48 protein-coding genes (1 of these 48 only partly in view) are annotated in these 56,967 nt (G+C 61.6%); 21 read left to right on the top strand and 27 right to left on the bottom strand.

Annotated features, from left to right (window positions below; genetic code table 11):
• The 4 genes from ptsP to tadA form a co-directional block, all read left to right on the top strand.
• On the top strand, positions 1-324 hold the 3' end of the coding sequence (gene ptsP / locus UCMB321_RS21935) for a phosphoenolpyruvate--protein phosphotransferase (protein WP_040070582.1). Its footprint begins 2,214 nt before the window's first position; only the last 324 of its 2,538 coding nucleotides appear in the window; its start codon lies off the left edge, out of view; the stop codon is at positions 322-324.
• Between the two features lie 2 nt (positions 325-326).
• Positions 327-617 (top strand): PTS sugar transporter subunit IIB, encoded by a 291-nt coding sequence (locus UCMB321_RS21930; RefSeq protein ID WP_040070581.1) that lies wholly within the window; start codon positions 327-329, stop codon positions 615-617.
• 88 nt (positions 618-705) lie between these two features.
• Positions 706-2,082 carry a multicopper oxidase family protein gene (locus UCMB321_RS21925; protein WP_040070580.1) on the top strand — a complete coding sequence of 459 codons (1,377 nt, stop codon included), beginning with the start codon at positions 706-708 and terminating at the stop codon, positions 2,080-2,082.
• Complete coding sequence (tadA, locus tag UCMB321_RS21920; protein WP_040070579.1) at positions 2,082-2,573, top strand: tRNA adenosine(34) deaminase TadA; 492 nt, start codon at positions 2,082-2,084, stop codon at positions 2,571-2,573. Before UCMB321_RS21925 ends, tadA begins: the two co-directional genes overlap by 1 nt.
• Before the next feature lie 12 nt (positions 2,574-2,585).
• On the opposite strand, the gene cmoB is transcribed toward tadA, so the two are convergent.
• The 5 genes from cmoB to lon form a co-directional block, all read right to left on the bottom strand.
• A complete protein-coding gene (gene cmoB, locus UCMB321_RS21915) occupies positions 2,586-3,542 on the bottom strand; it encodes a tRNA 5-methoxyuridine(34)/uridine 5-oxyacetic acid(34) synthase CmoB (protein WP_040070578.1) in 957 nt (318 codons plus the stop codon).
• Positions 3,539-4,315 carry a carboxy-S-adenosyl-L-methionine synthase CmoA gene (gene cmoA / locus UCMB321_RS21910; RefSeq protein WP_209437200.1) on the bottom strand — a complete coding sequence of 259 codons (777 nt, stop codon included), beginning with the start codon at positions 4,313-4,315 and terminating at the stop codon, positions 3,539-3,541. The genes cmoB and cmoA overlap by 4 nt, the downstream gene beginning before the upstream one ends.
• 185 nt (positions 4,316-4,500) lie before the next feature.
• Positions 4,501-5,136: a lysoplasmalogenase gene (locus UCMB321_RS21905; RefSeq protein ID WP_040070576.1), complete on the bottom strand. Its 636-nt coding sequence runs from the start codon at positions 5,134-5,136 to the stop codon at positions 4,501-4,503.
• A gap of 1 nt (position 5,137) precedes the next feature.
• A complete protein-coding gene (locus UCMB321_RS21900; protein WP_040070575.1) occupies positions 5,138-5,530 on the bottom strand; it encodes a protease inhibitor I42 family protein in 393 nt (130 codons plus the stop codon).
• A 70-nt stretch (positions 5,531-5,600) separates the two neighbouring features.
• Positions 5,601-8,033 (bottom strand): endopeptidase La, encoded by a 2,433-nt coding sequence (lon, locus tag UCMB321_RS21895; protein ID WP_040070574.1) that lies wholly within the window; start codon positions 8,031-8,033, stop codon positions 5,601-5,603.
• Between the two features lie 297 nt (positions 8,034-8,330).
• Between lon and UCMB321_RS21890 the strand changes: the two genes are divergently transcribed.
• On the top strand, positions 8,331-9,020 hold the full coding sequence (locus tag UCMB321_RS21890) for a methylamine utilization protein (protein ID WP_157016032.1): 690 nt from the start codon (positions 8,331-8,333) through the stop codon (positions 9,018-9,020).
• Positions 9,004-11,358 (top strand): putative bifunctional diguanylate cyclase/phosphodiesterase, encoded by a 2,355-nt coding sequence (locus tag UCMB321_RS21885; protein WP_040070573.1) that lies wholly within the window; start codon positions 9,004-9,006, stop codon positions 11,356-11,358. Before UCMB321_RS21890 ends, UCMB321_RS21885 begins: the two co-directional genes overlap by 17 nt.
• A gap of 283 nt (positions 11,359-11,641) precedes the next feature.
• Here UCMB321_RS21885 and UCMB321_RS21880 read toward each other — a convergent pair whose 3' ends face one another.
• Entirely contained in the window at positions 11,642-11,980 is a 339-nt protein-coding gene (locus tag UCMB321_RS21880) for a DUF6124 family protein (protein ID WP_040070572.1), read from the bottom strand.
• Positions 11,981-12,546: 566 nt separating this feature from the next.
• On the opposite strand from UCMB321_RS21880, the gene UCMB321_RS21875 reads away from it, so the two are divergent.
• From UCMB321_RS21875 to UCMB321_RS21860, 4 genes are all read left to right on the top strand, one after another.
• Positions 12,547-13,188 carry a Pr6Pr family membrane protein gene (locus UCMB321_RS21875; RefSeq protein WP_052451338.1) on the top strand — a complete coding sequence of 214 codons (642 nt, stop codon included), beginning with the start codon at positions 12,547-12,549 and terminating at the stop codon, positions 13,186-13,188.
• Positions 13,189-13,336: 148 nt separating this feature from the next.
• Positions 13,337-13,990, top strand: coding sequence for a Pr6Pr family membrane protein (locus UCMB321_RS21870; protein WP_084615130.1), 654 nt, complete (start codon positions 13,337-13,339; stop codon positions 13,988-13,990).
• A 158-nt stretch (positions 13,991-14,148) separates the two neighbouring features.
• Positions 14,149-14,379 carry a VF530 family protein gene (locus UCMB321_RS21865; RefSeq protein ID WP_040070571.1) on the top strand — a complete coding sequence of 77 codons (231 nt, stop codon included), beginning with the start codon at positions 14,149-14,151 and terminating at the stop codon, positions 14,377-14,379.
• Positions 14,380-14,396: 17 nt separating this feature from the next.
• Positions 14,397-15,050 (top strand): Pr6Pr family membrane protein, encoded by a 654-nt coding sequence (locus UCMB321_RS21860; RefSeq protein WP_040070831.1) that lies wholly within the window; start codon positions 14,397-14,399, stop codon positions 15,048-15,050.
• 135 nt (positions 15,051-15,185) lie between these two features.
• Here UCMB321_RS21860 and UCMB321_RS21855 read toward each other — a convergent pair whose 3' ends face one another.
• Together UCMB321_RS21855 and UCMB321_RS21850 are read right to left on the bottom strand one after the other, a co-directional pair.
• Entirely contained in the window at positions 15,186-15,965 is a 780-nt protein-coding gene (locus tag UCMB321_RS21855) for a siderophore-interacting protein (RefSeq protein ID WP_040070570.1), read from the bottom strand.
• Positions 15,962-16,552, bottom strand: a complete 591-nt coding sequence (locus UCMB321_RS21850; protein ID WP_040070569.1) for a PadR family transcriptional regulator — start codon at positions 16,550-16,552, stop codon at positions 15,962-15,964. The genes UCMB321_RS21855 and UCMB321_RS21850 overlap by 4 nt, the downstream gene beginning before the upstream one ends.
• A 346-nt stretch (positions 16,553-16,898) precedes the next feature.
• Here UCMB321_RS21850 and UCMB321_RS21845 point away from each other — a divergent pair, with 346 nt between their 5' ends.
• Complete coding sequence (locus tag UCMB321_RS21845) at positions 16,899-17,312, top strand: C40 family peptidase (RefSeq protein ID WP_245220841.1); 414 nt, start codon at positions 16,899-16,901, stop codon at positions 17,310-17,312.
• Between the two features lie 16 nt (positions 17,313-17,328).
• Here the strand turns inward: UCMB321_RS21845 and UCMB321_RS21840 are convergent, their stop codons facing one another.
• The 4 genes from UCMB321_RS21840 to UCMB321_RS21825 form a co-directional block, all read right to left on the bottom strand.
• Entirely contained in the window at positions 17,329-20,430 is a 3,102-nt protein-coding gene (locus tag UCMB321_RS21840; RefSeq protein ID WP_040070567.1) for a transglycosylase domain-containing protein, read from the bottom strand.
• Between the two features lie 116 nt (positions 20,431-20,546).
• Positions 20,547-21,275, bottom strand: coding sequence for an AcvB/VirJ family lysyl-phosphatidylglycerol hydrolase (locus UCMB321_RS21835; RefSeq protein ID WP_167337456.1), 729 nt, complete (start codon positions 21,273-21,275; stop codon positions 20,547-20,549).
• Between the two features lie 218 nt (positions 21,276-21,493).
• Positions 21,494-22,618, bottom strand: a complete 1,125-nt coding sequence (locus UCMB321_RS21830) for an OpgC family protein (protein ID WP_040070829.1) — start codon at positions 22,616-22,618, stop codon at positions 21,494-21,496.
• 118 nt (positions 22,619-22,736) lie between these two features.
• On the bottom strand, positions 22,737-24,353 hold the full coding sequence (locus tag UCMB321_RS21825) for a glycosyltransferase family 39 protein (protein ID WP_052451336.1): 1,617 nt from the start codon (positions 24,351-24,353) through the stop codon (positions 22,737-22,739).
• A gap of 306 nt (positions 24,354-24,659) precedes the next feature.
• Here UCMB321_RS21825 and UCMB321_RS21820 point away from each other — a divergent pair, with 306 nt between their 5' ends.
• From UCMB321_RS21820 to UCMB321_RS21810, 3 genes are read left to right on the top strand one after another with little or no spacing between them, the layout of a single operon-like run.
• Positions 24,660-25,040: a GtrA family protein gene (locus UCMB321_RS21820; protein ID WP_040070566.1), complete on the top strand. Its 381-nt coding sequence runs from the start codon at positions 24,660-24,662 to the stop codon at positions 25,038-25,040.
• Complete coding sequence (locus UCMB321_RS21815) at positions 25,037-26,011, top strand: glycosyltransferase family 2 protein (RefSeq protein ID WP_052451335.1); 975 nt, start codon at positions 25,037-25,039, stop codon at positions 26,009-26,011. The genes UCMB321_RS21820 and UCMB321_RS21815 overlap by 4 nt, the downstream gene beginning before the upstream one ends.
• Positions 26,012-26,036: 25 nt before the next feature.
• Entirely contained in the window at positions 26,037-27,533 is a 1,497-nt protein-coding gene (locus UCMB321_RS21810; RefSeq protein WP_040070565.1) for a glucosyltransferase domain-containing protein, read from the top strand.
• A 129-nt stretch (positions 27,534-27,662) separates the two neighbouring features.
• Here UCMB321_RS21810 and UCMB321_RS21805 read toward each other — a convergent pair whose 3' ends face one another.
• Positions 27,663-29,273, bottom strand: a complete 1,611-nt coding sequence (locus UCMB321_RS21805; RefSeq protein ID WP_040070564.1) for an FMN-binding glutamate synthase family protein — start codon at positions 29,271-29,273, stop codon at positions 27,663-27,665.
• An 89-nt stretch (positions 29,274-29,362) separates the two neighbouring features.
• Positions 29,363-31,594 (bottom strand): beta-glucosidase BglX, encoded by a 2,232-nt coding sequence (bglX, locus tag UCMB321_RS21800; protein WP_245220839.1) that lies wholly within the window; start codon positions 31,592-31,594, stop codon positions 29,363-29,365.
• A 136-nt stretch (positions 31,595-31,730) separates the two neighbouring features.
• On the opposite strand from bglX, the gene UCMB321_RS21795 reads away from it, so the two are divergent.
• Positions 31,731-31,892, top strand: a complete 162-nt coding sequence (locus tag UCMB321_RS21795) for a hypothetical protein (protein ID WP_157016028.1) — start codon at positions 31,731-31,733, stop codon at positions 31,890-31,892.
• 97 nt (positions 31,893-31,989) lie between these two features.
• Here UCMB321_RS21795 and UCMB321_RS21790 read toward each other — a convergent pair whose 3' ends face one another.
• A complete protein-coding gene (locus UCMB321_RS21790) occupies positions 31,990-32,790 on the bottom strand; it encodes a helix-turn-helix transcriptional regulator (protein WP_040070562.1) in 801 nt (266 codons plus the stop codon).
• Between the two features lie 152 nt (positions 32,791-32,942).
• Here UCMB321_RS21790 and UCMB321_RS21785 point away from each other — a divergent pair, with 152 nt between their 5' ends.
• Both UCMB321_RS21785 and UCMB321_RS21780 read left to right on the top strand, forming a co-directional pair.
• Positions 32,943-33,758, top strand: a complete 816-nt coding sequence (locus UCMB321_RS21785; RefSeq protein WP_040070561.1) for a carbon-nitrogen hydrolase family protein — start codon at positions 32,943-32,945, stop codon at positions 33,756-33,758.
• Between the two features lie 210 nt (positions 33,759-33,968).
• Complete coding sequence (locus tag UCMB321_RS21780; RefSeq protein WP_040070560.1) at positions 33,969-35,294, top strand: APC family permease; 1,326 nt, start codon at positions 33,969-33,971, stop codon at positions 35,292-35,294.
• 37 nt (positions 35,295-35,331) lie between these two features.
• On the opposite strand, the gene UCMB321_RS21775 is transcribed toward UCMB321_RS21780, so the two are convergent.
• From UCMB321_RS21775 to UCMB321_RS21755, 5 genes are read right to left on the bottom strand one after another with little or no spacing between them, the layout of a single operon-like run.
• A complete protein-coding gene (locus UCMB321_RS21775) occupies positions 35,332-36,738 on the bottom strand; it encodes an ATP-binding protein (RefSeq protein WP_040070559.1) in 1,407 nt (468 codons plus the stop codon).
• Positions 36,735-38,543: a DAHL domain-containing protein gene (locus UCMB321_RS21770; protein ID WP_040070558.1), complete on the bottom strand. Its 1,809-nt coding sequence runs from the start codon at positions 38,541-38,543 to the stop codon at positions 36,735-36,737. The genes UCMB321_RS21775 and UCMB321_RS21770 overlap by 4 nt, the downstream gene beginning before the upstream one ends.
• Positions 38,540-39,511 (bottom strand): cytochrome-c peroxidase, encoded by a 972-nt coding sequence (locus UCMB321_RS21765; protein ID WP_425338602.1) that lies wholly within the window; start codon positions 39,509-39,511, stop codon positions 38,540-38,542. The genes UCMB321_RS21770 and UCMB321_RS21765 overlap by 4 nt, the downstream gene beginning before the upstream one ends.
• Before the next feature lie 39 nt (positions 39,512-39,550).
• On the bottom strand, positions 39,551-41,425 hold the full coding sequence (locus tag UCMB321_RS21760) for a putative bifunctional diguanylate cyclase/phosphodiesterase (protein ID WP_040070557.1): 1,875 nt from the start codon (positions 41,423-41,425) through the stop codon (positions 39,551-39,553).
• On the bottom strand, positions 41,422-43,689 hold the full coding sequence (locus UCMB321_RS21755) for a putative bifunctional diguanylate cyclase/phosphodiesterase (RefSeq protein WP_040070556.1): 2,268 nt from the start codon (positions 43,687-43,689) through the stop codon (positions 41,422-41,424). The genes UCMB321_RS21760 and UCMB321_RS21755 overlap by 4 nt, the downstream gene beginning before the upstream one ends.
• Before the next feature lie 239 nt (positions 43,690-43,928).
• Here UCMB321_RS21755 and nosR point away from each other — a divergent pair, with 239 nt between their 5' ends.
• Positions 43,929-45,281, top strand: coding sequence for a response regulator c-di-GMP phosphodiesterase, NosR family (gene nosR, locus UCMB321_RS21750; protein ID WP_040070555.1), 1,353 nt, complete (start codon positions 43,929-43,931; stop codon positions 45,279-45,281).
• 123 nt (positions 45,282-45,404) lie between these two features.
• Here the strand turns inward: nosR and metR are convergent, their stop codons facing one another.
• Positions 45,405-46,322, bottom strand: a complete 918-nt coding sequence (gene metR / locus UCMB321_RS21745; protein ID WP_040070821.1) for a transcriptional regulator MetR — start codon at positions 46,320-46,322, stop codon at positions 45,405-45,407.
• Positions 46,323-46,564: 242 nt separating this feature from the next.
• On the opposite strand from metR, the gene UCMB321_RS21740 reads away from it, so the two are divergent.
• Complete coding sequence (locus UCMB321_RS21740) at positions 46,565-47,557, top strand: alpha/beta fold hydrolase (protein WP_040070554.1); 993 nt, start codon at positions 46,565-46,567, stop codon at positions 47,555-47,557.
• Positions 47,558-47,666: 109 nt separating this feature from the next.
• On the opposite strand, the gene UCMB321_RS21735 is transcribed toward UCMB321_RS21740, so the two are convergent.
• Genes UCMB321_RS21735 through UCMB321_RS21710 form a run of 6 tightly spaced genes read right to left on the bottom strand, consistent with a single transcriptional unit; the run spans position 47,667 to position 54,948 of the window.
• Positions 47,667-49,064, bottom strand: coding sequence for a sigma-54-dependent transcriptional regulator (locus UCMB321_RS21735; protein ID WP_040070553.1), 1,398 nt, complete (start codon positions 49,062-49,064; stop codon positions 47,667-47,669).
• Complete coding sequence (locus UCMB321_RS21730) at positions 49,054-50,859, bottom strand: sensor histidine kinase (protein ID WP_040070552.1); 1,806 nt, start codon at positions 50,857-50,859, stop codon at positions 49,054-49,056. Before UCMB321_RS21730 ends, UCMB321_RS21735 begins: the two co-directional genes overlap by 11 nt.
• Positions 50,859-51,983 (bottom strand): GNAT family N-acetyltransferase, encoded by a 1,125-nt coding sequence (locus UCMB321_RS21725; RefSeq protein ID WP_040070551.1) that lies wholly within the window; start codon positions 51,981-51,983, stop codon positions 50,859-50,861. The genes UCMB321_RS21730 and UCMB321_RS21725 overlap by 1 nt, the downstream gene beginning before the upstream one ends.
• Before the next feature lie 10 nt (positions 51,984-51,993).
• The gene (locus UCMB321_RS21720) at positions 51,994-52,860 is read right to left on the bottom strand and encodes an alpha/beta hydrolase (protein WP_209437196.1); all 867 of its coding nucleotides are present in this window, start codon (positions 52,858-52,860) and stop codon (positions 51,994-51,996) included.
• Positions 52,857-54,251, bottom strand: a complete 1,395-nt coding sequence (locus tag UCMB321_RS21715; protein ID WP_040070549.1) for an aspartate aminotransferase family protein — start codon at positions 54,249-54,251, stop codon at positions 52,857-52,859. The genes UCMB321_RS21720 and UCMB321_RS21715 overlap by 4 nt, the downstream gene beginning before the upstream one ends.
• Positions 54,244-54,948, bottom strand: coding sequence for an HAD-IB family phosphatase (locus tag UCMB321_RS21710; protein WP_040070547.1), 705 nt, complete (start codon positions 54,946-54,948; stop codon positions 54,244-54,246). Before UCMB321_RS21710 ends, UCMB321_RS21715 begins: the two co-directional genes overlap by 8 nt.
• A 226-nt stretch (positions 54,949-55,174) precedes the next feature.
• Here UCMB321_RS21710 and UCMB321_RS21705 point away from each other — a divergent pair, with 226 nt between their 5' ends.
• Positions 55,175-55,948: a MipA/OmpV family protein gene (locus UCMB321_RS21705; protein WP_040070545.1), complete on the top strand. Its 774-nt coding sequence runs from the start codon at positions 55,175-55,177 to the stop codon at positions 55,946-55,948.
• Positions 55,949-56,045: 97 nt separating this feature from the next.
• Positions 56,046-56,903 carry a fatty acid desaturase family protein gene (locus UCMB321_RS21700; RefSeq protein ID WP_040070820.1) on the top strand — a complete coding sequence of 286 codons (858 nt, stop codon included), beginning with the start codon at positions 56,046-56,048 and terminating at the stop codon, positions 56,901-56,903.
• Positions 56,904-56,967: the final 64 nt, after the last annotated feature.

The raw sequence follows: 56,967 nt of genomic DNA, 5'->3' as shown, positions 1-56,967 counted from the left end.
GACAGCCTGCACCCGGCGGTGTTGCGTTTGATCGCCACTACGGTGAAAGCCGCCCACGCCCATGGCAAGCCGGTCAGCGTGTGCGGTGCGCTGGCTTCCGAGGCGTTGGCGGTGCCGGTACTGCTGGGCCTGGGGGTGGATGAACTGTCGGTCAGCGTGCCGCTGATTCCGGCGATCAAGGCGGCGGTCCGCGAGGTCGGGTTACCGGAGTGCCAGGCGCTGGCCCAGCAGATTCTCGGTCTGGAAAACGCCGGGCAGGTGCGTGAAGCCCTGCTCGATCATCAACAAACCACGGCAGTCGAGCCGCGGGTCCTGGAGAACTGAACATGTTCGAGAAATTTCAGCAGGCGTTCTGGAAAGCACTGACGCCGGACCTGGTAGCGGATCAACCGTCTACGCCGGCTTCCGAGGTGCAAGCGGCGCTACGGCCGGAGATCGTCGCGGCCCTGGGGGGCGAGGGCAATCTCAAGTCCCACCAGCGCGTGGCATTGACGCGCCTGCGCGTGGCGTTGAATGACAGCGCCCGGGTTGACCAGCCGGCGTTGCGGGCGGCGGGTGTCGCCGGTGTAATGATATTGGCCGGTGGCGTGCTCCATTTGTTGCTGGGACTGGACTGATTCCCTTACCGTTTCGCAATTGCGGGTGTATCGTATTCGCCTTTTGCGCGCCCTGGCGTGCGGTTTACCCGGTGAGGTGGTTGCGTTCATGTCCTTTACCCGTCGACAGATACTCGGTGGACTGGCCGGTCTTGCAGTGGTGGGCGTTGGTGCCGGCGGTGCAGCGCGTTACTGGCTGGGGAAAATGGCCGATGCCGACGCCGGCCATGACTATGAACTGATCGCCGCCCCGCTGGACGTCGAACTGGTGCCCGGGCACAAGACTCCGGCCTGGGCGTTCGGCCCGTCGGCACCGGGCACCGAGTTGCGGGTGCGCCAGGGTGAGTGGCTGCGGGTGCGTTTCATCAACCACCTGCCGGTCGCCACCACCATTCACTGGCACGGTATCCGCCTGCCGCTGGAAATGGACGGCGTGCCCTACGTGTCGCAACTGCCGGTGCTGCCCGGCGAGTATTTCGACTACAGGTTCCGTGTCCCGGATGCCGGCAGCTTCTGGTATCACCCCCACGTCAACAGCAGTGAAGAACTCGGGCGCGGCCTGGTCGGGCCGCTGATCGTCGAAGAGCGCGAACCCACCGGCTTCCAGCACGAGCGCACCTTGAGCCTGAAAAGCTGGCACGTGGATGAAGCAGGCGCCTTCGTGCCTTTCAGCATTCCCCGCGAAGCCGCTCGCGGCGGGACGGCGGGGGGGCTGTCGACCGTCAACGGGGTGTCGCAGGCCGTGGTCGACTTGCCGGCGGGGCAGATCACCCGGGTCCGCCTGCTCAACCTCGACAACACCCTGACCTATCGTCTCAACATCCCCGGTGCCGAGGCGCGGATCTATGCGCTGGATGGCAACCCGGTCGAGCCGCGTCCGCTGGGCAAGGAGTACTGGCTGGGGCCGGGCATGCGGATCTGCCTGGCGATCAAGGCGCCGCCGGCCGGTGAAGAGCTGTCCCTGCGCAACGGTCCGGTGCGCCTGGCGACCTTTCGTTCAGTGGCCGGCAGCGGCACGCCGGGCGACTGGCCGAAGGCCCTGCCGGCCAATCCGGTGGCCGAACCGGACCTGGCGAACGCCGAAAAGCTCAACTTCAATTTCGAATGGGTTGGTTCTGTTTCAGTGAACGTCGATAATGGCCGCCCCCCCAGCCTCTGGCAGATCAACGGCAAGGCCTGGGACATTACCGACAAGACCTGCGCCGACCGGCCCATCGCCAAGCTGGTGAAGGGCAAGAGCTATATTTTCGAATTCAAGAACATGACCCAGTACCAGCACCCGATTCACTTGCACGGCATGAGCTTCAAGGTGATCGCCTCGAACCGCAAGTCGATCACACCGTACTTCACCGACACCTACCTGCTGGGCAAGAACGAGCGGGCGCGGGTGGCGTTGGTTGCCGACAACCCGGGGGTGTGGATGTTTCATTGCCATGTGGTCGACCATATGGAAACCGGCCTGATGGCCGCCATCGAGGTGGCCTGATGCGCCAGATACGGCCCGCGGCGATCATCGACCGCAGTCGCGACCAGGACTTCATGCGTGAAGCCCTGGCGCTGGCCGCCCAGGGTGCGCGGTTGGGCGAGGTGCCGGTGGGGGCGGTGCTGGTGCAGGACGGTGAGATCATCGGGCGCGGCTTCAATTGCCCGATCAGTGGCAGCGATCCGAGCGCCCATGCCGAGATGGTCGCCATCCGCGCCGCCGCCCAGGCGCTCGACAACTACCGGCTGCCGGGCAGCACGCTGTACGTCACCCTGGAGCCGTGCAGCATGTGCGCCGGGTTGATCGTGCATTCGCGGATCGCGCGGGTGGTCTATGGCGCATTGGAGCCCAAGGCCGGGATCGTGCAGAGCCAGGGGCAGTTCTTTACCCAGGGCTTCCTGAATCACCGGGTGTTGTTCGAAGGCGGGGTGCTGGCCGAGGAGTGCGGGGCGATCCTCAGCGAGTTTTTCAAGACCCGCAGAAGCAAGTCCTGACTCCGCCCTGCCTTACTTGCGGGCGACAATCACCGCCCGCATCGGTGCCTGCAGCCCTTCGATGGTCTTGCTGTGATCCTGCGGATCGAGGAAGTCGCTCAACGACTGGTACTTCATCCACTCGGTCCCGCGCTGTTCCTGCACCGTGGTCACGCTCACATCGACACAGCGCACATCGCTGAACCCGGCGCGCCGCAACCAGCGCTCCAGGGCCGGCACCGACGGCAGGAACCAGACATTGCGCATCTGCGCATAGCGGTCCTCCGGCACCAGCACCTGATTCGCGTCACCTTCCACCACCAGGGTTTCCAACACCAGTTCGCCACCCTTCACCAGGCAATCCTTGAGCGCCAGCAAATGCTCGATGGGCGAGCGCCGATGGTAGAACACCCCCATGGAAAACACCGTGTCGAAGCCTTCCAGATTGGCCGGCAGGTCCTCGAAGGGGAACGGCAGGTGCCAGGCCGAAGACTGCGCCAGGTAGCGCTGCACCGCCTGGAACTGACAGAAGAACAGCCAGTTCGGATCGACGCCGATCACCGTGTCCGCGCCGGCCCCGAGCATGCGCCACATGTAGTAGCCGTTGCCGCAGCCGACATCGAGAATGCGCTTGCCCTTGAGGTCCAGGTGCGGGGCGACCCGCGACCATTTCCAGTCCGAGCGCCATTCGGTGTCGACGTGCACGCCGAACAGATCGAACGGGCCTTTGCGCCAGGGCGACAAGCCCATCAGTGCCGTGCGCATTTCAGCGCGAGTGGCGTCGTCGCAGTCGCTGTCCAGGGTCAGGCCGTTCAGCAGGTCGACCTGGCTCGGCATGATCTTCGGCAGCGCATCGAGCGCGCTCTGCCAGCGCTCCAGGTCGCCATGACCCTTTTCCAGCCGGGTGTCGAGCTGTGCTTGCAGGCTGGCGGCCCATTCGGCCAGCGGGGTATGCGCCAGACGGCGGGCGAGGGGGGACAGATCAATCATGGCAGGGCAATCAACGAGGCAAAGTTAAGGCATTGGAACCAGGGCACGACTTTCGAGAAACCCGCCGCCAGCAGGCGTTCGCGGTGTTCTTCGAGGCTGTCGGGCTTCATGACGTTTTCGATGGCACTGCGTTTCTGGGCGATTTCCAGTTCGCTGTAGCCATTGGCGCGCTTGAAGGCAACGTGCAGCTCGGTGAGCAGCGCATGCTCTTCGCTGTCGTTGAACCGCAGCTTCTCCGAGAGGATCAGCGCGCCGCCGGGCAGCAACGCCTGGCGGATCCGCCCGAGCAGGGCCAGGCGCTGTTCGGGAGCGATGAATTGCAGAGTGAAGTTCAGCGCCACCACCGAGGTTGGCTGGAATTCCAGGGCGAGGATATCGCCCTCGATCACCTCGACGGGCAGCAGCTCCTGGAACATCGAGTCCTGGCCGTTGAGGTATTCGCGGCAGCGTTCGACCATGGCCGTGGAGTTATCCACCGCGATGACCCGGCAGCCGTCGCTGCGCACATGGCGGCGCAGGGCCTGGGTCACCGCGCCGAGGGAGCAGCCGAGGTCGTAGAGTACGCTGTGCGGCTGGGCGAACTGTGCGGCCAGCACGCCGAGGTTCTCGACAATGGTCGGGTAGCCGGGCACCGAGCGCTTGATCATGTCCGGAAAGACCCGCACCACGTCTTCGTTGAAGGCGAAGTCCGGCACTTGGGCCAGGGGCTGGGCGAAAAGGCGATCGGATTCTTTGCTCACGACGGTTCCGGCGGATGCTGAAAAGGCGGGCATTTTAGCCAAGTTGGCGCCGCGATGCGCGCTTTGTCGGATAAAACACCGAGCCCGAGAGCGCTGGAAACTTGTAGGAGCGAGCTTGCTCGCGATGGACGTCAACGATAACGCGGGGTATCTGATACCCCGCGGTGTCTGGACCACCATCGCGAGCAAGCTCGCTCCTACAGAAGGGCGGCCGGCGTTCAGCGCGGCTTTTGGCTGAAGGCCGAGGCCGCGATCCCCCACTGCCCGAGCCAGTAGGCAATGATGATCAGGTAGGGCGCCGCGGCGAACTTGACCACGAAGCGATCGATCCCGATCAGGCTGTCGGAGAAGGCGAAGGTCAGTGCACCCGCGGCCGCCAGCAAGGCGGAACGCTTGGGCACGTCGCTGCCCAGGCGGGCCAGCGCTCGCCAGAGCATAGCGCTGATGGCCAGCGCATAAACACTGACGGGGATCAGCAGATCGCCCAACCCCTTGGACATCAGGATGCCCAGCAGCACGGCACCGATGATCAGGGCCAGCAGCAAGGGCAGGGCCGCCAGCCGCCGGCAGTCGCTCAGGTACGCCTTGAGGTAGGCCAGGTGCGCGACCAGGAACGCCCCCAGGCCGAACACGAACAGATCGCCCGGCCAGGCCAGCAGCACATCCCCCAGCAGGGAAAAGATCAGGCCCAGGCCGATCCAGCGGCGATACCCGCCCACTGGCGCATCGTGCAACCAGCCGAGCAGGGCCAGCACCGGCACCGGCTTGGTCAGCAGGCACAGCAGCGTTGACTCGATACTCACGCCATAAAGGAACGCCGCAGCCCCCATCAGGGCGAGGATCAGCCAGGGCATGTCAGTTCACCGTGATCGGGCAGTCGAAGCTTTGTGCCGGCGTCGCTTCCGGGTCCCAGGGTTGCTGGTAGGTCAGGCGCAAGCGCCCGGTGCCGGTGGCGAAGGCCTGGAAGCGCCAGGTCGATTGGCCACCGCTGCCCACCAGGCCGTTGTCGTCCGGATTGTGGTAGACCTCCGGCCCCAGGCTTTTCAGCACACCGCCCGCCGAGTCCTGGATGGCCCAGCGATAGCCGGTGGTGGGGTTGCTGGGCAGGCTGAGGATCATGGTCTGCCCGGTCTTGAGTTGCATCGGGCAGTCACTCTGTTTCTCCAGCGTCACGTTCTGGCGCGGTTGCTGGGCACAGGCGGTGAGCAAGGCGAGGCTTAACGGCAGCAGCAGGCGAGTCCGGGTCATAGTGTCTCCAATCATGACAACGATGACGGAGCATAACCTGTGTCACCGGACTTGCACTAATGCCTGCTGTTTAGAACAGAATCTTCGCCACATCCGCGAAACGCTTGGCGAAGTGCGCCGTGATGCCTTCCTTCAGGTAATCCGGCAACTCCTCGAAATGCCCACGGTTGGCTTCCGGTAGGATCAGCTCGAAAAGCTTCTGTCGCCGCGCCGCAATCACCTTTTCCCGCACCCCGCCAATCGGCAGTACATGCCCGGTCAGCGTCAGTTCGCCGGTCATGGCCACGCCCTTTTTCGGTGGCTGGTTGCGCGCCAGCGACAGTAGCGCACTGGCCATGGTCACCCCGGCGCTGGGGCCGTCTTTCGGGGTGGCGCCTTCCGGTACATGCAGGTGCACGAAGGCCTTGTCGAAGAACTCCGGATCGCCGCCAAACTGCTTGAGGTGCGAGCTGACGTAGCTGTAGGCGATCTCCGCCGACTCCTTCATCACCTCACCCAGTTGCCCGGTGAGCTTGAAGCCACGGTTGAGCGTATGGATGCGGGTCGCTTCGATCGGCAAGGTGGCGCCGCCCAGGCTGGTCCAGGCCAGGCCCGTGATCACGCCGACCCCGGAGAGCACCTGCTCGTTGCGGAACACCGGTATGCCCAGCGAGGCTTCGAGATCCTTGTTGCCGAGCTTGATCGCCGTGTCCGGCTCTTCCAGCAACCGGACCACCGCCTTGCGCACCAGTTTGCCCAGTTGCTTCTCCAACTGGCGCACCCCGGCTTCCCGGGCGTAACCGTCGATCACCGCGCGCAAGGCACTGTCGCTGATGCTCAGGCTGCTTTTGCTGACGCCGGCTTTCTCCAACTGCTTGGGCCACAGGTGGCGCTTGGCGATGGCGAGTTTTTCCTCGGTGATGTAGCCCGACAGGCGAATCACTTCCATCCGGTCCAGTAAAGGACCGGGGATCGAGTCCAGGGTGTTGGCGGTGCAGACGAAGAGCACTTTCGACAGGTCCAGGCGCAGGTCCAGGTAGTGGTCGAGGAAATCCACGTTCTGTTCCGGGTCGAGGGTTTCCAGCAGCGCCGAAGCCGGATCGCCCTGGAAGCTCTGGCCCATCTTGTCGATCTCGTCGAGCATGATTACCGGGTTCATCACCTCGACCTCTTTCAAGGCCTGCACCAGCTTGCCCGGCTGGGCACCGATGTAGGTGCGGCGATGGCCCTTGATCTCCGCCTCGTCGCGCATGCCGCCGACGCTGAAGCGATAGAACGGCCGCCCGAGGGATTCGGCGATGGATTTGCCGACGCTGGTCTTGCCCACCCCCGGCGGTCCCACCAGCAGGACGATGGAACCGCTGATCTCGCCCTTGTAGGCGCCGACCGCGAGGAACTCGAGGATCCGCGCCTTGATGTCATCCAGGCCTGCATGGTGCTGGTCCAGCACCTTGCGCGCATGCTTGAGGTCGAGCTTGTCCTCGCCATACACGCCCCAGGGCAGGGCCGTGGCCCACTCCAGGTAGTTGCGGGTGACGGCGTACTCCGGCGAGCCGGTCTCGAGGATCGCCAGCTTGCCCATTTCCTCGCTGATGCGCTTTTGCGCCTGGGCCGGCAGGACCTTGCCCTGCAAGCGCTGCTCGAACTGGTCGACGTCGGCGCTGCGGTCGTCCTTGGTAAGCCCTAGTTCCTGCTGGATGACCTTGAGCTGCTCCTTGAGGAAGAACTCGCGCTGGTGCTCGCCGATCTGGCGGTTCACCTCGGCGGAGATTTCCTTTTGCAGCCGCGCGACTTCGACTTCCTTGCGCAGCATTGGCAGGACTTTTTCCATGCGCTTGAGCATCGGCACGCAGTCGAGCACTTCCTGCAACTCGTTGCCGGTCGCGGAGGTGAGGGCGGCGGCGAAGTCGGTCAGCGGCGACGGGTCGTTGGGGCTGAAGCGGTTGAGATAATTCTTCAGCTCTTCGCTGTACAGCGGGTTGAGCGGCAACAGCTCCTTGATCGCATTGATCAGGGCCATGCCGTAGGCCTTGACCTCGTCGGTCGGCTCGCTCGGCTGGTGCGGGTATTCGACTTCCACCAGGTACGGCGGGCGATGGTGCTTGAGCCAGGTCCGAACGCGCACCCGGGTCAGGCCCTGGGCGACAAACTGCAATTTGCCCCCTTCGCGACTGGCATGGTGCACCTTCACCAGGGTGCCGTACTCGGGCAGGGCCTTGGTGTCGAAATGGCGGGGGTCTTCGGTGGGCGTGTCCATGAAGAACAGCGCCAGGGAGTGGTGATCGGATTTGCTCACCAGCTCCAGGGTTTCGGCCCAGGGTTCTTCATTGACGATCACCGGCAGCACCTGGGCCGGGAAGAACGGGCGATTGTGGATCGGGATGATATAGACCTTGTCCGGCAGGTTCTGCCCGGGCAGCGCCAGGCCGGTGCCCGAGGCGCTCGCGGCGTGGGCGTCGTCGGCGGTGTGTTCGGCGTCGGCCTTTAAGGTCGGACGTTCAGGGAATTCCTGCTGCTCGCTCATGGGGCACCTGCACAGTGATATATGCCAATTAAATGGGGCGAGCCGCCGGTGGTTTCAATGGTCAAGGGAGTGCGCTTTGCGAAAGTCGGCCGGTAGCCCATGAATGAATGAGTGTACAAAGCCTTTTTCAGGGAGAGGTTTTGCCGGCCAGGCGGTCGTCCGTCGGCTTTGCCGCAATAGTGGCCAATGGCCAAATTTGTCGCGTGATCTTCTCTGCGCCCCCGGCTACTCTGCACCTGTGCAATCCTTTTGTGCCAAGGTAAACCCCTCCTTCACGAACCTGAGAGTAGTTGCTCAATGGCCCGCCCGACCTCATTGACTGGATTGTTTCTGCTTATTTCGTGTCTGTTGTCCAGCGGCCTGAGTGCCGCCGCCGGTTTTCAGGCCGAGATGGTCGATCAACAGGGCAAGCCCTTGTCGAACGCGGTGGTGACCTTGCAAGGCGCTACGGCGCAGCCGGCCTACAGCCTCCAGGCGGACATGGACCAGCGCGACACGGAATTCGCCCCCCATGTGCTGGCGGTGCATACCGGGACCCGGATCCGCTTCCCCAACAGCGACAATATCCGCCACCAGGTCTATTCCTTTTCGCCGGCCAAGCGCTTCGAGCTGCGCCTGTACCAAGGCACACCAGCGGACCCGGTGCTGTTCGACAAGCCGGGGATCGTGGTGCTGGGTTGCAACATCCATGACTGGATGCTTGGCTATGTCTATGTGACCGACGACCCCTGGTTCGCGGTCAGTGACGAAAAGGGCCTGATCCGTTTCGACCAACTGCCTGCCGGCCACTACCGCGTGACACTCTGGCATCCCCAGGTCGCCGATGGGCAGCCGCGGGCGGGGGGCGAAATCGCTGTGGCCGCCACGGGGCTGAAGCAACGCTTCAGCCTGTCGATCCAACCCCTGTCGCCGGACGAACCCACGGCGCCGGCTGCGAGTGCTTCGGGCGATGCCGTCGATAAAACTGTCAGTGAAACTGCGAAGTAGCTTCCAGGCGCGGGTCGCCCGCGTCCTGATCCTGCTGTTGCTGGTGGTGATCGGCGCGCTGTATTTCAGCGTCAAGGCGGCGACCAACAGCGCGGTCCGCGGCCAGGCCAGCGAGCAATTGCAGCTCGGTACCCGGGTGTTCGAGCGCTTGCTGGACGTTCAGGGCCGGCGCCTGAGCGATGGCGTGCAACTGCTGGCGGCGGATTTCGGCTTTCGCGATGCGGTGTCCAGCGGCGATTCGGCGACGATTCGTTCGGTGCTGCTCAACCACGGCAAGCGCATCAATGCCAATGACATGATCCTCCTGAGCATGGACGGCAAGGTCCTGGCCAGCAGCCTGAGCGACCTGCCCGACGGTTCGCCGTTCCGTTATGACCAGGCCCTGCGCGAGGCGCGGCGGCTCAAGCAGTCGACCCTGATCGTGCCCTTGCAGGGCAAGCCGCACCTGCTGGTGGAAGCCCCGGTGCTGGCGCCCTTGCCGATCGCCCGGGTGGTGATGGGCTTTTCCATGGACACGGCGTTCGCCCGCGAGCTGCGTTCGTTGAGTAATCTGGAGGTGTCGTTCCTGAGCGTGGACCGGCAGCAGCCCGGGGAACTGGTGAGCACCCAGCCGCCGAGCATGGCGCAGAACATCGAGCACCTGATGCTCGCCAACGGCAAACACACGCAGGAACTGACCGAATACGAGCAGCACAGCTTCCTGAGCAAGACGCTGATGCTGGCCGGCGGTGCCGGGGAAAATGACAACCAGGTCATCGCCTTGCTGCAAAGTCCGCTGGATGCGGCGATGCAGGCGTTCGAGCCGCTCGACCAGAATATCCTGCTGATCGCCCTGGTCTCGCTCCTGGCGTCCCTGGCCGGTGCCTTGCTGCTGGCGCGCAGTGTCTCGCAGCCGGTGCGGGCGCTGGCCCAGGCGGCGGAGCGTATCGGCCAGGGCGATTACCAGACGCCCGTGTCGCTCAAGCGCAGCGACGAACTGGGGCTGCTGGCCAGCGCCTTCAATTCCATGCAAAGCGGCATCGCCGAGCGCGAGCAGCAGCTGGCGCACAATGCCTTGCACGACGGGCTCACCGGCCTGCCCAACCGCGCGCTGGCGATGGAGCGCCTGGGCAGTGCGATCAGCGCCGGGCGCCCGGTGGCCCTGCTGTACCTGGAGATCGATAACCTGCGGGCGATCAGCGAAGCCGGCGGTCCCGACGCGGTGGACCTGGTGCTGCAACAGGTCGGCCTGCGCCTGCTCGGTGCCCTGCGTGCCGGCGACACCGTGGCGCACCTGATCGGCGGCGAGTTCCTGCTGTTGCTGCAGAATGCCACCAGCGACGGCGCGGTCGCCACGGCGGACAAGCTCCAGCAACTGTTGCTCAAGTCGCAGCGGGTTGCCGGGCATGACGTGACCCTGGATTGTCGGATGGGGATAGCCGCCTTTCCGGGGGATGGCCTGGCGGCGGAGGAACTGCTCAGCCGCGCCGCCATCGCCATGAAAGACGCCGGACAGATCCCGGGACACATCCAGATCTACGAGCAAGGACGCGACCTGGCGCACCGGCGCCAGGTCACCCTGATCCGTGACCTGCGCCATGCCGCGGCCAACGGCGAGTTGCTGCTGCATTACCAGCCCAAGCTGGATATCCGCGAGGGCCGGGTGCGCCAGGCCGAAGCCCTGCTGCGCTGGCAGCACCCGCAGTTCGGCATGGTGTCGCCGGCGGAGTTCATCGTCCTGGCCGAGCGGACCGGCAGCATCCAGACCCTGACCCACTGGGTGATCGAGGAGGGCATGCGTCAGTTGTCGGAGTGGAACCAGCGTGGCCTGCACCTGCAATTGTCGTTGAATATTTCGGCGGACGACCTGCTCGGCCCCGACCTGGCCGACCGTGTCTCGAGCCTGCTCAAGCAGTACCAGCTGCCGGCCGAACAATTGATCTTCGAGATCACCGAAAGCGCCGTGATGCGCGAGCCCGAACAGGCCTTGAAGGTTCTGCAGCGGTTGCGCGAGTGCGGCATCAGCCTGTCGGTGGATGACTTCGGGACCGGTTACTCGTCGCTGGCGCACCTCAAGCGCCTGCCGGTACAGGAACTGAAGATCGACCAGTCCTTCGTCCGCGACCTGGATGAAACCAGCGAGGACGCGGTGATCGTCCGCTCGACCATCGAAATGAGCCACAACCTGGGACTGAAGGTGGTCGCCGAGGGCGTCGAATACGCCCACAGCCTGCGCTTGCTGGAACGTTGGCACTGCGACACTGCCCAGGGCTACCTGATCAGCCGGCCGTTGACCGCGGCGGCGTTCGAGACCTGGGTGGCCTTGCCCTTGGGGGCACCGTCCGTTGTGGTTCATTGATGGGCGGTGCCCAGGGCGGTGCCGGTGCAGAAACGCTTGATTGTTCGGTGGGCACTGACGTGCGGCGAGGTCATTCAGCATTGGGGTGAATGCTGTCTTGATTCTGGCCCCGCCGCTTCGGTCAACGCGACTACTGTGGGAGCCGGCTTGCTGGCGATAGCGATGTTTGCCGCGCAGATGAGGGGTGGATGTACCGGCCTCATCGCCAGCAAGCCGGCTCCTACGGGTTTTATGGCGTTTTCAAGGGCCTATTCCATGACGTGGGCCCGGACATTGCCCGGCCTTACGAGTGTTCCACCACCTGCTTGTTCAACGCCGAGTCGACCAAGGCTTTCGCCAGCTCGATCAGGCGCACCACGCCGAGCACCACCTTGCGATTGGTGCCGCTGAGGTTTTCCACGGATTCATAGGCCGTCGCGGCAGCCGACTCCAGCAACTCGTAGGCGGTGGTCAGCGACTCTTCCGAGCGCACATCCGTGCGGATCTGGTACAGGCTTTCCGGCAGCTTGTAAGGTTCGGGCGGTTCCAGCGGCGGCAGGTTGTAATGGGCGAATACCCGGTCGCTGGTCTTGTCGTGCTTGTACAGCGGGTTGACGGGGGGATCGGGGGTAATCTTCGACATAGGTCTAGCTCTCTCAACGAGGGTTGAGCTGCTACCGAGTCGCGACTAAACGATGGGGGTGGCAGCTGTACGCAGGTTAGTCGACCGGCGAGCTAAGGAACCGGCGCGCCCGAGGGCGCCCTGCGCACAGCCACCATAAAGTGCAGGCAACAAAAAAGCGCCTGAACAGGACGATGGCGCTATGCGCCTTAACTCACAGTGGGCGACTAAACCCGATCACTGAATTGGCAGTGACGAACGAAGACTAGTCACGTGTTTTGGCAGGCGCAAGCGGTCAGGATTTTCTAGGAAACTTCATACGAATGAAAGAGCAAAGTCGCATTCGGTGGGGCTCAGCCTACCCTTATTCAGGAACCGTTGATGCGTGGCTTGGTGTTAACCGGCCTGTCACTTCTTTCGAGACACGGGTGACCAACGTTGCCGTTGGTCAGGACTGTCATTCCTGACAGTGGAGTCTTGCCTCGCATTCTTCTAGGTTCATGTACAAGGCACTGTGTGGTATCGCGTGCTCAACCTATTTGAGGGCTTTGAGATCGCCGAGGTTGCGATCGCCAGGAACCAAGGTCATGAGTGATGACAGGGCTTTGACGCAAGGATGGCGTGGAGTCTCCCTGAAGGCGGCGGCACTTCTGGGGTGGGTGACATTGGGCACCCAGCTCTACCAGAACTGTCAGGCTGCGGGGAGTCTGTTGGGCGGACTGGACGTCTTCCTCAGTTATTTTACGGTGCTGAGCAATATCCTGGTGGCGTTGGTGCTGACCAGCGCGGCGACAGCGGGGGAGTCGAGCGCGGGTCGATTCCTGCTCAGTCCCTCGGTCCAGGGCGGCGCGGTGGTCAGCGTTGTGCTGGTCTCGTTTGTGTACAACCTGTTGTTGCGCGTTCCGTGGAGCGCCCAGGAATTCCAGTGGCTACCCGATGAGTTGATGCACGACGTGATGCCGGTGCTGTTTTTGCTCTATTGGTGGTTCTATGTGACCAAGGGGGGCTTGCAATGGCGGGATATGCTGCCGTGGCTGATCTATCTGCTGGCCTACTGCGTTTACGTCCTGCTGCGCGGATACCTGATCGGCGCCTACCCTTATGATTTCGCCGATGTGGGCGAGCTGGGTTATCCCCGGGTGTTGATCAATGCCGGGATGGTGGTGTTGGGATTCATGCTGGTGTCACTGTTGGTGATTGCCGTGGACCGCTGGCAAGGCCAGCGCTGATCGGTTGCCGTTGGTCAGGACTGTCATTTCTGACAGTAGAGTCTTGTCCGGCTTTCTTCTAGGGTCTTGCTCAACAGACAGCCTGTTTATAAGCGCCCGATCGACGGGGCTTTGCCGTTGCAGGTGCCACGTAGCCGGGAGCCTGCTCATGAGCAACGAAATGGTGTTAACGCAAAGCACGGGCGGTATCGCCGTAAAGATCGCGGCACTGCTGGGATGGTTTGCATTAGCTCTCCAGCTCTACCTGATCCTGGCTTCGCGCTGGCAGGGCGACAAGAGCCTGTTGGGCGGGGTGGACATCTTTTTCAGCTATTTCACGGTGCTGACCAATATCCTGGTGGCGGTGGTGCTGACCTGCGCGGCAACGTCAGGGGACTCGGCGGTGCGCCGGTTCTTTCTCAAACCCACGGTCCAGGGCGGTGTGGCCGCCGCCATTGTGCTGGTTGGGCTGGCGTACAACCTGCTGCTGCGCAATACGTGGAACCCCCAGGGCCTGCAGTGGGTGGCTGATGAGTTGCTGCATGACGTGATGCCGGTGCTGTTTGTGATCTATTGGTGGTTCTGCGTGCCCAAGGGCACCTTGCAATGGCGGGATCTCTGGCCGTGGCTGCTCTATCCGCTGGCCTATTTCATTTACGCCCTGGTGCGTGGCTACTTTGTCGGCTCCTACCCCTATCCCTTTATCGAAGTGGACAAGCTGGGTTATCCACAGGTGTTTATCAATGCGCTGATGGTACTGGTGGCGTTTGTGGTGATATCACTGGTGCTGATTGCCGTGGATCGGTGGCGTGGCCAGCACTGATCGGGTGATTGCTCACCCGCAAGTCGCCCGTTGTCTGGGATCAGTCCTACACTCATTCCAGACATCGGATGCCGGGTCTTCGTCCACGGCTCTTCCCCCCGCCCCAAGGCTCGGCTAAGGTGCGCGGCTTCTTCCATTTCCTGACCTGAAGGCTTGGCATGACGGCATCGAACAACAACCCTTTGCACGGCGTGACCCTGGAGCAGATCCTCAATGCCCTGGTGGCCCATTACGAATGGGAAGGGTTGGCGCAACGCATCGATATCCGTTGCTTCAAGAGTGACCCGAGCATCAAGTCGAGTCTGACCTTCCTGCGCAAGACCCCTTGGGCGCGGGAGAAGGTCGAAGCCCTCTATATCAAACTGGCGCGGACCAAGCGCGAGCTGTGAGCGCGGATACCGGCGCGATGCACAGCGCTGTGCAGGCCTTGGGCGGTTGGCGGCGGATCCTCCTGACAGGCGCGGCGCTGTTGGGCTGGGGCGGGTTGGCGATCCAGATGTACCTGGTGCTGATTTTCCGCTGGCAGGTGGAGGCCAGCCTGATCGGCGGGCTGGTGACCTACTTCAGTTTTTTCACGGTACTGACCAATACCCTGGCGGCGACGGTGTTGACTTGCGCGGTGACCACGCGGGACTCGGCGGGCCGACGCTGGTTTCTCAGGCCGTCGGTGCAAACTGGCGTAACGGCGAGCATCGTGGTGGTCGGGTTGGCCTACAACCTGTTGTTGCGCCACCTGTGGCATCCCCAGGGATTTCAGTGGCTGGCCGATGAGTTGCTGCACGACGTGATGCCGCTGCTGTTCGTGGTCTATTGGTGCTGCTGTGTGAAGAAGGGCACCTTGCGGCTGTGGGACGGGTTGCCATGGGCGATCTACCCTGTGGTCTATTTCGGCCATGTGCTGTTGCGCGGGCATCTGATCGGGGTCTATCCGTATCCTTTCGTCGATGTGGATAAGTTGGGTTATCCACAGGTGTTCATCAATGCTGGGCAGATCCTGTTGGGGTTTTTTCTGGTGTCTGGGGTGTTGATTGTGCTGGATCGGTGGCGGGGTGGCAGGTAGGGCGGTGGTACCTGGGCTAACGCGTTCTGTAGGAGCAGAGCTTGCTCGCGAAGAGGGCCTTGAGGTTTGCCTCGCCTCTGATGGCCTCATCGCTGGCAAGCCAGCTCCTACAGTTTGTAAAGCCGCGTTGTCGGATCAATCTTCGGCGCTGTCGTCCTGTTTCCAGTAGCCAACCGTCTTGACGAATTCGTCGTTCAAGCCATGCTGGCCGAGCAAGACTTTACGGATCCTGCGCGACAGGGCCGCTTCGGTCGCCACCCAGGCATACAGGTTGCCTTCGGGGAGGTGCAGTTGTTCGACGGTGCGCAGCAGGTCTTGCTCCGGCGCATCGCGCCGTACCCAGGTCACCTCGATCTGTGCCGGACTCTGCAGCGTCTGCTGCTCCCCGGCGTTCTCCACCTCGATCACCACTCGCGCCCGCCGATTGGCCGCCAGGTCTTCCAGGCGCCGGGCAATGGCCGGCAGCGCGGTTTCGTCGCCGATCAGCAGGTAGCTGTCGAAGATATCCGGCACCACCATCGAGCCCCGCGGGCCGGCGATGGTGAGGAACTGACCGGGCGCGGCCTGGGCTGCCCAGGTCGAGGCGGGGCCGTCGCCGTGCAGGACGAAGTCGAGGTCCAGTTCGCCGGTTACCAGGTCATAACGCCGTGGGGTGTAGTCACGCATGGCGGGCAGCGGGCCATTGTCCTTGGCGCCCGGCACCCAGGTTTCCAGCGCGGCCTGTTCGGTGGCGTTCTGCGGGAAAAACACTTTCACATGGTCGTCCGTGCCCAGGCTGATAAAGTCCGCCAGTTCCGGCCCACCCACGGTGATGCGGCGCATGCGTGGGGTGAGGTCGACGACCCGCAACACCTCCAGGCGCCGCCGCTTGATTTCATGCAGGACGCGATGAATCCCCTGATAGGCTGCATTCATAGCGATTTCTCCTGAGCGGACGGGGTGGCACCCGGCCCATCGACGATGGCCTTGGCGGTGTTGTTCAGCAGGTCGCGAACCCGAAGGATTTCTTCCGGGCTCCAGCGGCCGTGGTGCAGTTGCAGGGCGTGGCGCAGGTTGTGCACCGCCTCGTGGATTTCCTGCGGTCGCTCATGACCGCGCAGTGAGCGCTTGCTGACATCGATGCGCATGCGTACGCCATCGAGGGCCACGGCCTGCTCGACCAGGGACTGGCGGCCGGCGTCGGTCACGCTGTAGCGCTTTTTCCCGGCGGCGGCGTCGCCGAGGATCAGTTCGCTTTCTTCCAGGAAGGTCAGTGTTGGGTAGATCACGCCGGGGCTCGGGCTGTAGGCGCCGTCGAACATGCCTTCGATCTGGCGGATCAGGTCGTAGCCGTGGCAGGGCTGTTCGGCAATCAGCGCCAGCAGCAACAGTTTCAAGTCACCGGGGGCGAAGACCCGTGGCCCGCGTCCGCCGCGTTCGCGACCGGGGCGGTGTTCGAAACCGTCATGGCCATCGCCGAATTCGCGGGGGTGGTGACGAAGATGGGGATGTTGCTCTCTCATTTCTCTTTCTCCTGTCTAGTTAAGATATAACTTAAGATATATCTTAAGTGCGTGACAAGAAAAAATGACGAACGGGTGCCCAGTCAAATGGCTCATGCACCTGCCGGCTCTGTGGTGTGCTTTCTGTTTATTTCTGAAGATTTTCCCTACGTGAATTGAAGAAAAGCACTCTAATCAAGCGCCGGGACAGCTCTTTACCATGCCGCCTTGTGTCAAAAAGGCGGGACTTATCATGTCCAGTTTCTTGTTGGGAGCACTGCTGTGGGTGTCTCCGGGCCTGTTCCTGTCGGCCCACGCCGCCCTCGATGTGGCAAAACCCGGCTCACCCGCCAAGGTGATCCAGAGGATGCGGCCCAAGCCCAAGGCGGCGCCAGCGCGCATCGACAATGTCGTGGGCCGTGCCCATGAGCTGATCGGTACACCCTACCGCTGGGGCGGGATGTCGGTCAGCGGCTTCGATTGCAGTGGCTTGCTGGTCTACCTGTTTCAGCAGGAGGCCAATATCAAGTTGCCGCGTACCACCGTCGCCATGCGTCGTTCCAACGCCAGGACCATCGAGCGGAACCACCTCAAGCCGGGCGATGCGGTGTTCTTCCGGCGCAATGGCCAGAGCACCGTCAACCATGTCGGGCTCTATATCGGCGGGGGCAAATTCATTCACTCGCCCCGTAGCGGCAAGACGGTGCGCATCGATTCCCTCAGCAACAGCTACTGGAAAAAGAGCTACACCCTCGCCAAGCGCTTTCACAGCACACACTGAGGCGTGGCTCGCGCCATCAGTGTGTTTGCGCGACCTTCTGCGCGTTGCACAAGGTGCTGCTGCCCGGTTGCAGGTAGGGCGTCAGGATCGGCGCCATGCCCTTGAGCACCTGGACCGGCAGGGCCGAGGTGAATTTGAACGACTCGGCCGAGCGGCCCGGCACGAACGCGGTCAGGGTGCCGAAGTGATGGGCGCCGATGTAGAACACGAAGGTCGCCGTACGGTTGATCGACTTCGAACTCAACACCCGCCCACCGGAACCGATGGCTTCGATGCGGTTGTCGCCGGTGCCGGTTTTCCCACCCATGGCCAGCGGTGTGCCGTCCGGCTGTTTGAAACTGCCGGAGACCCGCCGCGCGGTGCCCGCATCCACCACTTGTGACAAGGCGTCGCGCAGGGCCGTGGCGACCTCCGATGGCATCACCCGCTTGCCTTTGTCCGGGTCGTTGACCAGGCGGATTTCATAAGGCGTATCGGCGGCGAAGTGCAGGCTGTCGATGCGCAGTGTCGGCAGGCGCACGCCGTCGTTGAGGATGATCCCCACCAGTTCGGCCAGCGCGGCCGGCCGGTCGCCGGAGCTGCCGATGGCGGTCGCCAGCGACGGCACCAGGTGATCGAAGGGGTAGCCGACCTGTTGCCAGCGCTGATGGATATCGAGGAAGGCTTCGATCTCCATCATCACCCGGATCCGGCTGTCGCGGGCGCCCTTGTGCTTGCTCTTGAACAGCCAGCCGTAGACTTCCTGGCGCTCGAACTGGCTGGCGGCCACCACCTGGCTGAAGTGTGCCTGGGGGTTGTCCAGCAGGTAACCCAGCAGCCACAGGTCCAGCGGGTGGACCTTGGCGATAAAACCCTGGTCCGGCAGGTCGAAAGCGCCCGGGCCATAGGTCTTGTACAGCTTGGCCAGGCGTTCGTCGGTGACTTTCTCGGTTTTCAGGTGGGCCCGCACGAAGGTGTTGAAGGCCGCCTGCGGGGCATTCGGCAGCAGGTAGCGATGCACGGCGGCCAGGCGAATCGGCGTCGGGTGCATGCCGTCGAGGAAGGTGTCCAGGCGTTCCTGGGAAGTCTTGTTCTGGTACTTCTTCCAGAAGCGCAGCATGAAGGCCGTGCCCTCGCGGTCGGCGAAGCGGGCCAGGTATTCCTGGCGGCGGGGTTCGCTATCGTCCTTGAGCAATTCGGCGCTGTTGTTCGGCCCGTGGTAGGTGCTGTAGCGCACCAGGTCGCGCAGCAGGCGGATAAACGGCAGGTTGATCGACTCGCGCAGGGCCTCGCGCAAGGTCGGGCTGCGGCCGTTGTCTTCCTTGCGGAAGTTGTGGAAGTGGTGCAGGCCACCGCCGGTGAAGAAGCTTTCGCCGGGGTTGGCCGAGTATTTCCGGCTGAGGGCCTCATCGAGCATTTTCGGCAGGGAGCGGTCGTTGTTCTGCGCCAGGTATTCCAGCGCCCAGCGGGTGATCGGGTCCTGGGCGTCATTGGCCACTTTCTTCAGTTCGGCGGATGGCTGGTTGCCATAACGGTCGTGCAGTTCGGCGATGATCTGCAGGTAGCTGGTCAGCACCCGCAGTTTGGCGGTGGAGCCCAGTTCGAGCTTGCTGCCTTCGTTGATGTCGAAGGGTTGGTCGGTGCTGTCGGTCTGCACCCGTACCCGCGCGCTGTCGGGGGTGAGTTCGAAGAGGGTAAAGCTGTAGCGCACCTGTTGCGTGCTGGTGGGGGTCAGCAGGTGTTCGCCGAACAGGCCCAGGGATTTGGCGACCTCGGGGTCGGCCAGGCGCTTGAGGTAGTCGCTGGCCTCGCTTTGCAACGCCGACTGCAAGGTGCTGGTGGCCGAGAGGTCGAGGCGGTCGAGGTCGTAGAGCGGGCGGTCGAGCATGGCCGACAGGCGGCTGCGGGCCACGCTGATGCCCTTGTTCGACTCCACCGGTTGGATGGTCGGCTCCTGCTGCCAGTCGCGGTAGCTCACCTTGCTGGCCAGGGCGGCGGCGGCCAGCGGGGCGTCGATCACGCCGTTCTGGGCCAGCAGGCGGATATGGCTGTCGGTCAGTTCGGCCAGTTCGTCGCGGCCCCGGGCCAGGTAGTGGGAGGGCCGGCGCTGGGCAATCATCAGCGACAGCACTTCACGCAGGGCCAGGCCCCGTTCGGCAACGCTCCGGGTGTCGCTGGCGGTGCTGTTCAAGCGGGCGTTGACCTTGGCGAAGTCCGCGCCGTACCAGACCCGCAAGCCTTCGGCCATGCCATGGACCTCGCCATGCCCGGGTACGGCGGACAACGGCACGCTGTTGAGGTAGTCGCGCACCACATCCTTGCGCGCTTCCAGGGTTTGCGGGCCGCCCTGATAGGCGCGCACGCTGGCGGAGATCATCTGCCGGATCTTTTCGCCGCCGGAGAGGGTCAGGCCGTCCGGCGAGTGCCGGTATTTCTCCAACTGGGTCGCCAGGGTACTGCCGCCGGCGGTCTGGCCGCCCATGTGCAGCACCTTGGTAATCTGCGACACAATTGCCTTGCCGAAGCGTGGCCAGTCCACGGCGGGGTTGGCCTCGGGTTGTTTCGGGTCGAGCAGGTCACGGTTCTCGATGAACAGCAGGCTGTTGACCACCAAGGGGGGGATGGCGTCGAAGCTGGCATAGAGTTGTTGCGGGTAGTCGTAGTGGTAGACATCACCGCCTCGGCAATCGGTGATCGACAGCCCCGCCTGGATTTTCTCCTTGTACGGCACGAAGAAGCCTGCCTGGCTGTAGTCCAGAAGGGCCGGGGAGAAGCGGGCCTGGGCCTCGATCAGGTAATGGCGTTTCAGCAGGCGCTGTTGGAATTCGCCAAGTGAGCTGTAGCCCAGGCGCTTGTCGAAAGGCCCGGCACCGGGATAGAACATCGAGTCGCTGGGGCCGGATTCCAGTGAGTAACCGAGGTCCGCGGCGATACGGCTGAACTCGCGGGCCTGGATTTTCGAACTGCGCATTTCCCGCGAGGCGGCAACCCCCAGCAAAACCAGGGCAATCAGCAGCACCAGGCATAACAGTCGCCACCACAGCCTGCGCTTACGGGGTTTTTTCGGTAAAGGCGCTTCATCCTCCCTGTTGGCTGGCGCCACAGTGTTGCTCGAATCGGATTGCCACAAAGCGCCCATAGTCGATTCATCCATTCACGCAGATTGATCGCACTTGCCTGAAGCTTAGACGCTGCTTGGGAGCGGTGAAAAATATGTGAAGCAAGTCAGGTTTTCCTGGCGATGATCAGGGGGGGTTATCCATGGCATAGGTTCGTGGTCGACGTAACGTCGCGTAGCATCTGAGCGGCCACCGGCTGAAAGACATCGCCAAAGTTATGACCCCCCGGATAGGCTGTGGCCTTTATCCAGGAAGGTAATCGTGCGGTTTCGCACAGGCTTCTGTCGGCTTCACGTATTGAGGGGGATGTTCCGAAGTAACAGGCAATGGGTAGCTGTTGCCGGAGGTTGTTCAGGGGGGGCAGGGCATCGTAATGCCTGACCGGCAGGACCGCGTTGCGCAGTCGCTTGGCCTGGGTCCGCAGCCAGCTCTGGCGCATGTAGTTTTCCAGTTCGACCTCGAAGAAAATATCCTGGGTCGGCCCCAGCAAGGTCAGCGCCAGCACGTGGCTGCGCTCTTCGGCGGGCAGCCGTTCGATGAGCGAAGGCAATACATTGGCGCCAAAGGAGTAGCCGATCAGCCAGACATGGGACTTGTGCCAGTGTTCGCGGTAGTGGGTTATGAGCTGGCTCAGGTCGTTGACCGCCGACTCCGGCGAGCGTCCATTCCAGAAGTAAGCCTTGGTATCAATGCCCAGCACCGCGATGCCGTGCTCGTTGAGGGGTTGGCTCAATTGTTGTTCAACGAACCCCCACCCCGCGTCTCCCGAATAGAAAATTGCGAAGCTATCCCGGCATTCGGCCTGGGAACTGTTCATGACCGTCAGCGACTGTTCCAGCGAACTCGTGCTCCAGGGCTGGAGCACGAGCATTCCGAGGAGCGGAAAGAGGTACAGTAACCACCGCAATTTTCCAGGGAGTCCGTGCATGGATGCGCTCAACTGTTGGCAGTTGGCTACATCGTTACGGCACATCAGCCAAGGTAGGCCTTGGGGCAGGCATGACTGATTCCAGCACCGATGGTCAGCTCGCGGTAGCTGTCAGTATTGACAGTCCCGACGAGTGGTTCGCGGCGTCGGCCCTGTCAGGCGGCGACCACTTGCGCGGGCCGGCCCAATCGCTTGTTGAGGTCCAGCCAGCCCGCCAGCGCAGCCATCAACGCCACCCCCAGCAGTGCACTGGACACCTGCACCGGCCAAGCATCCCCGGCTTGGGCATTGAGCATGTCCGCCAACGGCGCCAGCAGCACGCCGAAGCAGAACACTTCCAGTGAGTAGCGGCCCATCCGGCGACTCTGCCGGGCCAGCCAGTGATCCAGCCAGATACCGTTGGGCAACAGCTTCGCGACCACATAGGCCATGGCCAGGAAATGCAGCAGGCGCGCCGGCGACAGGTTGGTCTTGCTGATCGGGTAGAGCCACTCGCCCAACAGCTTGGGCATGAAGGCGTCATGCAGCGCTGGCCATTTCCACGACAGGGCGATCACCGCACAGAGCAACAGGTAGACCACGCAGGTCACGAACAGCGGCTGTCGCGACAGTGCCCGGGTCTCCGGGCGGCTTTCCCGCTGTCCATGGATCGCCGCCGCGCCGCCGAGCACGAACAGCAATTGCCAGGCCATGGGATTGAAGAACCACACGCCGCCCTCCTGGGCGGCCAGGTTCCACTGGAACCAGGGCGCCAGCAGGTACAGCAGCACCGACAGCCCCACCACGTATTCGGCCTTGTGCAGCAGCATCGGCAGTATCAGCGGCAAGCCGAGCAGTAGCAGGATATACAGCGGCAGCGGGTCCATCAGGTTGGGCTTGAAGCGCAGCAGCAGTTCGTCCACCAGCGCCTGCTGCGGATGGGTGAGGAAATACTGCAAACCCATTTCCTGCACCAGGTCACGGGTTTCCACCTGGCTGTTGGCGAAGAACACGATGCCCATCAGCAGGGCCAGCAGGAAGATATGCACCACATAGAGCACCCAGGCCCGGCGCAGGATACGCACGCAGGCCACCAGATAGCCGTCGCGGCGGGCGATCTTGCCGTAGGCCAGTAGCGCGGCGAAGCCAGCGAGAAAGACGAAGATCTCCGCCGCGTCGCTGAAGCCGACATTACGTACGGTGAGATGGGCGAGAGGGTTCTGCGGCACGTGATCCCAGAAAATGAAGATCAGCGCCAACCCGCGGAAGAAGTCGATGCGAGGGTCGCGTCCGTTGGAGATCACGGGAAAACTCTTGGGCGAATGTTGAATAGGCGTGTTGTGTCTGTAAGAAATTGCACACCGCACCGCGGCGGCGTGCAGGTTGGCGGGAATCGGGGGGAATTGCAAAATTGGGGTATTACTGAATGTCACAATTTTCTGCGTGGGTCCGCCGGTTACCGTTTTCCGGGGTGTGGATGACATAGAGCCGGAGTTCCATGCTGCCTGCGTGCTTCGCAAACTGGCATTGCCAGGCATTGGGAAATCTGCGCTTTTCATTCTTCGAGTGAATGGGGGTCACCCACCACACGCGTTTTTTCAGACCCGGTGGCAAATGCTCAAAGTCCTCGAAAAACACCTTCTCCCTGTCTGCGTAAATAAGTGTGGAAGCCCCATAGCCATTAGGTCGGTAGTCTTGCCCCTTCCAGGGTGGGTCATACAGCAGTGGCGTGGCGCCCGCGCGGTTGTAATAGGCAACGCTCAGGTATTGGTATCCGCCATCCACGATGATGCTGTCGCCATCCAGAAAGCGCTCGTCTATATAGGCGACGATGTCATCAATGGGGTTGGCCCGCTCATTGCGTGGGTCATCCAGATCGTCTTGTTGCGCATAAAGGGTATGCAGCCCCATCAGTTGAACACTGACGATTAGCAGGATTGCGCTCAAGGCGGGGACGGGAGCCCGATCCACCAGCCTGCTGATGGCCACGGCCAGTAACATCGGTAGGCCCAGGGCCGCAAAAGCCACGTAACGCTCGACAAAGACGGGAAATAGAAAGGAGAGCAGAAAAACCGCCAGTATCGGCAGGAAAGTATGGAGTGAAAGTAAAACACCGAATTTGAAACGATGCCTCAGCTGGAAGGCTCCCACTATTGCCAAGGCGGTGATGAACAGTGGAAAAAGCAGATAACCCAGGGTGAAGAAATCACGCCGGTCCCTGATTGAGAAAAACCTCCAGATGGAAGAGGGCAAGGTGTAAGCCGTCGGCTTCGGCACCCACAGGATATCGCCGCCACTTTTGAACGCGGCAAAATTGAAAAACAGTTCGTCAACCAGGCTGATCAGCCAGGGCACATACAAAAGGGCAATGGCTATATTGGCCAGCCACCACGGCGAACGGAAAAAATGGCGCGTGGCAGGGGCTTTCTGGAGGGCCAGAATAGACAGGTACGCCCAGTGAGAGAGCAGGCAGAAGATGGCGAAGTAATGGGTATAGAGCGCTGCCGTCATGAGCAGCACGTAGGCAACCAGGTACCGATCACGGGCACTTCTCACCCAGTAGACCAGGGCGATGGTCGCTCCCAGAAGCCAGGCGCTTTCCAGCGTATACATCCGGGCTTCCTGGCTGTAACGCACAGCAATCGGAAACAAGGCGAGCAGCAGTCCGGTCAATACGGCCGTTCGCGGTGTATCAAGCAAACGCATCAACCACATGCCCAGCAGCGTGGTCAGCACCCCGGCCAGGGCACTCATTGCCCTCAGCGAAAATACCCCATCCCCGCAAACGGCGATCCAGGCATGCAGCAGCAGGAAATAGAGCGGTGGATGGACGTCGTGTCCTGCGTGAAACCATATCCGTTCAGGGGATTGGAGGCTCATCAGGGCCGAAAAGGCTTCATCGGTCCAGAAATAGGGACTTTGAATAGCGTAAAACCGGACATAGACGGCCAGTAACAAGACCAGCAGCCAGAGCGATCTTTCAGGTAGGTCACGCAGGGGGGAAAGTGCCCCGTCATAACGTTTTCTGGTGTCCATGCTTTCCTGGCGGTGATCTGAGGGCGAGGTCAATACCTGGGGGACAGTCCTCTGACACTAGGGTGCTTGGACAGGTCTGTCTACTGTCAGAAACAACAGGTATGGACGTGCCAGGGAGCAGGCAGGGGGCTTGGACGGAGTGACACGTTCAGAGAAAACTCATCTATACCTGTTAGTTCTGACAGTAGACAGGCCCATGGGCAGGCTCTAACGTAATCGTTGAGTGACGCTCGAAGTCAGTAGCGTATGGCGATGCCCGTTCGTCCAGGATCGGATGAGCGTGATGGAAATCGGGAATCCACTTTCATGCGCTGGGATCTGTCGTTCAAAGGGTTTTCCAATTACCTTTCGATCGGGGTGCTCAATACCCTGATTCATTGGACAGCCTTTCTGATCTTTCACAGTCTGCTGAGTATCAGCCAGGCGCTCAGCAACCTGGGGGCGTTTGCCCTGGCTGCTACCTTTTCGTTCTATGCCAATGCCCGTTATACCTTTCGGGCACAAGCTTCGACGCGACGTTACCTGCTGTTCATTCTCTTCATGGGCGTGTTGAGTCTGGCTATCGGTTGGGGCGCCGACAGATTGATGATGCCGGGTCTGTTCACACTGATGCTCTTCTCGGCGATCAGTCTGGTTGTGGGGTTCCTTTATTCGAAGCAGATCGTCTTTCGGGAGCGCCAGTCGTGAAAGTCTCCTTGATTGTTCCTGTGTTCAATGAAGAACAGAGTATTGAGCTTTTTCATCGGAGTGTCAGGCAGGAACCTGGGCTGCGTGACTATCAGGTCGAAATAATTTTCATAAATGACGGCAGTACAGATGACACTGAAAGGGTGGCTCGTCTATTAGCACTGACGGATGACGATACCGTACTGATCAATTTTTCACGTAACTTCGGTAAGGAGCCCGCTTTATTTGCCGGGCTTGAATTTGCCAGCGGTGATGCCGTTATCCCGATCGATGTTGACCTTCAGGACCCCATTGATGTGATTCCGAAGCTGATCAACGTATGGAAGGATGGAGCGGATGTGGTACTGGCTAAGCGGAAAAGTCGTGCAGTGGACAGCTATCTGAAGCGAAAACTTGCAACCATGTTCTATCACCTGCTGAATAGAATTGCGTATCCCCATATAGAGGAAAATGTTGGCGACTTTCGCCTGATGGATAGGAAAGTCGTGGATGTCGTAAAGACATTGCCTGAGCATCAACTATTTATGAAAGGGGTGCTCTCGTGGGCTGGGTTCACCACGCGAATGATTGAGTATGATCGCGCGCCGCGTGCAGCAGGGGATAGCCGGTTTAACGGGTGGAAGTTGTGGAATCTTGCCTTGGAGGGGATTACCTCGTTCAGTACGTTGCCTTTACGTTTGTGGACGTATGTCGGTGGAGGTGTTTCATTGCTGGCACTCTTATATGCGATTTATATGGTGGTGGACAAGGTTGTTTGGGGGAACTCCGTTCCGGGATATCCATCGTTGATGACCGCGATATTATTTTTAGGTGGTGTGCAATTGATTGGTATTGGCATCCTTGGGGAGTATGTGGGGAGGATTTACATGGAAACTAAACATCGTCCCAGGTATGTGATCAGGGAGGTGTTGAGGAAAACTGTTCATAAGCCGGATGTGGTGGCGGAAGCGGTGACGGATCTTAAGCGCTAGATCGGCTGGCCGACGAGGGGGGGGAGTGGGTAAAATAATAAGTAGGGAGCTTACGCAGGGGCAGGTGCTCATCTTTTTTTTGATTGCGGTTGTAATTTTTATTTATCCGTTGTTGATAGCGGATTATTATTATATTGATGACAGTTGGCGTTCACAATTGGCCGGGACGGCGTGGAAGGGTAGTGGTCGTATTTTGATCGAGTGGCTATATCAGGGGCTTTCTTTTACTCGGGGAGCACCTAATATTTTTCCGTTACCCCTTTTGATTTCGGTTGTTGTCATATCTTTTGCATTGCGAGCACTGGTGTTCCATTTTTTCGAAAAGCCGACAGTGGTGTGTTGTTTTATTGTTTTGCCCCTCTGGTACAGTCCGTTTTTCTTGCAAAATTTATCTTATCAGTACGACGGCCCCGGTATGGCGCTGGGGGTGGCGGCGATTGTTTTCTCAATTGCATTCAAGCATCGCTGGGTCGGAATGAGGGTGGTGGTATCGGGTGTGTTGGTTGCGATGGCACTCAGTTTTTATCAAATGACGATTGATATTTTTGTTGGGCTGAGTTGTGTTGAATTGATTCGATTCGCCAACGAGCGGAAAGGGCTTAGGGTCAGTGTCCTGTTGCTTGGAGAGAAAGTAGCTCAGTTGATTCTTGGGGTTGTTATATATGGGCTCACAGCGTATCAGTTAATGACCGATGAGCGAAAGGAGCTTCGTCATTTTGGCGATGGCTGGCGCGATAAGTTGATGACCGATATGGGGACCACTGCGGGCAGGGTCGCGGAGCTTTGTAATGAAGGAAATGCATGGATGTGTTGGGGGCTGTTGGCGTTGGCGGTCGCAGGGTTTTTGTTAATTATTTTGCGTGTTCTCAATGGTGAGGAAGAGATAAAGAATAAACTGATGATGGTGCTGTTGTGTACGGGTGCAATATTCATCTCGCTGATTGCTATTCCTGGCTTGAGCCTTGCATTTGATTTTTTCAACGACGGGGCGAGGCTGCTGTTAGGTCTCTCGGCCGTGTTGGTGTTGATGTTGTATTTAAGTTACTGCGCGCTGCAAGTGATTCACCCGAAATTGGTGGTGGGTGTGATGGTTCCGATCATTGCCATGTTGTCATTTTCTTATGCTTATGGGCGTGTCTTGAGTGTGCAGAAAGAGTTTCATGAGTATGTCGCGCACAGTTTGGCGTACGATATAAATTCCAATGCCGAGATCAAGGGGGTTGATAAATTTTATATGATCATTCGCCACGCAGGGGTACGAGCACCAGGTGCTGATGGATCGATAAAGATGATTCCTGCGTTGAGGTATGTGCTTAATATTGACTTTATTTCACTGTCGGAAATGTTACCCAGAGTGGGTGTGTTAAATATTTCAACAGTTGAGAGCTATGATTTTGACGCCGTTGCCCATGATAGGGATATCAGATTGGTACTGGAGAACAAATTCTATCGAATCTATCTGTCTGGTCAGGATGGGTTCGTTGTCATGAAGGGGTTGAGTGATGAGGATGTTTATGAGTAACGCTCTATTGGGTCTAATCAAGGTCGATGATGATCAACCGGTTTTATACTGCCTGTCCGGAGCTTGATGAGCGACAATAGAGGGGCTGTGCCAACGTGGAGCCCTGGTGAAACCAGGGCTCCTTTTAGTTCAAGCCGCATTCGCCTCGAAACTGTCCGCCCGTGCCATCTGCCACATCCGCGAATAGAACTCGCCATTGACCTCGCCGGTCAGCAACTCACCCGGTTTCAGGAATACATGCAACTGCGAGAACAACTTGATCTCGGTCGCCGACATCCGCCGCACCAGATGCTTGGCTTCCAGTTGCGACGGATGATCGAGCCCCGCCGCCGCGAGCATTTCGGCCAATGCCTTCAGGGTATTGCGGTGGAAGTTGAACACCCGCTCGGCCTTGTCCGGCACCACCAGGGCGCGTTGGCGCAAGGTATCCTGGGTGGCGACGCCGGTCGGGCACTTGTTGGTGTGGCAGCTCTGCGACTGGATGCAGCCGATGGCGAACATGAAGCCCCGTGCCGAGTTGGCCCAGTCGGCGCCGATGGCCAACACGCTGGCGATGTCGAAGGCACTGACGATCTTGCCGCTGGCACCGAGCTTGATCTTGTCCCGCAGGTTCAAGCCCACCAGGGTGTTGTGCACGAACAGCAGGCCGTCGCGCATCGGCACGCCGATATGGTCGGTGAACTCCACCGGCGCCGCACCGGTGCCGCCTTCCTTGCCGTCGACCACGATGAAGTCCGGGAGGATGCCGGTTTCCAGCATGGCCTTGGCAATGCCCATGAACTCCCATGGATGGCCCAGGCAGAACTTGAAGCCCACCGGCTTGCCGCCGGACAGCTCACGCAGTTGGGCGATGAAGTGCATCATTTCAACCGGGGTGGAAAACGCCGTGTGCCGCGACGGCGATACGCAGTCCTCGCCCATCTGGATGCCGCGGGTCTCGGCGATCTCGCGGGTCACCTTGTGCTTGGGCAGGATGCCACCATGGCCGGGCTTGGCGCCCTGGCTCATCTTGATTTCGATCATCCGCACCTGCGGACTCTGCGCCTGGGCGGCGAAGCGTTCCGGGTCGAAGCGGCCGTCCGCGGTGCGGCAGCCGAAATAGCCGCTGCCCAGTTCCCAGGTCAGGTCGCCGCCGTTCTCGCGGTGGTAGGGACTGATGCTGCCTTCGCCGGTGTCATGGGCGAAGTTGCCCAGCTTGGCCCCCTGGTTCAGGGCGCGGATGGCGTTGGCGCTCAGGGAGCCGAAGCTCATCGCCGAAATGTTGAACACCGAGGCCGAGTACGGCTGCTTGCACTGCGGGCCGCCGACGGTGACGCGAAAACTGCTCGGATCGCTCAACGGTGCCGGGCGCATGGAGTGGCCGATGAACTCGAAACCGCCCTGGTACACATCGATCAAGGTGCCGAAGGGCTTGTCGGCGCTTTCGTTCTTGGCCCGGGAATACACCAGCGAGCGCTGGGCACGGGAAAAGGGCAGGGCATCGCTGTCGGATTCCAGCAGGTACTGGCGGATCTCCGGGCGAATGCCTTCCACCAGGTAGCGGATATTGCCCAGGATCGGGTAGTTGCGGCGCACCGCGTGGCGATTTTGCAGCAGGTCGAACACGCCCAGCAGGCTTAGCAGGCCAGTCAGCAGGGTGAACGGCCAGAGCCAGTCATGCGCCAGGAACGGCAGGCTGGCGAGGGTGAAGATCACACAACCGGCAAAGAAGGCGTAGCGGCTGAGAAGGGACAGGCTCATACGGTTTCCTTTGGTTCGGACTCATCAGGTCGGTCAGGCATTCTGCGCTTGTCAGGAAGGTGACACAAAGTCTGTCATCCAAATCCGTGTCACTCGTCGGTTTTGTTCGCGAGGGCGCGCAGCATGCGCGGGATGGCCGAGCCGAGCCCTTTGACCCGCGCGGTGTTGGTGATCTCGAAACTTGCCTGATTGTCGGTGGCCGAACTGCCCCCGACAAAAACGGTGAAGGTGCCGGGTTCCACCCGCCGCAAAAAGTAACGGTCGAGGAGAGCGAAGTCATCCTGGTCAAGCACAAAGTCCAGCGTGCGGGCCTCTCCGGGCTTCAACCTGACGCGGGTAAAGCCACGCAGCGCTCGCACCGGTCGTGTCACGCTGGCGACATTGTCGTGTAAATACAATTGCACGATCTCCTCGCCCTCTCGCTGACCGCTGTTGTGAACCGTGACTTGCACCGTCAGTGTCTCGGTGGCGGTGATTTGCGTGGCACTGAGTGTGGGCGGGTCGTAGGTGAACGTGGTGTAGCTCAGCCCATGGCCGAACGGATAAAGCGGTGTCACGGACTGGTCAATATAGGCTGCGTCTTTGTTCGATTGTCGTCCGGTATGCTTCTGGCTGTAGTAGATGGGAACCTGTCCTACCGCACGCGGAAAGGTAACAGGCAGCTTGCCGCTGGGGTTGACGTCCCCGAACAGGATATCGGCCACGGCATTGCCCATTTCGGAGCCGAGGAACCAGGATTCGAGAATCGCCGGGACCTGTTCGGCCAGATGCGGAATGGCCAGCGGGCGTCCGTTCATGAGAATGACCACCACGGGCTTGCCGGTTTCAAGCAATCGGCTCAGCAGGGCATCCTGAGCCCCGGGCAAACCCAGGGAGGAGCGACTGCGCGCTTCTCCGCTCATGTTCGCGCGCTCGCCGAGCACGGCAATGACCACATCGGCATCAAGGGCCGCCTGGTGTGCCTTGTCGATTTCCGAGAGGTCGAGGTCATCGGGTGAGGCTCCCTGGATGTAGACCACCTGCGTGGCGGACGAAACCGCGCCTTTGATGCCCTGCAGAACGCTGATCGATTCTTTGGCGCGCCCGTCGCCAGGCCAGGAGCCCAAGGTCGAGCGTTGGTCGTCGGCGAGTGCGCCCACCACCAGGAGTTTTGGCAGGTCCTTGTGCAAGGGCAGCAAGGCCTTCTCGTTCTTCAACAGCACCATCGATTTCTGCGCCGCCTCCCTGGCCAGGGCGCGTGACTGGGGGGTCAGTAGATTGGCCTTTTCACGGGCCGCATCGCTGTAGCGATAGGGGTCGTCGAATAGCCCAAGTCGTTGCTTGGCCTCCAGCACGCGGCGTACGGCGGAGTCCAGCGTACTCTGTGCAAGTTGGCCATTGCGTACCAGCGCCGGCAACTCTTGCGCGTAGAGACCACTGACCATATCAATATCCACCGTGGCGCCGAAGGCAACTTTGACCGCTTCCGTCGGCGTGGCGGCGACACCGTGCAGCATCAGTTCCCGCACGCTGTTGAAGTCGCTGACGATGAGGCCGCGAAAGCCCCATTGTTCCCGCAACTTCTCCCTGAGCAATGGGCCATTGGCGTGCATGGGGATACCGTCCAGCTCGTTGTATGCGGGCATGACGGCATCCACTCCGGCTTGCACGGCGGCACGAAACGGCGGGAGGTAGGTTTCGAGCAGTGTACGTTCCGAGAGATCGCTGGTGTTGTAGTCTCGCCCCCCTTCAGGGGCACCGTAGCCGACGAAGTGCTTGGCGGTGCTCAGCAGTGTGGAAACCTCAGGTGGGCCCTTGCCATGAAAGCCGCGTACGCGTGCCACGGCGAGCGCGGAACCCAGGAAGGGGTCTTCGCCGGACCCCTCCACCACGCGTCCCCAGCGTGGATCGCGGGCAATATCGATCATCGGTGCATAGGTCAAGTGTATGCCGCTGGCGCTGGCCTCGACGGCGGCGGCTCGGGTGGTGCGTTGTGTCAGATCCGGGTCCCAGGCCGCCGCTTCGGCCAGCGGCACGGGAAAAATCGTACGAAAACCATGGAGGACATCCTCTGTGAACAACAGGGGGATATGCAGGCGAGATTCTTCCACGGCGATTTGTTGCAAGCGGCGCGTGTCCTGCACGCCAGAGGCTCCGAGAAGGGAGCCAACCCCCGAATGGCGTATGACGTCCTCTCCACCGTTTGCCACCACCGGTCCGGTGGGGGACTTTTGCACGACCAGTTGTGTAAGTTGCCCAGCCTTTTCTTCGAGGGTCATCCGGGCAAGCAATTGCTCAATCTGTTGTTCTTTGTCGGTGAGTGAGTCGGCGTGCACGTTCACACAGGGCTCCATGGCGGCAGTCGCGAGCAAGATGATTATAAAGTGCGCGGCCAGGATGCGACGTAGGACGCCCATGGGCACAAGCCTTGCCATGCTCTCGGGCGTTGCAGATCTGGGGAGTGTGCGAGGTGTAAACATGGTGACCCGCCGCAAGCAGTCAGTGAAAACACAAGCGTTAACGCTCGAATTCACTGGCTACCTGTCCCTGGCGGGGACCGTTCCCGAGCGGATCGGTCCTGGCGTGTTTTCCTTGCGTACAGGCGGGCAGTCGGCGTACGGCAACTCCATCAACTCGTGACGGAATTGTTCGATCAGGGGAAGGCGGGCGTCTACTGTCAGAAATGACAGGTCGTGGTCATTTCTGACAAACGGTTATCAAGCCTGCGCAGGATGGCTCAGGCCTTCTGCGCCTGGAGGAAAATCGAGAACAGCTCGGATTGGGATTTGATCCCCAACTTGCTGTACATGTGCTTTTTGTGGACCTTCACGGTCTCGATGGAAATCTCCAGCTTGCGGGCGATTTCCTTGCTCGAACAACCGCTGAGCATCAGCCGTCCCACATCCAGTTCGCGGGCGGTCAACTGCGCGCCCTTGAGCTGTTGCACCGAGGCTTCCAGCTGCGTGCGCCAGTCGCCTTGTCCCGCCGTGGCAGGTGGGGTCACGGTCTCTTGGGCCTCATGGGGCAGGCGTTGGCGCAGCAGCGCCAGCACCCAGGGCTGGATCAGCGAGAGCAGGGCGATCTGTTCGCCGCTGAAGGGGGTGGTGGAGCCCAGCGACAGGCACAGGGTGCGGTCGCCGTCGAGCTGGCAGTTGAACTGGATTTCATCGGCCACCACGTTCAGGCGAAAGTAGCGCTGGTAGTACTCAGTCAGTTCGAAATGCTCCGGCGCGACTTCCGTCAGGCGGTACAGGCCGGTGCGCTGCTGTTCGCGGCTGGCGATGTAGAAGGGGTCGAGCAGGTACAGGCCGCGCAGGTAATCCTGGAACAACGGGTCGGGGCCGCCGTCCTCGCCCGGGCATTCGGCGAACACTTCGGGGTGCTGGCCGTTGCTGAACAGCAGCACCACCCAGCTGTCGAAGGTCACGTACTGGTTGAGCAGGCGCACCAGCTGCGTCCAGAAATTCGGCCGGTCGAGGGCCTCGATCATTTGCCCCACCGCACGGTGCCAGGCGATGTCATTCAGGATCAGTGTCATTGGTCTACCCCTATCAGGTTACCCCGGCCGCGTAATTCCCACGGCCCGCCCCCGGTGCGCATACTGGACCCACACACAATGGCCGGGCGCTCATTCTGCCAGCTCGGCGCTGTCATTGAGCCTGGCCGGCTATCGAAAACAAGGAAAAACCCATGAAGGTCGAATTTGCCCAGCTTGCGGGCCGGGATAACGATACTGCCTACAACCTCGGGCGGGCGCTGGCGGCGATCGCTGCCAGCGCCGCCGATACGCAGTTGATCGTGTTCCCGGAAACCCACCTGATGGGCTTTCCGTCCGCCGAGACCGTGGCCGCGCTGGCCGAGCCGTTGGACGGTCCGACTGTCCAGGCCGTGCAGCGGGCGGCTCGGGAGCGCAACCTGGCCGTCGTCATCGGCGTCGCCGAGAACGACGACGGGCAGTTCTACAACACCACGCTGCTGATCACCCCGGAAGGCATCGCCCTGCGCTATCGCAAGACCCACCTGTGGGCTTCGGATCGTGGTGTGTTCAGCGCCGGCGACCGTTACGTCACGGCCGAGTGGAACGGTATTCGGGTCGGCCTGCTGATCTGCTACGACATCGAGTTTCCGGAAACCGCCCGGGCCCTGGCGCAGTTGGGCGCCGAGTTGCTGATCGTCACCAACGGCAACATGGACCCCTATGGGCCGACCCACCGCACCGCGATCATGGCCCGTGCCCAGGAAAACCAGGCGTTCGCGCTGATGGTCAACCGGGTGGGGGAGGGCGATGGCGGCTTGCTGTTCGCCGGTGGCAGTGCGCTGGTGGATCCGTTCGGCACCTTGTTGTTCGAGGCCGGGCGTGAAGAAGGGCAGTTTGCTGTGCAACTGGACCTGGGCCAGCTGGCGGCGGCGCGACGCGATTACCGCTATCTGGACGACCAGCGCCTGCGCTTGCCGGGCGAGGTGATTCGGCACGCCAACGGGGTGCGGGAGTTGCTGATTCCGTAGGAGCAGAGCTGGTCGGGACGCCGGACCGTCGCGAAGGGGCGCTCAAGGGCGCTGGAAGCTTCGCGGGCAAGCACCGCTCCCACCCTGTTGTTCACCCCCATAGGTTTCTGGGGGGCATGTTTTTTTCAAAACAAGAATTTTGTAGTACCGCTCCAACCTTGCCGAACTCGGCTCTGCCATAAATCCAATAACATTCGGAGTAGTCGCCTCATGGCTCATTTGCAACGTACCCTTTCGCTGGGGTCGGTGGTGCTGTTCGGCATCGCCTACATGACGCCGATCATTGTCCTCGGCACGTTCGGCATTCTGGCTCAATCCACGGCCGGCATGGTCCCGGCCGCCTATCTCGCCGCCCTGGTGGCGATGTTCTTCACGGCCATGAGCTACGGGCGCATGGCCGCTGCCTTTCCGGTGGCCGGCTCGGCCTACAGTTATGTGCGCAAGGCCATCAGCCCCAAGCTGGGCTTTATCGCCGGCTGGGCGGTCTTGCTCGATTACCTGTTCCTGCCCATGGCGATCTGGCTGATCGGCGCGGCGTACCTCAATTCGGCGTTCCCCGCGGTGCCGCAATCGGTCTGGGTACTGGCCTTCATCGGCATCACCAGCGTGATCAATATCGTCGGTCTGCGCCTGGCCAATGGCATCAACGCCTTGTTGATGCTGGTGCAGTTCCTGGTGCTGGTGGCCTTCGTCGCCCTGGCGATCCATTACATCGGCGGCGATGCCAGCAAGCCGCTGTGGACCTTGGCGCCCTTTGTCAGCGGCGACATGCAGATGCCCATGATCATGAGCGGCGCGGCCATTGCCTGCTATTCGTTCCTGGGTTTCGACGCGGTGAGTACCCTGACCGAGGAAACCCGCGATCCGCGTCGGACCATTCCGCGGGCGATCATGCTGATCACCCTGATCGGCGGTCTGATCTTCGTCGCGGTGTCGTATTTCGTGCAGCTGGCTCATCCGGCGTTCGTGTTCGACAACGTCGATTCGGCCGCTTATGAAATCGCCCGCAATATCGGCGGCGACCTGTTCGTGACGATCTTCCTGATCGGCCTGATTGTCGGTCAATTCGCCTCGGGCCTGTCGGCCCAGGCCAGTGGTTCGCGCCTGCTCTATGCCATGGGCCGCGACGGGGTGCTGCCCAAGTCGTTCTTCGGCACCCTGCACGAGCGTTTCGGCACGCCGATCAACAGCATCCTGCTCTGTGCGGTGGTGGCCTTGCTGGCATTGAAGCTGGACGTGACCACTTCCACCTCGTTCATCAACTTCGGCGCGTTCCTGGCATTCAGCCTGGTGAACCTGTCGGTGATTTTCCATTACTGGATCGCCGGCGAGAAGCGTGGGCCGCGTGAGCTGCTGCTGTTCCTGGTGTGCCCGCTGATCGGCCTGGTGGCGGATTTGTGGCTGATGATCAGCCTCGATCACCTGGCGATCTACCTGGGCTTGAGCTGGTTGGCGGTCGGTCTGGTGTACCTGGGGTTCCTGACGGGCGGTTTCCGCAAGCAGCCGCCGGAGATGGATTTCCAGGAAGCGGCCTGAGGTGAGGCAGGAGCCGGCAAGCCGGCTCCTGCGTGGGTCAAGCCGCCTTGCTCTGGCGGATCGGCAACTCGATCCTGAACGTGGTGCCCACCCCCAGTTCGCTGCGCACCGTGATCTGCCCGGCATGTTTCTGCACGATGCCATAGGACAGCGACAACCCGAGGCCCGTGCCCTGGCCGATGGGTTTGGTGGTGAAGAACGGGTCGAAGATCTTCTGCACGGTCTCGGGCGCCATGCCCGAACCGGTGTCGGCCACTTCCAGCCAGATCCGCTCACCCAGGGCGCCGCCACGCAGGGTGATGGTGCCGCGCTCCGGCCCCATGGCCTGGGCCGCGTTGACCACCAGGTTCATGATGACCTGGTTGACCTGTGACGGCAGGCACTCGATCTCCGGCAGTTCGGCGTAGTCCTTGACCACATCGGCCTTGTACTTGAGCTCGTTGGCGACAATGTTCAGGGTCGACTCGATGCCCTGTTGCAGGTTGCTCCATTGCCACTCCAGGGTCGAATCGACCCGGGAGAAGTTCTTCAGGTCCTTGACGATCTGCCCGACCCGGCCGATGCCTTCCTTGGATTCCTTGATCAGCAGCGGAATATCCTCCTCGAGGAAGTCCAGCTCGACCCGTTCGCGCAGGGCCTTCAACCGCGCCAGCAACTCGGGCGCGGCGATACCTTCCTCGGCGTCCTGATAGGCCTGGAGCATTTCCAGCAGCTTGTCGAAATAGCCTTCCAGGGTTCCCAGGTTCGAGGAAATGAAACCGATGGGGTTGTTGATCTCATGGGCGACGCCGGCGGCCAGTTGGCCAAGGGAGGCGAGTTTTTCCGATTGGACGAGCTGGCCTTCCAGCAGCTTGCGTTCGTCGATCTCATGCTGCAAGGCCAGGCTGGTCTGCCTGAGGGCCTGGGTCCGTTGTTCCACCAACTCTTCGAGCCGGTGCATCTGCAGGTTGGCGCGCTCGGTCATTTCCCATTTGTTGGTGAGGGTGTTGGCCAATTGCTGGACTTCGATATTGTCGAAGGGCTTTTTCAGGATCAGCAGCCGGTCGTGACCATGCAGGCGCTCCAGCAACTCATCCCAGGAATAGTCGGTGTAGGCGGTGCAGACCACCACTTGCAGGTTGGGGTCGACTTGCCACAGGTGTTCGATGGTTTCGGCACCGTCCCAGCCCTGGGGCATGCGCATGTCGACGAAGGCCAGGGCGTAGGGTTGTCCGCGGGCCACGGCCTGTTCGACCTTTTGCAGGCCTTCCTGGCCCTGATAGGCGGAGTCGAGTTCGAAGGGCAAGACGCTGCTGGTCTTGACTTCATTGCCGAAGAGCGCGGCCTCCATCAGGTCCAGGTCTGGCGACTCGTCGACCACAGGGGTGAGAATCTTGCGAAAGTCCTCGTGGATCGACGGGGTGTCGTCCACCAGCAGGATACGGCGGTTGGCGAGTGTGTTCATGAAACCCCCACGGCGGTTTTCAAGGGCAGTTCGAGGGTAAAGACGGCCCCTTTCCCGGGGCCGTCGCTGTGGGCGGTCAGGCGTCCTTGCATTTCGACCGCGGCCAGGGCGCAGCTGTGCAGGCCGAAGCCATGGCCGTCCTTGCGGGTGGTGAAGCCATGGGCAAAGATCCGCGTCATGTTCTCCGGCAGGATCCCTTCGCCGTCGTCCTTGACGCTGATGTGCAAGGTGGCGTCCTCCTCGACCGCCCGGACTTGCAGGATGATCTCGCGCGGACGGTCGGAAAGGTTGGCCATGGCCTGCTTGGCGTTGCTGATCAGGTTGATCAGGATCAGCAGCAAGCGGTGTTTGTCGGCCATCACCCGGGGCACCTCGTCGTATTGACGGACCACGGTGACGTTGTGTCGGGTCAGGGCGCCGGCGTTCATCCGCAGGGCGTCTTCGAGCAATTCGTGGATGTGCAGCGGTTCTTCCATGGTCGCGACGCCGGCGTAGGATTGCTGGGTCGAGACGATGTCCTTGATATGGTCGACACTTTTGCTCAACTGGGTCAGTTCATCGCTCATGCTCTGTTGTTCCGCCGCAATGGCCTCGGCCAGTTGATTGAGGTAGCCGGGCAACAGCTTGCCACGTTCGTCGACGGTAATGAACTCGCCGAGATCGTGACGGTGTTCGTTGATCATCGCCACCGCCCTGGCCAACCCCTGGGCCTTGCTGGTGCGCAACTTGCGCGCCACCAGCTCGGCGGAGATGTTCACGCTGTTGAGCACATTGCCGACGTTGTGCAGCACGTTGGTGGCGATCTCCGCCATGCCGGCCTGGCGGGCATTGGCCATCAGCGCGCTCTGGGCCTCGCGCAGTTCGTGGGTGCGCTTTTCCACCCGCTGTTCCAGATGCGAATTGGCCGCTTGCAGGGCGTCGTTGACCCGGTTGATTTCGGCATAACTGCGGATCAGGCGGCTGGCGAGGTACAGCAGCAGGACGAGCAGCAGGGCCGAGAAAACCAGCAGGTACAAATGGTGGCGCTGATTGAGGCGTTCGGTTTGTTGCTGGTCCTGGTTCAATTGGTCGGTGATGGCGTCCAGGCTTTCGGAGACCGGTACGGCGTCGATCTCTTCGACCAGTGCATTGACCTTGGGTTGTTCGCGCAGGATCAGCTTGACGTGGTTGAGCAGGATCTCGATCGGCTCCTTGAACGAGGGTGGCAGGCGCTGCGCGTCGATCGCCACCTCATTGAGCCCCAGCTCGATGCTGTGGGTACGTTCGTCGGTGGTGGTCTGGGCGAATTCCAGGGTGCTGAGCAGCAGGTCGTAGATGTCGTTGGACATGTCCTGAAGCATCAGTTTGTCTTGGTCCTGTAGTGTGTTGAGTTGGTGCTGGATATCGTCTTCAGCCGTCGGCAGGAAGGCCAGGGAGTTGCGCAGTATCGCGTTGTGGGATTTGAACTGTTCGACCAGTCGCGTTTTTTCCGCGAGCGCCTGGGCCAGGGTTTCCCGGCGGTCCTTCCAGGCCTCGGCGGCCTGATGGGGCGGCTCGATGGTGAACGTCTGCAAGAGCTTGTGCATGTCCTGTGGAGGCTTGACCAACGGGTCGTAATTGCGCGCTACCGCGATCCTGGCCTTGAGGATCTCGGTGTCCCATTGGGCATCCAGTTGTTTGACCCGGCCGATCAGGTCGCGTGACTGGGCATAGTCCAGGGGCGCGTCTGCGTTGGTCATGAGGTACAGAACCCCCAGCACCGCGGCGAGGAGGACGGCCAGGCGCGGCAGGAGGACCCGGTTCAGGAAGCTGCTGGCCCCATTCATAGCGGTTTGCCTCCCAACTCGCCGGTCAGCGTCTTGAGAAACAGCACGATCAGGCGTACGTCCTCGGCAGAAGGGACGCGTCCCAGTTGGTAGGTGAACATGACATGAACGGCGTCTTCCAGGGTCTTGGCCGAGGCATCGTGGAAGTACGGGGCGGTGAGCGCGACGTTACGCAGGCTCGGGACCTTGAACACGTTGCGGTCCTCTTCGTCCCCGGTGGCCAGGAAGCGGCCCAGGTCGGCCTCGGTGGGATTGCCCCGGGCCTTGAAGTAGTCGCCCATCACGCCGAACTTCTGGAACATGTTGCCGCCGATATTCACCCCTTGGTGGCAGGCGATGCAGCCGTAGTCCTTGAAACGCTGGTAGCCGTATTTTTCGTCGAGGCTGAGGATGTCGGTGTTGCCCTTGAGGTACTGGTCGAAGCGCGAGTTGGGGGTCAGCAGGGTGCGCTCGTAGGTGGCCAGGGCATTCTGCACGTTGTCGATGGTGACGCCGTCTGTATAGGCCTCGCGGAAGGCCGCCAGGTAAGCCGGGGCCTGGTTGAGGGTGTTGACGACGTGGGGCCAGTTGTTGCCCATTTCCGTCGGGCTTTTCACCACGCCCTCGATCTGCGCTTCCAGGGTCTCGGCGCGACCGTTCCAGAACTGCTTGAAGTTCAGCGCCGCGTTGAGCACGGAGGGGGTGTTGATCCCCAGGATGTCCCCCTGGAAACCGATGGAGAACGGTTTGTCGTCCACACCGCCATGATCCAGGTGATGGCAACTGGCGCAAGACGTTGTGCCATTGATCGACAGTTGCTTCTCATTGAACAGTTGGCGACCCAGTTCCACTTTCCGTGGGTCCTGCACCGGGATATCCGGCAGCGGCTTGAGCGGTTCGTCCAGAGGTGCGGCGACGAGGGGCGTGGAGAGGAGCGTCCCGCAGCAGACGAGCGAGATCGCCAGCAACGACAGCAGTCCGCGGTGCATCATGATCATATCCTTGGCAAAAAGAGGCGGGTTCAGGGATCAGTCCTGTGCGGGTCGTTCGAACCGCCTTTCCTGCCACAAGCGCAGGAATGTCTCGGCTTCGACCGCCTTGCTGAAGTAGAAGCCCTGGCCTTCCTCGCAGTCATGGGCCTTGAGGAAGGCCAACTGATCGGGGGTTTCCACACCTTCGGCGATGATGTTCAGGTTCAGGCTCCGGCCCAGGCTGATGATCGCGTTCACCAGCGCGGCATCGTTGCTGTCGCCATTGAGGTCGCGTACGAACGACTGGTCGATCTTCAGCACGTCGATGGGAAACCGTTGCAGGTAGCTGAGGCTCGAATAACCGGTGCCGAAGTCGTCGATGGCCAGGCGGATGCCCAGGGCCTTGATGGCTTTCAGGGTTTCAATGGTGTGCTCGATGTTCTGCATCAATACGCTTTCGGTGATTTCCAGCTCCAGCCGGGTCGGTTCCATGCCGGTTTCTTCCAGCACCTGGCGTATGCCGTCGAGGAAACCGTGCTGGCGGAAGTCCATGGCCGAGACGTTGACCGACAGGGTCAGCGGGCCGGGAGCCTGATCCTGCCAGGCCCGGCCCTGCCGGCACACCTGGCGCAACACCCAGCGGCTCAGCGGGACGATCAGGCCACTGTCTTCGGCTACCGGGACGAACTCCGCGGGGTAGAGCAGCCCGCGTTCGGGGTGCCGCCAGCGGATCAGGGCCTCGGCGCCGACCACCGCACCGCTCTTGAGGTCCAGCTTGGGCTGGTAGTGCAGTACGAACTCGTCACGTTCCAGGGCCATGCGAATACCGGATTCGATGGATTGCTGCTCGCGGGCCCGGCGGTTGAGGTCTTCGACGTAAAAAGCGAAGTCGTTGGCCCCCTGTTCCTTGACGCTGCGCATGGCGGCTTCGGCTTTCTTGATCAGGGTCAGCGCGTCCTCGCCGTCGCCAGGGTAAAGACTGATACCCAGGCTCGCGGTAACCCGCAGGTCATGCCCGGCGATTTCACGGGGGGCATTGATGGCCGAGAGGATTTTCTCGGCGGTGCCGCGGGTCTGTTGCGGATGGTTGAACTCGGGGAGTATCAGGACGAACTCATCGGAGCGGTAACGAAACACCGAGTCCGATTGGCGCAATGCTCCTACCAGGCAATCGGCCACGTGCTTGAGCATTTCATCGCCCGCCGGGTAGCCCAGGGCATTGTTGATGCGCTTGAAACGATCCAGTCCGATGAACATCACGGCCACCTGTTCGTCGTGACGTTTGGCCAGGGCGATGGCCTGGCTCAGGCGGTCGCCGAGCAGGGTGCTGTTGGGCAGTTCGGTGAGCACATCGAATTGCAGCAGCCGGGAGACCTGCAGCAGTTCCTGGACGCGCTCCTCGATGGTTCGCTCCAGGCTGGCCATCCTCGAGGCGATGTCCCTTGCCAGTTGCCACTTCCAGGTCAGGGCGCTGGCCATCTGGCGGATCTCCAGCGCGTCGAAGGGCTTTTTCAGGATCAGCATCTGGTCGCCGAAGGCGATGCGCTCGTCCATGGACTCCCAGGAGTAATCCGAGTAGGCGGTGCACAGGGCGATCTGCAGTTCCGGGTCGACGGCCCACAGTTGCTCGATGGTTTCCAGGCCGTCCCAGCCTGGCGGCATGCGCATGTCGAGGAAGGCCATGGCATAGGGACGCTCGGCGGCCAGGGCCAGCTTGACCAGCTCCAGCGCCTCTTGCCCCTGGTAGGCCGAGTCGATCTCGAAGCTCAGCCGTTCGGGGCGGGTGGTACCGAACAACAGGTGTTCGGTGGTGTCCAGGCTCAGTTCGTCCTCCTGCTCGGGCCCGAGGATCTTGCGAAAGTCCTGATGAATCGAGGCGGTATCGTCGATGATCAGGATGCGCCGGTTGGCGGCGCTGACTGCGCTGTTCATGGGCGACTCCCTGGCGTGGCCAATGGGGGAGGGTCGATATGGCCGGCGTGCAGCAGTTCGGTGGCGCGATGGCTGTCGACGGCCTCGCTGAAGTAATAGCCCTGGGCGGTCATCGGTGAGCCGGTGGCCATCAACGAATGGCGTTGTTCATGGGTTTCCACGCCTTCGGCGATGATGCCGATGCCCACTTCCCGGGCAAAGTTGATGATCGCCCGCAGGGTGGTGGCGCTTTCCCGGTCCTGGGTGGCGTCGCTGATGAACGATTGGGCTAGTTTCAAGTGGTTGACGCGGTAGGTCTTGAGGTAGTCGAAGGAGGAGTAGTCGGTGCCGAAATCGTCGATGGCGATCTTCACGCCGAGTTCGCGCAGCCTGGGCAGTACGTCGTTCTGGGTCCATTTGGTCTGGGCCAGGGTCGCTTCGGTGACGTCGAACTGCAGGTCCGAGGGCGAAAGCTCCCATTTGGCCATGGTCTCGACCACGTCGCGAACCAGCTCGTTGCCACTTTTGAGCTGGGCCAGCGACAGGTTGATCGCGATCACCGGCGGGGCCATGCCTTCGTTACGCCATTGGCGCATCTGCCGGCAGGCGTGGTCCAGCACCCAGTGCCCCAGGGCGACGATGGTCCCGGTCTTTTCCGCGGCGGGAATGAACAGGTCGGCGTCGAGTGTGCCGCGCTCGGGGTGGTTCCAGCGTAGCAGGGCCTCCATCCCGAGGATCCTGCCGGTGCCCAGGTCGACTTCCGGCAGGTAGTGAAGCTCCAGTTCGTCCTGTTCGATGGCCTTTCTCAGGTCCTGGGTCAGGGCGATCCGGTCGATGACTTCCTGGTTGATCTCGTCGGAGTGGAAGTGGTACTGGTTGCGGCCGTTTTCCTTGGAGCGATAGAGCGCCATGTCGGCCTGGACCAGCATGGTGTCGGCGCTTTCGCTGTCCGGGGCATAGGTGCTGATGCCGATGCTGACGGAAATCCGTACCTCGTTGCCGCCCAGGCTGTAAGGCTCCACCAGCGCGTCGCGGATCCTGCTCGCCAGGGCGCTGGAGTACGTCGGGTCGATCATTTCCGCCTGCAGCACGGCGAACTCGTCGCCGCCCAGGCGCGCCACCACATCGTGCTCCCGGGTGCAGCCCCTGATGCGCCGGGAGACTTCCTGGAGCAGCAGGTCGCCCACCGGGTGTCCGAGGCTGTCGTTGATGTGCTTGAAGTGATCCAGGTCCAGGTAGAACACCGCGAACGGCGAGGCCCCGCGCCGGGCGGCGGCGAAGCTCTGGTGCAGGCGCTCGATCATGGTCGAGCGGTTGGCCAGCCCGGTGAGCCCGTCGGTACGGGCGAGCAGGGCGATTTTCTCTTCGGCCAGCTTGTGTTCGGTGACGTCGATGATGATGCCTTCGACTTCCAGTAGGCGCCCTTCCGGGTCGCGCACCGGTACGTAGCGGTTTTCCACCCAGCGCCAGTGGCCGTCGCCGGTGCGCAGGCGAAATTCGATCGAGGCGCCTTCGGCATCCTTGTCCAGGACCTTGGCCATGGCCTGGTCGACCTTGTCCTGGTCGTCAGGGTGGATCAGTTCCGCGGCCCAGTCGGGGGAGGCCAGCAGGTCCTTGGCCACATGCCCGAACTTGGTGATGTTGTGGGAGATGTACATCAGCGGGAACGACGGCTCGCCGCGCAGGCGATAGAGCAGGGTCGGGCTGTTCTGCACGATGATATTGGCGTCGGACAACTCGCGGGTGCGCTCCTCGACGGCCTGTTCGAGTTGCTCCATTTTCAGCGCGGCGTCTTCGGTCATCTGCCATTTGACGGTCAGGGCGCTGGCCAGCTGGCGGATCTCGATGGCGTCGAAGGGTTTCTTCAGGATCAGCAGGCGGTCACCCATCTCGATCCGATCGTTCATCTCATCCAGGGAGTAGTCGGAATAGGCGGTGCACAGCGCGACTTGCAGCTTGGGGTCGGCTTGCCAGAGTCGTTCGAGGGTTTGCAGGCCGTCCCAGCCCGGCGGCATGCGCATGTCGATAAAGGCCATGGCGTAGGGTTGCCCCTGCAACAGGGCCTGTTCGACCTTGGCCAGGCCTTCCTGGCCCTGGAACGCCGAGTCGAGGTCGAAACGTTCTACCTGGCGCGTGAGGGTGTCGCCGAACAAGGCCTGCTCGGCCGACTGCAAGTCGTCTTCGACCCCGTCGGGGCAGAGAATCTTGCGGAAGTCTTCGTGGATCGACGGGGTGTCGTCGATGATCAGGATGCGGCGGTTGATGCGGGCGACCGGGCTGCTCATGGCAGGACTCCGATCAGGCTGACGGCGAAATGTACTGAGCTCATGCGGACATCCCTTCCTGATAACCACGCTGCCGTTGCGCACTAGATTGCTTGCAGCATAGATCGACTGACACGGATTTGCTGATAAAGATGATGCCAATTGATGGTTGAACATCTACCCTTAGCAAAAAATGACAGGGACCGTCGGGCCAGCCAAGGGTCCCTGGATTGAAGCCCCACGCAGACATGAGGTGCTCCATGGATGAATCCACAGTTGATGTCGTGATCAAACCCCGTGTCTTGCTGGTCGACGATGAAGAATCGATTCTCAACAGCCTGCGTCGTTTGCTGCGTAGCCAGGGTTACGAACTGTTCCTGGCCGACAGCGGCGCCCGGGCCCTGGAGATCATGGCCAGCCAGTCCATCGACCTGGTGATCAGCGATGCGCGCATGCCGAACATGGACGGTGCCACCCTGCTGGCGCGCATTCATGAGCTGTATCCGAACTGCCTGCGGATCCTGCTGACCGGTTACGCCGACATGGACATGATCGTCAAGGCGATCAACCAGGGGCGGATCTACCGTTACATCAGCAAGCCCTGGAACGATGAAGAGCTGCTGCTGACCATCACCCAGGGCCTGGCCTTCCAGCATTCGGAACGTGAACGCCAGCGCCTGCAGGTGTTGGTCAGGGAGCAGAACCGGCAGTTGCAGGCACTCAACGCCACCCTGGAAAAGCGCGTGATCTCGCGCACCAGCGAAGTCCAGCAGACCGCCGACATGCTCGACCTGGCCTACGAGGAACTCAAGCGCAGCTATGCCGTCACCGCCGAGGTGTTTTCGCGGATGGTCGAGTGGCGCCTGCCCAAGGACAAGCAGACCAACCGGGCGATCATCGATCTGGTCAAGGTCTACTGCAAGACCCATGTCATGGATGAAGCGGCCAGTCGCGACCTGGCCATGGCCGCGGCCCTGCACAACATCGGCAAGATGAGCTGGACCGACAGCATGATGGGGGCGCCGGCCGACCTGCTGCACCACACCGATCGCGAGCGTTACCGAGGGTATCCGAAGCAGAGCGAGTCGCTGTTGATGACGCTGGAGCCGATGCAGGATGCGGCCCGCCTGATCCTGCATCATCAGGAGCGCTGGGATGGCACGGGGTTTCCCGATCATCTCAGGGGCGAGGCGATTCCCCTGGGATCGCGGGTGTTGAAACTGGCGGTGGACTTCATCGAGTTGCAACACGGCCTGATTCTCGAGCGGCAGATGAACAGCGACGAGGCCCTGGTCTTCATTCGCAAGTATTCCGGCAAGCTCTATGACCCGGACTTGGTGGAGGACTTCATCAAGGTCTGCTCCGAATACCTGAGCGACGTGACCCTGGGCGACCCGACGGTCCAGGTCCTGGGCACCCGCGAACTGGCGGCGGGCATGATCCTGGCACGCAACCTCAACGCCGACAACGGCATGCTGCTGCTCAACGCCGGCAAGGTGCTCAGTGCGCCGCTGGTGGAGAAGCTGATTGCCTTCGAGGCCATGGAAGGCGGCAAGTACAGTGTGTTCGTCAAGGTGCCGGAGGATGTGGCGTTGTTGGAGCAGGCCCAATAGCACCTTCCCGATTCCAGTAGAGCCTGGGGAACAGAGCTTGTGTGGGAGCGGAGCTTGCCCGCGAAGAGGCCGTTGAGATCGCCAAAAGCTTCGCGGGCAAGCTCCGCTCCCACATCAGGGGCTTCAGCGCACCGCGCTGACCCCGTCGAGCGTCGAGAACGAGGTGTCCTTGGCCGTCAGCAGGAAGTCTCGCATGTACGGCGCATCCAGCATGTCGGCGCGGATCGCCGCATACAGGGTGGCGAACAGGCCTTTCTCCCCCAGCCGCTTGGCCTTGACGTAACCCCGCGAGCTGTATTCGTGCAGCGCCCAGTGCGGCATGCCGCACACGCCGCGACCGCTGGCCACCAGTTGCATCATCATCACCGTCAGCTCGGACGTGCGCACTTGCGCCGGCTCGATGTCCGCCGGCTCCAGGAAACGGGTGAAGATGTCCAGCCGGTCCCGTTCGACCGGGTAGGTGATCAGGGTCTCCTTGAGCAGGTCCTCGGGCACGATGTAAGGCTTGTTGGCCAGCACATGCTGGTTCGCCACCGCCAGCATGGCCTCGTAGGTGAACAGTGGCACGTAGGTGATGCCCACCAGCTCCACCGGGTCGGAGGTGACCACCAGGTCCAGGTCGCCACGGGCCAGGGCCGGCAGCGGGGCGAAAGAAAACCCCGAGGCCAGGTCCAGCTCGACTTCCGGCCAGGCATCGCGGAACTGGTCGATGGTCGGCATCAGCCACTGGAAGCAACTGTGGCATTCGATCGCCATGTGCAGGCGGCCCGCGGTGCCGCCGGCCAGGCGCGCGATATCCCGCTCCGCCGCGCGCAGCAGCGGCAGGGTGGCGTCCGCCAGTTGCAGCAGGCGCAGCCCGGCGCTGGTGAAACGTACCGGCTTGGTCTTGCGCACGAACAACGGCATGCCCATGCGCTCTTCCAGTTCCTTGAACTGGTGGGACAGGGCCGACTGGGTCAGGTGCAGGCGCTCGGCGGCTTCCACCAGGCTGTCGGCCTCGCGCAGGGCGTGCAGGGTTTTCAAGTGACGGATTTCCAGCACCAGGGGCTCCATGAGTGAACTTTGTGATTGGCGAGAAGGGCATGAGTTTGTCTCATGTTGCCCTGGCTGTCGACAGGAGCGCTGTCGGGTCGCTGGGTTCTGCGGCGTCTGATCGGCCGCCATCGCTGGCAAGCCAGCTCCTACAGGCATTCTTCATCAAACTGTCATGGAACTGTGGCAGCGCCAACGAACAAATAACATCAAACTCGCGCCTCAATGGGGTTCTGCGTTTCGGTGTTTTCATGCGTGTAGTTATTTTCCTGGTCGCACTGCTGTTCGGCCTGCCGTCTTTTGCGGCTTCGAGATGTGATGTCAATGTTCCGACCGAACGGGTCGACCTGGATAACGTCAGCCTGGCTTACCAGAGCATCGGGCGTGCCTCGGATCCGGCCCTGTTGCTGGTGATGGGCCTGGGCGGGCAGTTGATCCACTGGCCGGACGAGGTGGTGGTTGCGCTCTGCCAGCAGGGTTTCCGGGTGATCCGCTATGACAACCGCGATGTCGGCCTGTCCACCTGGCGCCAGGCGCCGGCCAGCGCCAACCTGACCTTCGAAGTGCTGCGCTACAAGCTCGGCCTGCCGGTGGCGGCGCCTTATACCCTGACCGATATGGCCGGCGATGCCCTGGGCCTGATGGATGCGTTGCAGATCCAGCAGTTCCATGTGCTCGGCGCCAGCATGGGCGGGATGATCGCCCAGCACCTGGCGGCGATGGCGCCGCAGCGGGTCGAGAGCCTGACCCTGGTGATGACCAGTTCCGGTGCCGAGGGGTTGCCGGCGCCGAATGCGGCGCTGGTGCAGTTGCTGTCCCGGCGCAGTGCACCGAACCGCGAGGTGGCGATCGAGCAGCAGGCGGACCTGCTGGCCGCCCTGGGCAGCCCCGAGGTGCGCGACGACCGCAGCAAGTTGTTGCACCAGGCGGCGGTGGCCTATGACCGCGCCTTCAACCCGGAGGGGGTCAAGCGCCAGATCATGGCGATTCTCGCCGAGCCGAGCCGCGTGCCGATGCTCAATCAGCTGCGGGTGCCGACCCTGGTGGTCCATGGCACGGCCGATCCGTTATTGCCGGTGATGCACGGCGTGCACCTGGCGGCGCATATCCAGGGCAGTCAACTGGTGTTGATCCCGGGGCTGGCCCATCGGTTCCAGGAGGCGTTCAAGGCGCCGTTGCTGGCGGCGGTGCTGCCGTACCTGCGTTTGCATCAGGGGGATGTCAGTCGCTGGGCTCAACTGTAGGAGCCGGCTTGCTGGCGATTCAGGCGACGCGGTGTATCAGGTACACCGCGTTATCGTTCATCGCCAGCAAGCCGGCTCCTACAAGGTCGCGGTGTTTTCCAGATCGCGGTCAGCGGATGATCTTGTCGACGTGGATCGCCAGCTTCTTGAGGCGGTACCAGAAGCTGCGTTCGGAAATCCCGATCAACTGTGCCGCGGCCGCCTGCACGCCATTGCTTTCCTGCAGGGCGGCGAGGATATAGGCTTTCTCTACCTCTGCCAGGGCCGCATCGAGGTCCTTCGGCAGGCCGGGGGCGATGCCGGGCAGTGCGCCGGCGTTGTCGCGCGGCGCTGCCGATTCGAACAGATAGGCCGGCAAGTCCGTCTCTTCGATCTCGTTGCCGGTCGCGACGATGGTCGCCCGTTCCACACAGTTCTGCAGTTCGCGGATATTGCCCGGCCACGGGTAGTTGAGCATCGCCTGCAAGGCCGCCGGGCTGAAGCCGTCGATGCGCTTGCCGGCGGTGGCGCCCAGGGTATGGGCGAAATGCCGGGCCAGCGGCGCGATGTCCTCGACCCGTTCACGCAGGGCGGGCAGGGGAATCGGGAAGACATTCAGGCGGTAATACAGGTCTTCGCGAAACTCCTTGTCGGCCACGGCTTGCAGCAGGTTCTTGTTGGTCGCGGCAATCACCCGCACGTCGACCTTGCGCTCGCGCGGATCGCCCACCGGCTCGATGATCCGCTCCTGCAGCGCACGGAGGATCTTGGCCTGCAGCGCCAGCGGCATGTCGCCGATTTCATCGAGGAACAGCGTGCCCTTGTCGGCTTGCAGGAAGCGCCCGACACGGTCCGATACGGCGCCGGTAAAGGCCCCCTTGCGATGGCCGAACATCTCGCTTTCCAGCAAGCCTTCGGGAATCGCCGCGCAGTTGACCGCGACAAAGGGCATGTCGGCGCGGTTGCCGTGCTTGTGGATAGCCCGGGCGACCATTTCCTTGCCGGTGCCGCTTTCGCCGGTCAGCAGGATGGTGGCGTTGCTCTCGCGCACCGAGTCCACGGCTTGCAGGACCCGCCGGAAGGTCGGGCTGTCGCCCACCAGGCTGTCGATCTGCTGGTGCTCGTCGAGTTCGGCACGCATGCGCGCGTTGTCCCGCAGGATGTCGCGAAATTGCAGGGCCTTGTTGACGGTGATGTCCAGCTCGTCGATATCGAATGGCTTGGCGATATAGTCGAAAGCGCCATTGCGCATCGATTGCACGGCATTCTTCACGGTGCTGTAGGCGGTCATCACGATGACCGGCAGCTGCGGGAAACGCAGCTTGACCTCCGCCAGCAACTGCGGCCCGTCCATGCCGGGCATGCGCCAGTCGCTGATGACCAGGTCGATGTCTTCCTGTTCCAGCACCGCCAGGGCCTCCAGGCCATTGCCGGCGGTGAAGACCCGAATATCGTTCTGGCTCAGCGCAGAGCTCAGCAGGTCGCAGAGCTTGGGCTCGTCATCGACCACCAGGACGTTATGCGTCATCTTCTTCTTCCTCATCCTCTTGGTCCAGGTCGCCGTCATGGGCCGGAATGTACAGGTTGAAGGTCGCGCCGGCATCCTTTTCGCTGATGCACTCGATACGCCCGTCATGGTTTTCCATGATCGAGTAGACCTTCGCCAGGCCCAGGCCGGTGCCGGAGGCCTTGGTGGTGACGAACGGCGTGAAGATGCGTTCGATCATGTCCGCCTCGATGCCTTGGCCCGTGTCGGAAACGCTGATGATGGTGTATTGCGCATCCTTGGCAATGCCGAGGGTCAGGCGCCCGCCCTTGGGCATGGCGTCGATGGCATTGAGGATCAGGTTCAGGCAGGCCTGTTTCAACTGCCGGGAGTCGGCATACAGGGTTGCGCCTGGCGCCTGGTCGTCGATTTGCGCGTCGATGTTGTGGGTCGCCAGTTCCGGGGCGCAGAAACCGAGGATCTCCTCGGCCAGCTCGCGTGCCGGGTAGAGGGCGCGAATCGGTGCGCTGGGCTTGGCGAAATCGAGGAATTCGGTGATCAGGTCGTTGATCCGCGAGACCTCGCTGATCACGTATTCCAGGTGCCGCTTGTCGGTTTCCGGCAGGTTGGCCCGACGGTGCAGCAACTGGGTGGCGGTCTTGATGATGCCCAGCGGGTTGCGTATTTCGTGGGCCAGGCCCATGGCGACTTCGCCCAGGGCGTGCAGGCGGTCGCGGCGGCGCAGTTGGGCTTCGAGGTGATGCAGCTCGCTCAGGCGCTCGGTCATGTGGTTGAAGGTATGGCTCAGTTCCGCCAGCTCGTCGCTGCCGATGACCGGGATGCGCTTGCTGTAGTCGCCGGAGATCACCGCGCCAACGCCTTCGGCCAGACCGCGCAAGGGCAGGGTCAGGCGCCGCGAGACCAGCCAGCCGACACTCAGCGACAGGGCCGAACCCAGCAGGAAGATCAGGATGAACAGGTTGCTCTGGTTGACCAGGCCCACCAGGCTGCTATGACGCAGCAAGCCACTGAAAATCACGCCTTGCAGGTCGCCGGTGTCGTTGAATATCGGCCAGTACAAGCCGCTGTAGCGGTTGGTGAACAGCTCGCTGGGCTGGCGGGTTTCGCGCAGGGTTTCGGCGATGCTCTCCGGCATGTTGCCGGGGCGATCTTCGAAGCGCTGGGTGGAGAAAATTTCGGCAAAGCCCTGGGGGTTGGCCCCCTGAGAGTTGGCTAGGTAGAGGCGCAGGTCCAGGGAATGCACGTCGGCGACACTGTTCAGGAAGCTGCTGTCCAGGTAGGTCGCGATCACCATCTGGTAGTCGACGCCGTCCTGGGTGGTGTCGAAGGTCGAAACCACCACGCCGGTGGTCACGCCCGCGATCTGGATGGTCTGCAGCACGGCATTGGGCGCGGTGCTGATCTGCGAGACGATGTCATCGGGCTGGGTGGTGAACACCACCTTGTGATCCTGGCTGCGTACCAGCGCCACCAGGTCGATGCCCATGGCGTCGGCGATGTCGGCGGTCAATTTGTCATGCTTGGCGGCCCAACGTGAGCTCGGCGGACGGGTGTAGAGCAGGAACAACTGCGCGACACGGGCATTCGAGCGCTTGATCTCGCTGATTTCATCCTTGACGACCTTGGTCGACTCCTGCAACCAGATGCGCACGTTGCTGTCGAAGATCTGTGACAGGGTGGTGGCCGCCAGTTCCGCGGCGATCATGGTCGGCACCACGCTGACCAGCCAGAACGCCAGCAACAATTTGCGTTGTACGCTCCAGCGCGAGATCGAGAAGGGGCGTCGTTTACGACGGCGTTCTGGCGTATTGGTCATCAGGTTTCGCTTATCGCAGCAGACATGGCAGGGTCGAATCGATCCGGGCGAACCAACAATTTAACCCCTCTCAGGATATTGTTGATCAGCCAGTTGCGATGGTGGAAAAACATGTTGTTGCCTTCGAAGCTGCACCCCAGGCGGATCTTGCTGGCGTAGCCGGCCTGCCCGCATTCGTAGAGGGGGATCCCGTGGCTGATGCAGTACTCGACATTGGCCAGCCAGCTACGGAAATAGAGATTATGTTCGCGGCTCTGGTTCACCTCATGACCGAAAAACTTGTCGATCAGTCGATCACCGTCGAACAGCACCAGGTTGAATGCCACGAGCTTGTCATCCACCCAGTACAGGACACAGGCCGCGCGTTCGTCCATGTGTTCGAGCACGTTGGTGAAGTAACCCGCCGGCAGCCGTTCGAATTGCAGTTCGCTGCGCGCCAGTGTCGCTTCGTACAGCTCCATGATCCGTGGCAGCACATCGTCGATGTTGCGTCGCCATTCGATCCGCGGCCCCGGCGCCCGCAGCTTGCGGCGCAGGTCCTTGCGGGTGGACTTGCCCAGGGTACCCAGGTAGGCGTCGACGGAGCCGAACGGTATGGGCAGCAGGGCGCTGGGCAGGCTGGGCATGGTCTGGTAGCCGGCCGCCTTGCAGCTGCGGCTCCAGTCGTTGTCGTCGCTGGGCGCGTCCTTGACGGCGATCAGGCGGATACCCAGGTGCCGGGCATCATCGTGGGCCAGTGCCAGCAACTGTTCCAGCAAGGCCTGGCGCCGTTCTGCCGGTACGTGGCTGGCCGTGCCGGCCGTGCAGCGCTCCGCCACGGGTGAACCGATGGCGTAGAGCGGAAATTCGAGCACACCGGGCAGGAATCGATTGATCCAGCCGGTGAAGCGTTTGACCAAGCCCTGCACCGTGGTGTCGAGCTTGTAGGAGGTAATGAAGGCGGGGGCGACCGCCAGCAAGCGACCGTCTTCGAACAGCGCCAGGTAGCGCCATTCGAAGTCTTCGATGCCGGCTTTCTCCACCGCCAGGTAGTACTCCCAATTCTCCAGTACGCCGGTAAAGCAATCGTTCCAGGCGTTGCGGTCGATAGCCTCGATGCTTGAGAAGGCTTGGGCGCTGATCACGGGTCTTTCCTTAGGCTAGTCGACGCTGCGCTTCAGGCTCGCTCGATACGCCGCTCAGGCGTTCGATGTAGTCGGCGCTCAGCTCGATGACTTCCTTGTATTGCAGGTCGACGGTGATCATGTGGTAGCAGTTGTCGAGCATGACCTTGGTCACCGGGCCGCCCAGGTGACGCTCGACGTAGTCGGCGTTCCACGGGCTGGTGATGTCGTCCTCGACGGAGTGAATCACCAGGGCCGGCGTCTTGATCGACGGCATGCGCCGCATGACCACGGCGTTCATCCGGTGCAGTTCGCGCACGGTGACGCCTTCCATGGTCAACAGCCCGGCATCGCTGCTCTGGCCGTCTTTCATCTGACGCTCGACGATGGCCCGCAGGCGTTCGTTCTTGATGCCGTACGGCGGCTTTTCTTCGAAACGGCAGATGTGCACGCCGAACGGGATCTTCATCAGCAACGGCGTCAGGAACGCCAACTTGTGGATGCTCCAGCCGTCGTAGCGCAGCGTCGTCGAATACATCAGCAGCCCGGCGATCTGGCCCGGATGCTCGGAGGCCACGTACATGGACATCACCGCACCCATGGACAGGCCGCCGACGAAAACTTGTTCGTGGCGTTGTTTCACCGCCACGAAGGTCTTGCGTACGCCTTCATACCAGTCCTGCCAGCCGGTGGCCTGCAGGTCGGCGTTGCCGCCGCAGTGCCCGGCCAGGGTCGGCACGTAGACCGTGCAGTTACCCTTCTTGGCCAGGCCCTGGGCCACCCGACGGAGTTCCGTCGGGGTGCCGGTCAGGCCGTGGATCAACAAGATCCCGACCGGACCCGAGCCGAGGACGAAGCCGGTGTCGCCTTCGCCCAGATCGATGGCTGCCATGTTCACCGCTTCATGGCCCGGTTCAGCAACTGCTCGAGCAGTTTCAGGCCCAGGTCGATTTCCGCGTAGCTGATTTCCAGCGACGGAGCCAGGGTGATCACGTTCTTGTAGTAGCCGCCCACGTCGAGGATCAGGCCCAGCTTCTGACCGTCAACCACCATGTCGCCCTTCATGCCTTCCTCGACCATGTAGTCCAGGGTCGCCTTGTCCGGGGTGAAGCCGTCGGTGGTGCAGATTTCGCAGCGCAGGGCCAGGCCCAGGCCATCGACGTCGCCGATGATCGGGAAGCGTTTCTGCAGCTCTTGCAGGCCTTCGAGGAAGTACTTGCCCTTGGCCATGACCATGGCGCCGTAGTCGACTTCGCTGGTCATCTTGAACATTTCCAGGCCTACCGCCGTACCCAGTGGGTTGGAGGCGAAGGTGGAGTGGGTGGATCCTGGTGGGAAGACCGTCGGGTTGATCAGTTCTTCACGGGCCCAGATGCCGCCCAGCGGGTTCAGGCCGTTGGTCAGCGCCTTGCCGAAGACGATCACGTCCGGCTGGACGTCGAAGTGTTCGATCGACCACAGCTTGCCGGTACGCCAGAAGCCCATCTGGATTTCGTCGACCACCAGCAGGATGCCGTGCTGGTCCAGGACCTGTTTCAGCTCTTTGTAGAAGTTCATCGGCGGGATGACGTAGCCGCCGGTGCCCTGGATCGGCTCGGCGTAGAACGCGGCGTATTCGCTGGCGCCGACTTTCGGGTCCCAGACACCGTTGTACTCGGTTTCGAACAGGCGGGCGAACTGCTGCACGCAGTGGCTGCCGTATTCTTCCTTGGTCATGCCTTTCGGGCCACGGAAGTGATACGGGAACGGGATGAACTGGGCGCGCTCGCCGAAGTGGCCGTAGCGGCGACGGTAGCGGTAGCTCGAGGTGATCGAGGAAGCGCCCAGGGTACGGCCGTGGTAGCCGCCTTCGAAGGCGAACATCAGGCTCTTGCCGTTGCTGGCGTTACGCACGACTTTCAGGGAGTCTTCGACGGACTGCGAACCGCCGACGTTGAAGTGCACGCGACCGTCGAGGCCGAATTTTTTCTTGGCGTCGACCGCGATCATTTCCGACAGTTCGATCTTGCCTTTGTGCAGGTACTGGCTGGCGATCTGCGGCAGGGTGTCGATCTGTTGCTTGAGGGCGTTGTTCAGACGTGGGTTGGCGTAGCCGAAGTTGACCGCCGAGTACCACATTTGCAGGTCGAGGTAAGCCTGGTCTTCGGTGTCCCAGACGTAGGAACCTTCGCAGCGGCTGAAAATGCGCGGTGGTTCGATGTAGTGGACTGTATCGCCGTAGGAGCAATATTTGGCTTCTTTTTCCAGAAGCACCTGGTCTTCGGCTGTAGCGATACGAATATCAGACATGGTGGAAGAGTTCCTGTTGTTCAAGATCGATAGAGAAGGTGCCGGCGTTCGCCGCGATTTCGTTCGGCAGCAGGGCCAGCATGGCTGGCAGCTCGGCGAAGGAGTCGAAGCGCGCGTAAGGAATATTGTTGCGTTCGCAATGCTCGGCCAGGCGGCCCTTGGCGAAGACGAAGTCGGCGGTGCCGGCCACGCACATGTCCGATTGACCGTCGCCGATCACCAGGATGCGCTTGCCCTTGGGCGCGGACTTGCATTTGCAGTTGCCGGAAGCGGCGCGGCAGGCGTCGCTGGAATACGGGAAATCGATGCGCCAGCTATTGTGGTCGACCTGGCGCAGGCGATTGGCGAGAATCGGCAGCAAGGTCACGTAGTTGCGCGACAGGATTCGCGCGATGCCTTGTTCGATGCCGTCACTGACCACTTCGATGGAGGCGCCCAGGCCCATGACATGATCGACGAAGTCCGGGAAGTCCGGGTCGATATCGATGGTGTCGAAGTACGCCAGCAAATCAGCCGGCGAGGCCTTGACCAGTGCCAGTTGGCGGCTGAGGCATTCGCGCGAACCGATATGACCGTCCAGCCACTCTTGCTCGATGCTTTCCCAGCTCGGGTCGGCGAAACGCTCAAGGATGTTGTCGATCGCGTCGGTGCGGGAGATGGTCCCATCGAAATCACACACGATATGCCAGTGCATCATCTGCTTGTACCTGTTGTAAGAGCGCACACTGCGCATGCCGTAGCGCAGAGCACGGAGTGTGCCAAGTTCTTAAATCCGGTATTCTCGTCGGATATACCCCTCACATGTATCTGATTACGTACAGGGAGCTACAAAATTTGTAGCTTCCTACAAACAACTTCAGTGCTTGCCTACAAAATGTCGCGTTGAAGATCGCGCAAGGCATGTATCGACAAGGACACTTTTCATGATTCGGCTGACTTCCTCATTGCTGCTTGCCGGCCTGCTTTCCCTGGGGGGCTGGAGCCACGCCGTCCTGGCCGATGAAGGTCCTACCGGGCAGGCGGGGGTGGCGCTGGGCTATCAACCTTATGACCCTTCGGGCAGCCGTTACGCCGTGGTGCCGTTGCCATACCTGGATCTGGACTGGGGCGATTTCAGCCTTAACGGCGATGATGGTCTGACCTGGAGCGCGTTCAAGTCCAATGGCTTCAGCGTCGGACCTTTCGTCAATTACCTGCCCGGGCGGGTGTCCAACGGTTCGTTGCGCGGCCTGCGCGATGTGCCGGACATGGGCGTGGTGGGTGGTTATGTGGAATATGCGCCCGCCGACTTCTGGCGGCTTTTCGCCTCGTTGGGCAATGCCGTGGGTGGCGGTGACGGGCAAGGTGGCGCGGTGGGACGCTTGGGCGGTGAACTGGGCTATCCGCTGGGTATGGGAATTATCGGTCGCAGCAATTTCACCGCGCATTTTGTCGACGAGCGCCAGGCCAAGACCTTCTTCGGTGTGGGGGGGCGTGAGTCCCGGGCCTCGGGGATCAGTCGCTATCGTCCCAGCGGCGGCCTGCAGAACCTGGCTCTGACCCAGAGCTTTGCCATCCCGCTGAGTGGCAACTGGTCGCTTATGACCAGTGCCAGCTGGATTCGCCTGACGGGCTCGGCGGCGGACAGCAGCCTCGTCAAACAGCGGGGCAACGCTAACCAGGGCGAGGTCCAGGCGGCGATCAGCTATAAGTTCTGAGGCCGGACCCTGTTCGAGCATGGCCCCGTGCTCGCGTTGAAAACTGGTCCGGCTCTTGCTAAACCTGTCCGGAGATCAATTTTCCGGAATGCTGTTCATGGCTCGACCCGCTTATCGTTTGCTCGCCTATTCATTGTGGGACCTGGTGCCCATCGTCATGGCGCTGGCGCATTTCTCCTTTGTCCTCTGGCTGGTGCTGGGTTTTCACGGTCAGTCGTGGTGGATCATCATCCCGGCTGCGCTGGTCTATGCGATCAGCCTGTCGTGGAGCATCAACAGCATTTCCCACAACCAGATCCACAACCCCTATTTCACCCCGCACTGGATGAATCGGGCGTTCGACCTGCTGTTGTCGGTGACCATCGGCTTCTCGCAGACGATGTACCGCGATATCCACAACCGCCATCATCGCGGCAATGCCGACCGTCCGGGGCCGGACGGCAGCACCATCGATCCGTTGTCGATCTACCTGCATGGCAAGGATGGCCAGCCGGATAACGTCTGGGCCTATACCTTCCTGAGTTTCTTTCGTGACGACCCCAAGGCCTATTACGAAGAGATGAAACGCAAGCATCCCAAGGATGCGCGCTGGGTCAAGGTGGAGATTGCCGTGACCGTGGCGTTCTACCTGGCGCTGGCGGCCTATGACTGGCACGCGGTGCTGGTGTTGCTGCCGTTCTGGTACCTGGGCCAGTCGCTGTCGTCGCTCAACGGCTACTACGAACACCTGGGCGGCAACCCCGACCTGCCGATCGCCTGGGGCGTGAGCTCATACAGCTGGTTGTACAACCTGATCTGGATGAACAACGGCTATCACGCCGAGCATCACTACCGGCCGAAGATGCACTGGACCCGGGTCAAGGCGTTCCACCGGCAGATCAAGGACGAGCAACAGAAGGCCGGGGTGAAGGTGATTCCGGTGTCACACGGGCTGGGGTTTCTGGTCAAACACTAGGGTCTGTACGAAAACTCGCCGAGCGGCGATCAGGCAAGGCAAAAACAGGCGAGGAAGCGGAGTT

The organism is Pseudomonas batumici, from assembly GCF_000820515.1.
Taxonomy (GTDB): Bacteria; Pseudomonadota; Gammaproteobacteria; order Pseudomonadales; family Pseudomonadaceae; genus Aquipseudomonas; species Aquipseudomonas batumici.
This window is presented reverse-complemented; position numbering and strand designations above follow the sequence as displayed.

What these genes read in the sequence shown, in the direction of transcription:
- UCMB321_RS21785 (WP_040070561.1), top strand. Translation starts at nt 32,943, where the DNA reads ATGAAGGTCGAATTTGCCCAGCTTGCGGGCCGGGATAACGATACTGCC.
- UCMB321_RS21740 (WP_040070554.1), top strand. Translation starts at nt 46,565, where the DNA reads ATGCGTGTAGTTATTTTCCTGGTCGCACTGCTGTTCGGCCTGCCGTCT.
- UCMB321_RS21755 (WP_040070556.1), bottom strand. Translation starts at nt 43,689, where the DNA reads ATGAGCAGCCCGGTCGCCCGCATCAACCGCCGCATCCTGATCATCGAC.
- UCMB321_RS21870 (WP_084615130.1), top strand. Translation starts at nt 13,337, where the DNA reads ATGAGCAACGAAATGGTGTTAACGCAAAGCACGGGCGGTATCGCCGTA.
- UCMB321_RS21760 (WP_040070557.1), bottom strand. Translation starts at nt 41,425, where the DNA reads ATGAACAGCGCAGTCAGCGCCGCCAACCGGCGCATCCTGATCATCGAC.
- UCMB321_RS21845 (WP_245220841.1), top strand. Translation starts at nt 16,899, where the DNA reads ATGCGGCCCAAGCCCAAGGCGGCGCCAGCGCGCATCGACAATGTCGTG.
- UCMB321_RS21735 (WP_040070553.1), bottom strand. Translation starts at nt 49,064, where the DNA reads ATGACGCATAACGTCCTGGTGGTCGATGACGAGCCCAAGCTCTGCGAC.
- UCMB321_RS21820 (WP_040070566.1), top strand. Translation starts at nt 24,660, where the DNA reads ATGCGCTGGGATCTGTCGTTCAAAGGGTTTTCCAATTACCTTTCGATC.
- tadA (WP_040070579.1), top strand. Translation starts at nt 2,082, where the DNA reads ATGCGCCAGATACGGCCCGCGGCGATCATCGACCGCAGTCGCGACCAG.
- UCMB321_RS21730 (WP_040070552.1), bottom strand. Translation starts at nt 50,859, where the DNA reads ATGACCAATACGCCAGAACGCCGTCGTAAACGACGCCCCTTCTCGATC.
- UCMB321_RS21790 (WP_040070562.1), bottom strand. Translation starts at nt 32,790, where the DNA reads ATGACACTGATCCTGAATGACATCGCCTGGCACCGTGCGGTGGGGCAA.
- UCMB321_RS21840 (WP_040070567.1), bottom strand. Translation starts at nt 20,430, where the DNA reads ATGGGCGCTTTGTGGCAATCCGATTCGAGCAACACTGTGGCGCCAGCC.
- UCMB321_RS21765 (WP_425338602.1), bottom strand. Translation starts at nt 39,511, where the DNA reads ATGCACCGCGGACTGCTGTCGTTGCTGGCGATCTCGCTCGTCTGCTGC.
- UCMB321_RS21930 (WP_040070581.1), top strand. Translation starts at nt 327, where the DNA reads ATGTTCGAGAAATTTCAGCAGGCGTTCTGGAAAGCACTGACGCCGGAC.
- UCMB321_RS21890 (WP_157016032.1), top strand. Translation starts at nt 8,331, where the DNA reads ATGGCCCGCCCGACCTCATTGACTGGATTGTTTCTGCTTATTTCGTGT.
- UCMB321_RS21905 (WP_040070576.1), bottom strand. Translation starts at nt 5,136, where the DNA reads ATGCCCTGGCTGATCCTCGCCCTGATGGGGGCTGCGGCGTTCCTTTAT.
- UCMB321_RS21700 (WP_040070820.1), top strand. Translation starts at nt 56,046, where the DNA reads ATGGCTCGACCCGCTTATCGTTTGCTCGCCTATTCATTGTGGGACCTG.
- UCMB321_RS21875 (WP_052451338.1), top strand. Translation starts at nt 12,547, where the DNA reads ATGAGTGATGACAGGGCTTTGACGCAAGGATGGCGTGGAGTCTCCCTG.
- UCMB321_RS21865 (WP_040070571.1), top strand. Translation starts at nt 14,149, where the DNA reads ATGACGGCATCGAACAACAACCCTTTGCACGGCGTGACCCTGGAGCAG.
- UCMB321_RS21705 (WP_040070545.1), top strand. Translation starts at nt 55,175, where the DNA reads ATGATTCGGCTGACTTCCTCATTGCTGCTTGCCGGCCTGCTTTCCCTG.
- nosR (WP_040070555.1), top strand. Translation starts at nt 43,929, where the DNA reads ATGGATGAATCCACAGTTGATGTCGTGATCAAACCCCGTGTCTTGCTG.
- UCMB321_RS21775 (WP_040070559.1), bottom strand. Translation starts at nt 36,738, where the DNA reads ATGAACACACTCGCCAACCGCCGTATCCTGCTGGTGGACGACACCCCG.
- UCMB321_RS21860 (WP_040070831.1), top strand. Translation starts at nt 14,397, where the DNA reads ATGCACAGCGCTGTGCAGGCCTTGGGCGGTTGGCGGCGGATCCTCCTG.
- lon (WP_040070574.1), bottom strand. Translation starts at nt 8,033, where the DNA reads ATGAGCGAGCAGCAGGAATTCCCTGAACGTCCGACCTTAAAGGCCGAC.
- UCMB321_RS21900 (WP_040070575.1), bottom strand. Translation starts at nt 5,530, where the DNA reads ATGACCCGGACTCGCCTGCTGCTGCCGTTAAGCCTCGCCTTGCTCACC.
- UCMB321_RS21710 (WP_040070547.1), bottom strand. Translation starts at nt 54,948, where the DNA reads ATGATGCACTGGCATATCGTGTGTGATTTCGATGGGACCATCTCCCGC.
- UCMB321_RS21855 (WP_040070570.1), bottom strand. Translation starts at nt 15,965, where the DNA reads ATGAATGCAGCCTATCAGGGGATTCATCGCGTCCTGCATGAAATCAAG.
- UCMB321_RS21795 (WP_157016028.1), top strand. Translation starts at nt 31,731, where the DNA reads ATGGTGACCCGCCGCAAGCAGTCAGTGAAAACACAAGCGTTAACGCTC.
- UCMB321_RS21925 (WP_040070580.1), top strand. Translation starts at nt 706, where the DNA reads ATGTCCTTTACCCGTCGACAGATACTCGGTGGACTGGCCGGTCTTGCA.
- UCMB321_RS21770 (WP_040070558.1), bottom strand. Translation starts at nt 38,543, where the DNA reads ATGAATGGGGCCAGCAGCTTCCTGAACCGGGTCCTCCTGCCGCGCCTG.
- UCMB321_RS21825 (WP_052451336.1), bottom strand. Translation starts at nt 24,353, where the DNA reads ATGGACACCAGAAAACGTTATGACGGGGCACTTTCCCCCCTGCGTGAC.
- cmoB (WP_040070578.1), bottom strand. Translation starts at nt 3,542, where the DNA reads ATGATTGATCTGTCCCCCCTCGCCCGCCGTCTGGCGCATACCCCGCTG.
- UCMB321_RS21780 (WP_040070560.1), top strand. Translation starts at nt 33,969, where the DNA reads ATGGCTCATTTGCAACGTACCCTTTCGCTGGGGTCGGTGGTGCTGTTC.
- UCMB321_RS21805 (WP_040070564.1), bottom strand. Translation starts at nt 29,273, where the DNA reads ATGAGCCTGTCCCTTCTCAGCCGCTACGCCTTCTTTGCCGGTTGTGTG.
- cmoA (WP_209437200.1), bottom strand. Translation starts at nt 4,315, where the DNA reads ATGCCCGCCTTTTCAGCATCCGCCGGAACCGTCGTGAGCAAAGAATCC.
- UCMB321_RS21715 (WP_040070549.1), bottom strand. Translation starts at nt 54,251, where the DNA reads ATGTCTGATATTCGTATCGCTACAGCCGAAGACCAGGTGCTTCTGGAA.
- UCMB321_RS21850 (WP_040070569.1), bottom strand. Translation starts at nt 16,552, where the DNA reads ATGAGAGAGCAACATCCCCATCTTCGTCACCACCCCCGCGAATTCGGC.
- UCMB321_RS21880 (WP_040070572.1), bottom strand. Translation starts at nt 11,980, where the DNA reads ATGTCGAAGATTACCCCCGATCCCCCCGTCAACCCGCTGTACAAGCAC.